This window comes from Corynebacterium sp. HMSC05H05 (assembly GCF_001807265.1).
Lineage (GTDB): Bacteria > Actinomycetota > Actinomycetes > Mycobacteriales > Mycobacteriaceae > Corynebacterium.
In genome coordinates, this window is sequence record NZ_KV788410.1 from 1 (window position 1) to 54883 (window position 54883).

The window sequence follows — 54883 nt, forward strand, 5'->3', positions numbered from 1 at the left end:
AAACCCCCGCACACAAAGAATCGGACACTCTCTGGCTGCCTTGAAGGAATTCACCATTTTCCAGGTGCTCACCGGCGGCGGCCCAGGTAACTCAACAAGAACACTCGTTCTCGATATCTACACCCTCGCGTTCGGCGGCGGCACGGCTGACTTCGCAGCTGCATCTGCTCGAGGCATGGTGCTGTTCGTCATCATCCTCATCCTCACGCTCATTCAATTCTGGCTATCCAACCGGAATAAGAGGTAAGAACAATGAACAACAACCTCCGCTCTCCTTTCGCCACAATCCTCATCTGGATTTGGCTGCTGATCATCTGCCTCGCGGTAGCGTTTCCGGTCCTGTACGCAATCATCGGATCGTTCCGCACGTCGGGCGACATCCAGGCAGGTATCGACTCCCTGTTCTTCGGGGAAACGACACTGGACAACTACCCGCGCGCGTGGAATCAATCCGCTGTGGGGCAACAGCTGATCAATTCAGTCATAGTCACCGTCTGCCAAACCACTGGGCAGTTCGTCACCTCGGTACTCGCAGCGTATGCGCTGGTGTTCGGACGCCTCCCCGGCGCATCAAAGGCATTGGTCTTCTTCCTCCTGCCGATGATGATCCCGGGCGAAGTCTCCGTCATCGGTAATTACCTCACTGTTCGGAGCATGGGCTTCTACGACACCGTCGTAGGCATCTTCATTCCGTACCTGGCGTCCAGTTTCACCCTCTTCCTCTTCTACCAAGCCTTTAAGGAATTCCCCAAGGAAATCCGAGAAGCGACCATCCTCGAAGGGGTCGGACCGTTCAAGTTCCTCTGGTCCTTCCTCCTTCCCCTCAACCGGTCGGTCTGCATGACCGCCATCGTCACCAGCGCCATCGCGGCCTGGAACGGGTACATGTGGCCGCTGCTGATTACGCAGTCCGCCTCTGTCCGCACCATCCAACCAGGCATCAAGTCGCTCGCAGACGAGGCAGCAATCGACACCGGCCTTGTCCTTGCCGGCCTCATGATCGCCGTCATCCCAACTGTCCTACTCGTCGTGTTCGGTCAGAAGTACCTGACACGTGGTCTCACCGAAGGAGCCGTCAAATAATGTCCAAGCTCAAGCACGTCATCGCTGTCGCAACTGCTGCTGCACTGTCCACCACCCTCGTCGCCTGCGGCGACTCCGCCGGCGGCGGCGACACCGAGAAAACCGCCGACGGTGCCGTTGTCGTCGATTTCTGGCACTCCGCATCCGGCGCAGCCGCCACCACACTGGAGGAGATCGTCAACGACTTCAACAACGAGCACAAAGGCGAGATTGAGGTCCAGGCTTCCTACCAGGGCAGCTACGAGGACGCGATTGCAAAGTTCATCGCTTCCGTCCAGACCAACGACCTACCCGCGCTCCTCCAGGCTTCCGACGTTCAAACTGCATATCTGCGCGATGCCGGTGTTGCCGCACCTGCCCAGGAACTCGGCGGCGACTACAACTTCGACAACCTCATGGATGTTGTGGGCAACTACTACACCTTCGACGGCAAGATGTACTCGATGCCGTTCATGGTGTCCCAGCCCGCGATCTACACCAACGACACCGAGCTGACAGCGGCCGGCGTGAGCCACGACGACCTGTCCACCGTCAACGGGCTGCTCGACGCCGCCGAGAAAATCCACGACAAGACTGGCAAGGCCGGTCTGACGTTCCACCACAGCGGTTGGTACATGGAGCAGTTCCAGTCAATGACCGGCCAGTACATGTGCTCCCCCGAAAATGGCGTCGACACCGCCGCCACCGAGTTCAACCTGACGTCGCCCGAAACTGAAGCACTTTGGAAGCGCATCGGCGAGCTGTACTCAAAGGGTGCAATCCACAACCCGGGTAACGACGGTTCCGCCGCCACGGGCGCGTTCTTGGCTGACCAGGCAGCAATTCAGCTGAACTCCTCCGGCAACTACGGCAACATCGTGAGCGCGAACCCGAACTTCGATTGGTCCATCCTTTCTCTGCCGCGTGACACCGACGAAGCGGGCGCGGTTCCGGGCGGCAACTCGCTCTGGGCTATCAAGGAAGGCCACTCCAAGGACACCCAGCAGGCTGCATGGGAGTTCATGCAGTACGTCGGCACCGACGAGGTGCAGAAGAAGATCTTCGACCAGACCGGCTACCTGCCCACCTCGAAGGGCGCAGGCGAGTCGTTGGCTGACCTCACGAAGCAGCAGCAATCTCTGATCGCCCAGATCCAGAACACCCCGAGCAACAAGGTGACCGCCGGCTGCAAAACCGGTGCGCTGAACTCTGCGCGAAATTCCTACCAGTCCGCGATGTCCTCCATCGCCAACGGCAGCGATCCCAAGACGGCACTCGAAGAAGCACAACAGGGCGCTAACGCGGAAATCACCTCGTACAACGAACGCGCGGGCAAGTAGTAGAGGTTGGAGTAAACCGTTGAATTCTTTTCCCCCTGCCTCAGATCAACGAACCTTCGAGAAGTTCAAGGCTGACGGCACCGCTAAGCGGCACCGCGGCTGCACGTTTGTCGCAAACGTTGTAGAGGACAGCCCCAGCTACGAAGTGTGCGAACGCATCCAGGGCGACGCCGTGGAGCACGGGATGACGCAGCATTTCGCGCTACTTCCGCCTTCGAGCTACCACATGACGGTGTTTCCCGGGCTCAAAGACCGGAAATTCATTGGCGAAGAAGCCCGGTGGCCGGACTGGTTGAAACCTGCGTCAGACATGACGGAGGCGGTAGAGCTGATCCGCACGCGGCTCATTGATGCGCGGGACAGGATTCCCGCCCTACCGCCGCTGCGTATGAAGCCGGACTACGTCTACGACCTCGGCGTCTCGCTTACCGTTCATCTCGTCCCTGCAGACGAGGAAATGGCTGGGCAGCTCTACGAGTTTCGGTCGAGTTTGCGTGACGTGCTAGAGATCAAGGACCAGCACTTTGATACCTACCGTTTTCATTGCAGTCTCGGCTACCGCCTGACGGCCTCCGAAACTACGGAGCAGGTCAACTCAGAACTGGCAGAGCGCTACTCTGCGTGGGTCCAGGAAATCGACACCTTCGACTTGGAGCGGCCAGCATTCAATGTCTTCGACGACATGCTTTCGTTCCCCCCGCTGCTGATGTTCTAGCTCGAACACCCGAAGGGCCGCTCTATGCAGAGCGGCCCTTCTTCAGTTCACCCGGCCAGTGGTGGTTCCAACTACGAGCTCCCCGGCGACAAGATGTCGCATACGTTCGCTATCCGCACCGTCAGACTGAATCATTTCCACGATTCGCCGTGCGGCCATCCGCCCAACCGTCTCGACAGGCTTTCGGACCGTGGTCAGCCCGATGAGATCCAGTCCTTCGAGGACCCCGTCTGACCCGGTAACTGAAAGCTGCCCCGGAACGTTAATCCCTAGCTTTTTTGCCGCCCTGAGCACTGCAATAGCATTGCGGTCAAAAAGCCCCGTGATCGCCGTATATCCGTCACGGTACACAGCGTCGACCCACCGGATAAGGTCTTGCTCCTTCATTCCAAAGGTGATGGCCGAAGCAAAATCCAGACCCTTTGATGCCGCGTATGCCTTTTGCGCCTCGGCTCTCATCCACGTGCCCATAGAGCGATCCTGTGGAGCCTCTTGCATCATGATCCTCGTGTGCCCGAGTTCAATGAGGTGATCCACGATCAACCGTGCGTGCGCTTCTTCGTCGAAACCAACCGTGTCCAGCTGCCCTGTCGGTTCGGGCCGCCCCACGACAACCAAGGGCATTTGTTGCGCAAACCGAAGATGCTGTTCCGACTCGACTCCGCCGACAGACACGAGCATGCCCTGGATCGGCATGCTGGCGAGATTCTCCAACGCCGCCTCGTTCGACTCACGGGTCGAGTGGGTGACCGTCTGCTGGATCACATGGAACCCGAGCTCAGTCAATCCTTCGTGGAGATGCCGGTTCAGCTGCGCGAAAATCGGGATATCGATGGAGCTAATCAAGAGCCCAATGGTCGGGGCAGGCTCCGCCCTCATGAGCTGAGCGGACATCGCGGGGACGTACCCCAGCTGTCTGATCGCCTGTTCAACCGCTTGCCGCGTTGTTTCCGCGACACGCGAGTCTTGCCGGATGACGCGGGAAACGGTGGACTTAGAAACGCCGGCAGCCGCAGCCACATCAAGAATCGTCGGCTTCGAGCGTCGCGACTGAAGGCCACGCAACTCCCGTTGGTGACGGGTCGGATCCATTCTGTTCAAGGTTCGATTTCCTTGACTCCACTGCTGTTGTCTTCGTACCGCGCCATCCCACGCCGTCTTGCGACGTAGCACAGCACACCAAAAATCAGAATCTACCAAAAAGAGGGCCACACACATTGTCGTGCGGGCCCTCCCCCATTCTGCGGTCTCTTACAGCACCAGCCCGAACACTGGCACCGCGATGAGGTAGGTCGCCAGCGTGATCAGCACCATGGCGATCACGTTGAGCCAGACGCCGCCCTTGATCATCTCGCCCATGGTGACGTAGCCGGAGGAGTACGCGATCGCGTTCGGCGGGGTCGCCACCGGCAGCATGAACGCACAGGTGGCGGCCAGTGCTACCGGGATGGCGAGCAGCATGACGTTCATCTCCGTGGCGTCGGTAAGCCCGATGCCCACTGCGACGCCGCCCATAATGGGCAGGAACGTCGCGGCCGTGGCGGTGTTAGAGGTCAGCTCCGTCAAGATCAGCACGAGCGCGGCGACTGCGAAGATAAGCAGGATCATCGGCAGCGACGCCAGCCCCTTGGCCTTCTCGCCGATCCACAGGGACAGGCCAGTAGCGGTGAACATGGCGGACAGGGAAAGCCCGCCGCCGAACAGCAGCAGCACGTCCCACGGCATCTCGTTGGCCGTCTCCCAGTCCAACAGACGCTTGCCGTTGGAGGTGCCGGGCACGATGAACATGAGCAAGCCGGCGATGATGCCCACAATCGCGTCGTCGTACGGGAAGTCCCAGCCGAACTGGCTGCGGCCAAGCGGGATGAAGATCCACGCCAATGCGGCCACGAGGAAAATCACACCGACTGCGACCTGGGGGAAGGTCCAGGGGCCGAGCTTTTTCAGCTCGGCGTCGATGAGCTCGCGCCCGCCCGGGATGGTGTCCACCTCAGGCTTGAACACGGTGATGAGCACCCACCACGCGATGAAGGTGAACACCACGGCCACCGGCAGGCCCACCAGCATCCACTCGCCGAAGCCGATGACGATGCCGTGGGCTTCTTCCATGTAGCCCTTCAGCAGCGCGTTCGGCGGGGTGCCGATGAGCGTTGCCAGCGAGCCGATGGACGCCGAGTACGCGATCGCCAGCATGAGCGCGGTAGCGAACTTCTTCTGGTTTTTCATCCCGCCGACGGTGTCCGCGGTGAGCATGAGCACGGAGGTGCCGATGGGCAGCATCACCACGGCGGTGGCTGTGTTGGACACCCACATGGACATAAAGCCGGTGGCGAGCATGAAGCCCAAAATGATGCGCTTCGGGCTGGTGCCCACCACCTTGACCACCATCAGCGCCAGGCGGCGGTGCAGGTTCCAGCGCTGCAGGCCCAGGGCCATGAGGAAGCCGCCCATGAACAAAAAGATCGTCGCGGACGCGTACGGCGAGGAGACGTCCTTAAACGGCGCGACACCCGCCAGCGGGAACACGGCAATGGGCAGCAGCGCGGTGGCGGCCAGCGGGATCGCCTCGGTCATCCACCACGCGCCCATGAGGACGGTGGTGGCGGCGACGATGCGCATGGTGTCGGCGGAGTACTCCACGCCTTCCTTCGCGCCGGAGGACTGAGCGACGGTATCGGCCGCGCCGGAGGGGAAAAAGAAGTAGACGAGCGCGGCGAGGATCACGCCGGTGATCAGGCCGATGAGTTGGCGGCGCCACTCGCCGGGTTCGGGTGCTTTGGCGAGGTCGCCGTCGGAAAGGGCGGCGGAATCGTGGATCACGGGAGTCGACATGGGCGAAAGGTTAGCGGACACCCCCTGATTCCCACACCCGTTTCCGAAATTACACCCGGATTCGGGGGCGCTGATTTAGCACCTCTACGCAGGCGCGGACGCGGTCGAACCACCAGTCGCGGCGGTCCGCCGGCGCCCGCAGCGCGTGCAGCCTGTCCGGATCGGGGGTGGTGCGAGTTACTGCCATGCGCCCGTTTGTGATCTCCCGGGGCTCCGCGACGTCTTCAACAAACAGCCGCTGCGTGGCCAGTCCAGCCGCGCGCGAGCCGGCAAGTTTCGCGGCCACCAGCCCCGCGTCCATCCCGACGGCGGTATCCAACGCGCTGGCCACGGTCACATCGAGGTTGAGATCCCCAGCAATGCGCAGAAGCTTATCGACGCCACCTAACGGCGCCACCTTGCACACCGCCACATCAGCCGCCCCGAGTTCGGCCACACGGTATGGGTCGGCGGCGCGGCGAATGGACTCGTCGGCCGCGATCGGCGTTCTGGTGCGCCGCCGGACTTCCGCGAGTTCCTCCACGGTGGCGCAGGGCTGCTCGATGTACTCCAACTCGCCGAGTTTCTCGGCGGCCTCGACGGCCTCTTCGACGCGCCAGCCGCGGTTGGCGTCCACGCGAAGGGTCGCGTCGGGGCGAAGTTGGCGGACGGCGGCGACGCGCCGGAGGTCGTCGTCAAGCGATTGCCCCTTCTCCGCCACCTTGATTTTGAAGGTGGAAACGCCGGGGTAGCGCGCCAGCACCGGCTCGACGTCGGCGACGGCCGGGATGGTGCCGTTGACCTCCACGCTGCCCTCTGCTGAAGGCAGGCCGGTGAACGCCGCCTCGATGCCGGCGGCCAGCCACGCGGCGGATTCCTGCGGGCCGTATTCGGTGAACGGGGAGAACTCGCCCCAACCGGCGGGGCCGTCGATGAGCAGGGCTTCGCGGGTGGTCACGCCGCGGAATTTCACGGCCATGGGCAGGGCGACGACGTGGGCGCGCTCGAGGATCTCGTCGGCGGAAGGCAGCATGGGTGCTTTATACCTCTTTACCGGCCGAGGTAGTTGCAAAGAGGCTACTGCGGCCGCTTGGTCAGCACGAGAGCGACCGGCCCCTTCGGCCTGTCCGCGCACGTCATGCCGTTGGCCGCGGCGGCGATGCAGGAGCCGCAGTTGCCGCCGGCGCAAGACGAGCCGAGCTCTTCCAGCGTGAGGTGGCCGGTGCGCTCGAGGTGGTGGACCACGGCGTCCACGGTGGAATCCGTCAGCCCCGTCACGCGGCGGATGTCGGCGCGGGAGCGTGCACCGTCTTTGATAGCTGCCACAACGGCCTGCATGGGGCGCATCAGAAGAACACCTTCAGCAGCTGGAAGGTGCCCACGGCCAGCGCCCACGCGAGCGCGAGTTGGCCCACAAGCCCGAGCAGGGTCCACTTCCAGCCGATCTCGCGGCGCTGCGCGGCGAGCGTAGCCACGCACGGGGTGTACGCCATGAGGAAGATCATGTAGGCCCACACCGCGGCGATCCTGTGCCCGCCGGAGGCCTGGTCGAAGTCCGCGCGCACCGCGGCGGCCAGGTCGGAGGTGCCCTGCTCCTTAGGCTCGAGGCCCGACGGGTCCTCCAGCGCGTAGGTCTGCGCCCAGGTGGAAATCACCGCCTCTTTGGCCAGAAAGCCGGTGACCAGCGGGCCGGTGAGCGACCAGGAGCCGAAGCCCGCAGGCTCAAACACTGGGGCAACCGCGCCGGAAGCCACACCGTAGGCAGAGTCCGCCGGCGCCAGGTCCTCGTCGCCCCAGCTGTACCCGCCCACCGCGGGTGTGGATTGGAGCGCCCAGATGACCACCACGGTGGCGACGATGATGCCGCCTGCGGTGTTGAGGAAGCCCTTCAGGCGCGACCACATCACGGACAGGCTCAGCCGCGCGGTGGGTAGCTGGTAGGTGGGCAGGTCGATCACCAGCGGGTCCGAGCCCATCGTCCGCCAAAGAGTGCCGCGCAGCAGAAGCCCGGCTAGCACCACGAGAGCAATGGAGACCACGTACATGGCGAACACCACCGTGCCAGCGTGGTCCGGGAAGAACGTCTGCGCCAGCATCACGTACACCGTCAAGCGCGCGGAGCATGAGGTAAACGGCACCAGCAGTGCCGTCAGCCGCCGCTGCTCCGGGGTGGCCAGCACGCGCGTGGCGGAGATCGCCGGGACGTTGCACCCGAATCCCACGATCAGCGGGATGAACGCCTTGCCTGGCAGCCCAATCGCGCGCATCAACCGGTCCGCCACCACTGCGGCTCGGGCCATGTACCCGGAGTCCTCCAGCACTGCCAAGCACAGAAACATCAGCGCCATCAGCGGCACGAACGTGAGTACCATGCCAACGCCGCCGATCAGCCCGTTGACAATGAGCCCCTGCACAAACGGGTAGCCCAGGCCGATGCGCTCCAGGCCAGCGCTGGCCCAGTCCGACAGCGGCCCGGTGAAGAAGGCGTCCAGCGCGTCCTGCAGGGGTGCCGCGACGGTGGTGGTGATCTGGAAGACCGCGAACATGGCGGCCAAAAAGATCAACGGGCCGGCCACAGGGTGCAGCACGACACGGTCCACGGCCTCGGTCAGGGTGTCGCGGTGCTCGTCGCGCACGGTCGCGGCGGACACCGCGTTGTCAATCCACTCAAAACGCTCGTCGGCCTGCGCGAACTCGTCGCCGGCCGCCACCTCACGCGCCGCCACGCCAGGTACGTGCAGTTGCTTAGCGACGAGCTCCGCCACCCCACCAACGTCCCTCCGCCGCGGGTCCAGCACAACAACCGGCACGCCCAGTTCCCGCTCGAGCGCAACCGGGTCCACCTCCAAGCCCTGCTTGGCCGCCACGTCGCTCTTGGTCAGCCCCCCCACCAGCCGGTACGGGTGCTCCGCCAGTTGTGCCACCAAGTACAGGCCGCGCGCCAGGTTGGAGGTGTCCACCGCCGCCAGGACGAGGTCGGGGCGGTCACGTGTGTCGTCGATAAGCAGCTCGCGCGTGAGTGCCTCATCGGGGCTGACGGGGTCCAGCGAGTACGCGCCCGGAAAGTCGACGATGTTGTAGGTGGCGCCGGCGGGGCGCCACACGCCGCGGGCGACCTCGACGGTGGTGCCCGGGTAGTTGCCCATGGTCGCGCTCGCGCCCGTCAACGCGTTGAACAGCGTGGACTTGCCCGCGTTCGGTGCACCGACCAGCGCGATGGTGGGCGTGCCCACCGGTGCGATGTCGGCGACCGGGGCTCCGTGGCAGTCGGCCATTACGCGGCCTGCTCGGCCGGAGCGATGGTGATGCGGCGAAGGGTGTCTTTGCCCAGTGCGTAGTGGGAGCCACGGACCTTGATCACGCGGCCGCCGCCAGCGGTTTTCTGCATGACGGTCACTTCTGCACCGGCGCGGAGGCCCAGCTCGCGCAGCCGACGCGCCGTCGGGCAGCTCACGTGCGTGATGGTGGCGTTGTGGCCGACGGGGACGTCGATAAGCACATGCTCTTGCATGATGCTGATATTAAAGCAAGGCTGCCCTAACCAAAAGGGGTGTATGGGTACGCTTACCCCCATGCAGTACTCCACCGCCCAGCCCTTCGACCCCACACAGTGGCGCGAGGTCGAGGGCTTCGATTTCACGGACATCACCTACCACCGCCACGTGGGCGACACGCGTGCCGACGGCACCGTGCGCATCGCCTTCGACCGCCCCGAGGTGCGCAACGCGTTTCGCCCCCACACCGTGGACGAGCTCTACCAGGCGTTGGATCACGCCCGGCGCGATCCGTCGGTAGGCGTGGTGCTGCTCACCGGCAACGGGCCGAGCGAGAAAGACGGCGGGTGGGCGTTTTGCTCCGGCGGCGACCAGCGCATCCGGGGCCGCTCCGGCTACCAATACGCCGGCGGCGAGACAGCAGAGACGGTCGACGAGGCCCGTGTGAAGGCCGAGGGCGGACGCCTGCACATCCTGGAGGTGCAGCGGTTGATCCGCACGATGCCGAAGGTGGTCATCGCCGTGGTCAATGGCTGGGCGGCCGGCGGCGGGCACTCGCTGCACGTGGTGTGCGACTTGACCATCGCCTCGCGCGAGGAGGCCCGCTTCAAGCAGACCGACGCGGACGTGGGGTCCTTCGACGCCGGCTACGGCTCGGCGTATTTGGCCAAGATGGTGGGGCAGAAGTTCGCGCGCGAGATCTTCTTTTTGGGCCGCACCTACACCGCGGAGGAGATGCAGCGCATGGGCGCGGTGAACATCGTCGCGCCGCATGCCTCGCTTGAGGACGAGGCGATCCAGGTCGCCCGTGAAATCAACGGCAAGTCCCCCACCGCGCAGCGCATGCTGAAGTTCGCGTTCAACCTTGTGGACGACGGGCTGATGGGCCAGCAAGTCTTCGCCGGCGAGGCCACCCGCCTGGCGTACATGACCGACGAGGCCGTCGAGGGCCGCGACTCGTTTTTACAGAAGCGCCCGCCGAATTGGGAGGAATTCCCGTTCTACTACTAGCGCTGTTTCGGTGCAGGCTTGCCAGAAGACCAGTCGTAGAACCCCTCGCCGGTCTTCTGGCCAAGCTTGCCTTCGTCGACAAGTTTGGCCACCGCCTCGAGTGCAGCCGGGTTCGTCCACGGCAGCTCCTCGTGGTAGTGCTCCTCAATGTTTTTAACGGTGTCTAGGCCGACAGCGTCCATAAGAGCGAACGGCCCCATCTGTGTGCCCAAGAGGTTGGATAGGCCCTTATCGACGGCCTCCGGTGTGGACACGCCCTCACCCACCACCGCTAGTGCTTCACGCTTAATCGCCGCCCAGATGCGGTTGATGGCAAAGCCGGTGGATTCCTTGAGCACCGGCACGGACACGAGGCCAAACTTCGGCATCTCTTCGAGTAAGAACTCGTAGACCTCATCGTCGGTCTGACCGCATCCCATGATTTCAATAAAGTTCTTTTCCGGCGGCATCCCAAAGTGGGTGTTAAGGAACCGCGTCGGGTCTTTAACGTGGTCGACAAACGTCGACGAGGCGTAGGAAGATGAGTTTGTGGTCAGAATCGCATCATCATCGAGTGCTTCGGCGATGTCCTCGTAGGTTGAATTTTTGATGTCGATCTTCTCCGGTACCGCCTCGATAACCAGCCAAGCACCTTTCGCAGCCTCAGAGTTATCGGTGAAATACTTCACTTCACCTGGCCTAAACCCGCCATCGAACCCGTCGTCGGCGTTGAACGATTCAACGGTTTTTTCTAGGTTCTCGTCGATGTAGGCCTTAGCTTTATCCAGCGCCTCCTGTGAGACGGGGTCAGAGAGGTGGACGGTGCCTCCGCGGTCAGCCATCATCAGGGCGATGCGGGCGCCGAGCACGCCCGCGCCAATCACTGCTATGGGACGGTTTTCGATATTTTGTGGAACGCTCATACCTCCACGGTACGCAGGTTTACAGTTCGCTTCTCACGAAAAGCGCCCCCGAATTGGGAGGAATTCCCCTTCTACTACTAGCGCTGCTCGGTCGCGCCGGCGAGCAGCTCCTCCACCGAAATCGCGCCGCCTGCGGTATCGAACTCTTCTTGGGCGTCGGCCAACAGCTGCGGGTCGTTGAGGATGTCCGCAATGGTTTGCGCCAATCCCACCGCGGCGTCGAACGCGCCTGCAAACGCCTGGTTCGAGATCGCCGCCGCGGCGAAATCGGTGGTGTGCAGCGCGGTGCCCTCCGGCGCGATCTTCACCAGCGGATGGATGCCCGGAACCAGGTGGGACACGTTGCCGAAGTCGGTCGATGCGGCCTGCGAATCCGGCAGGGTTCCCGCCGGGAGCACGTCGCGTCCGCGTGACGCTTGCGTGGCACCCCACCGCCTGGCGAGCGTCGCGTTGTTTCGCACAGGCAGCGACATCGGATGTTCGTCCCATTGCACATCCACTGCCGTGCCTGTCATCAGCGCCGCGCCTTTGAGGATGTCCTCGACGCGCTGACTTAGGTCCATCAGCGTCTCGGTGTACAGCGAGCGGACATACAGCTGCAGGGTGGCGGTCTCCGGGATGATCGAGGCGCGGGCTCCGCCGTCGGGAAGCACAGCGTGCAACCTGTCCGAGGGCGGCATCTGCTGGCGCAGCAGACCGCACCCTTGATAAGCGAGCGTGGCCGCGTCGAGCGCGTTTCGCCCCATGTACGGCTGCATCGAGGCGTGCGCGGGTACGCCGGTAAACGTGGCGGTCAGCGTGCGGCGCCCCACCCACACGTGGGAGACAAGGTCGTAGGAAAACGGGTGGATCATCACCGCGCAATCGACGCCGTCCAGCATGCCGCCGCGGATCATGTACTCCTTGCCGGTGTGCCCCTCTTCCGCCGGGGTGCCGAGGAACACGATCCTGCCGCTGCCGCTTCCGACGGCGCCGAGGAACGCGCCGACCCCGGCCGCCGCGATGACGTTGTGCCCGCAGGCGTGGCCGATGCCGGGAAGCGCGTCGTACTCGGCCAGCACGGCGACCGTGGGATGCACCGCCGGGTTGTAGTCGGCGCTGCGCCATTCGGCCCGTAGTGCCGTCGATACGCCATGTGCTCCACGTTCCACCTGGAACCCGCGGCGTTCAAGAGCCTCCGCGATCACCGCTTGCGCGTGGTGCTCTTGAAACGCCTCCTCCGGGTGGGTGTGCAGGTCGCGGACGATGTGGTCGAGGTCAGCACGGACCTTTTCCACCCGCGCCTCTGCGTTTTTCCAGGACTGCAGGTGCTCGGGACTTCTCGCGCCAAGGTCAAAGTCCGGCTCCGCCTCCGCGAGCCGGTCCTGGACGGCTTCATCCATGCGCTCCAGGAACGCGCTGGAGGGGGTGGTCGGTCGGGTGGGTCGGTCGGAAGTAGGCATAGGCGCTGAGCAGGGGTCTCGTCGAACAGGACATTTCGGCCGACGGTAACAAAAAGCCCGTGCACCACGTCGGAGCCAATTTCCTCACTCTTACTAGACACCTGTGCGGGAATTTCAGGGCGCTTCAAGGTCAGCGGGTTACGCTCCGGCCATGTTGAGACGAACGATGACAGCCACAATCGTCGCCGCCTCGCTGACTCTGGCCGCGTGCGACGGAAACATCCCAGACACCCCGACCACCGCTGACGCCGCCGATGCCTCCGCCGCGGAAGCGGCCCCGCCCGCCGACGCTCCTGCCGCTGCCCCTGTCGCGCCGGTTGCGGACGAGAACGACCTCCCCGCGCCCCCGCCCTCCTCGGCGGTGCCGAACACACGCGACGCGTACGCAGCAGCACTCGCGGACCCCGCGCAATACTTCGCCGACCAGGACGGCCTCGACGGCACGTTCACCTACGACCTCATCGACGTCGACGGCGACGCCGAACTCGAGCTGCTCCTGCGCGCTGGCAAGGAAGGCCCGGCACCGGTGCGGGTGCTGCAGCTTGTCGACGGCACCCTCACGGCCACCACCGACTACCTGGTTGACGCCGCCGGCACCTACCCCACCGTGTTCACCGCCGGCGTGCAGCCGGGACTGACGCAATACGAGACGGACGGTACGACGCTGACCGCGACCCAGTTCGAGCTGCACGGCAACCGCCTGGTCAAGACGTTCGGCCCGGAGGAGACCATCGTGGGCAACCCACTGGACGACGTGACCCTGATCCACTGGACCCCGACCACGGACACCGCGCAGCTGGCGGAGCTGGACCAGCCCGACCCGCTGAACGTGCCGCGCGAAGGCACCATGAAGCAGGTCTCGGACATCCCGGAGCTCAACGACCAGTCCTACCGCGTGCAGTTCGGCACCCGCGACCGCGGCGGCCGCATCCCGGTGACCTACCCGGACCTCGGCTGCGCCGGCCTCCTCGAGCCGACGCACGCCTCCGCTGGCGAGGAGATCCAGGACGGTTTCCGCGAGAACATCACGGAAGGCACCTGCGACAACGGCGGCACCTGGCACTTCTCCATCAACGACTCCCGCGAGCGCGCCACCTACAACGCCCCCACCGGGCGCTACCACGCGGAAGGCCCGCTGACCCGCACCGGCTAAGCACGGCTCAGCGACGGACCGGGCGCATCCCGCGCAGTACTCGGAGCAGCACAACCACCACCGCGGCCAGCAGGATTGCGCCAACCGCGAGCGCACCCCACACCCGCAGGCCGGTGGCGGTCACGGGCCAGGCGGGCACCGCGGCGATCCACAGGAAGGACTCCGCCAGTACGTCGCCGCCAATGGTGACAGAGACGATCGTGACCAGGATTGTCGCCGCCAGCGTCCACATCACGCCAAAGCGCACGGTCACAGCGAGCGCAGCGAGGGTGAGGACGGTGCCGGCAATTACGGCGAGCACACCAAAACGCGCACTCCCAGCCACTGCGCCCGCGATCAGGCACACAAGCGCAACGATGCTGGTAAACCAGCTCATTAGCGCGAGGCCGACTCGCGGGTGCTCCACTTGCATCAGCGCCCATGCCGGGCGGATCCGCGGCCACACAAGCGTGGGCAACACGCCCGCGCCAACCGGGAGGATCGCGTACGCGAACAGCGCCTGGCGCACATCTGCCGGATAACGTGTGGCAAACAAAAGTACCAGTGCGGTCAGCACAAGCACCATGCTTAACGACGGCATCCGCCCCGCCCTCGCAACCCCCTTCCACGCGGACACAAACCCGGTGTGCGCGGGCCTCGGCTTGGCCGGCCCAGTAAGCGCGGGCGCAACGACTTCGTGGGTGGTGCGGCGTCTAAGAATGGGTCGCGTGCGGCGCGGAGTGAGCACGGCAGCGGCGAATCCGGCCGCGGCTAGAAGCAAGGTGAGCGCGAGCGCAGGAAACGGCGACTCACCAGCCATGGGTGAGGTGTCCTCCAGCGGCAACAGGTTGAAGTGCATCTCCATCGTGGGCAACGCCAAGCGCGCGGGCCAGGCACCGGGGTTAAACCACCACCAGCTTCGCTCCACGAAGTACCCGAGCTCGATGGTGAACACGAATGCGGCTACGAGCGTCGGCAACAGCCCAACACGGCGTGTGGCCGCGGCTGCCAGGCCCGCGGGGCCCAGCATGCCGAGCCATACAAACGCACCGACGAGCGCGACTTGCGCAGCGCCGTCCAGGCCGAACACCAGCGCCGCCGCAACGGGCACCACGAAGTCCAGAACGGCGAACACGGCCAGGGCCAGCCACACCACTGTGATGCGGGCGGCGCGGGTGCCCGTGGAGGAGACGGGCCGCCAGAGTGTGCCCCCGGCGCGGGAGTCGCGCTCGCGGTTTTCAGCCAGTCCCGCAAACAGCGCCGCAACGGGAGCGGCCATACCGGTGACCAAAAGCCCCTGGGGATACAGCAGGGACTTCGCGGAGCCGACATCGCCGACCAACGAAAAAGCAGTCAGCAGCAGGCCAAGAAGCAGCCCCGCTCCTGCGAGCCACCACAGCGTTGAGCCTTTGGCGCGGATCCATTCGGCGCGAAGCAGACTCATTGCCCGCCCCCTGCGGTCAAGCGGAAGAAGGATTCCTCCAAGTTCGGCCCGAGCTCCGCAAGTTCCCCGGCGAAGCGGACGTCGCCGCCGGCGATGACGGTGGCGTCGTCCGCCATGTGCAGCACCTCGCCCAACTGGTGGGAGCTGACCAGCACAGTGCGCCCTGCGCGGGCGTAGTCCCTCAGGTAGGCGCGCAGGTGGGCGATGCCCTCGGGGTCGAGGCCGTTTTGGGGCTCGTCCAAAATGAGCACCTCCGGCTCACCGATGAGCGCCTGCGCCAGCGCCAACCTGCCCTTCATTCCAGTGGAGAAGGTGCCCGCCTTCTTCTTGCCTGCACCCTGCAGGCCGACGAGTTGGAGCACCCGGTCAGCCTCCGTGTCGGGCAGGCCGAGCAACGCAGTGTGCACGCGCAGGTTGTTGCGCGCGCTCAGGTGGCTGTAGAAGGCGGGGTCATTGATCGAGGCGCCCACGTGCCGTAGCGCCTCGCGGGTGAACGGCTGGCCCACTAGTGTCACCTCGCCCGCGTCCGGCTGGATCAGGCCGAGCAGCACCGACATCAGCGTCGATTTCCCCGCGCCGTTGGGCCCCAACAGCGCGTGGACGCGGCCCGGGGTGGTTGTCAGTGAAATATCGCGCAGCACCTGGTGCCCGCCGAACGAAACTGCGACACCGCGGCAGGCGAGTTGTGTATCGGTCATGCCCCTATCGTCCGCGGCGAGCGAGCCTCACACATCGGTCGGCGGGACCACAACGCCTCCTTCTCTAGGAGGAGATGCCGGCGCGTTGCGCGATCAGCGCCAACGCCACCCGGTCGCGTGCGCCGAGTTTGGCCAGCAGGCTGGAGACGTGCGTTTTCACTGTGGTTTCCGCGATGTACAGCGCGGCGGCGATCTCTGCGTTAGTCGCTCCGCGGCCGATCTCGGCGAGCACCTCACGCTCGCGGGTAGTCAGCCCCTCCAGCGCAGTGGCCGACGCCGGACTACCTGGACCTTCGCGGACCCACTCCATCACCCTGCCGGTCACGCCGGGCGCGAGGACGGATTCGCCGCCGGCCACCGCGCGCACCGCTCCCGCGAGCACGTCCGGCTCTGCGTCCTTGAGCAGGAATCCGTGGACGCCGGCGGCGATGGCTGCGTGGATGAGCGCGTCGTCGTCGAACGTGGTCAGCATGATCACCCGCGGGCCCAGCTCCATGATTGTGCGGGCGGCGGCGATGCCGTCCAGCACCGGCATGCGGATGTCGAGCACGGCGACGTCGATGCGGTGCGCCCGCGCCTTCTCCACCGCCTCCGCCCCATCGGCGGCTGTGGCCGCGACGGTGATGTCGTCTTGCGCGCTCAGTATGGTTTCGAGCGCACTGAGCAGCAACGGTTGGTCGTCCGCAAGCAAAATCCGGATCATGCCGCCAACTCCGCCCGCACAGTGAATGTCTCTTCTGCCTGCCATGCTTCGAGCGTGCCGCCGGCGCTCGCGGCGCGCTCGCGCAGGCCTTCCAAGCCGACTCCGGTGCCGGGCTGCGGGCACACCCGCCCGGTAGAGACCGCCTCCACCACAACGGTCTGTCCCGATGTCACGCGCACGGAGACAACCGGGTCCACCTGGTGGCGGGCCGCGTTGGTCAGCGCTTCGGCCACGATGCGGTGGATGGCAAGGGAGGTCACCGGAGGGACGTCGATAGGCGGGGCATCAAGCGTGACTTGCATGCCGGCGTCGCGGAAGCGCTGCACCAGCGCGGGCAGCTCCGCGATCCCCGCCACCGGCGCGAACCCGCGATCGCTTTCGCGCAGACCGCGCACGAGCAGGCGAATCTCCGCCAGCGACTCACCTGCGGCGGCGTTGATTTGCTGCAGCGCCTCCCGCTCGCGCCCGGACGCGAGACCCGCGTTGGCCTGCGCCTTGATCAGGGTCAACGAGTGCCCCAGCACGTCGTGGATGTCCCGCGCGATGGCCTGGCGCTCGTCCACCCGCGCCGCCGCCAGACGCTGTTCTTTCGCTTCCGCGGCTCTGCGGCGGGCGGCCTCCTCCCCCGCCAGATTCGCACCCAGAAGGTACGCCACTGCGAACGCTGCCCAATGCAGCGCCAGCGTGAGCGCGCCGTCTGCGCCACGGCGGTAGAACAACACGAGTTGCTCGTCCCACGTCCACATAAACGGCGAGAGCAACGCCCACCCGCACGCCGCCGCCAGCACCCCAAGCGCGAAGCGTTTGCCGGCGTACCTGCCGGCGACGAACGGCGCCACCGGCACCGCCAGCACCCACAGCGAATAGCCCAGGTTCACCGGCGCGGCCAGCCACACCAGCGCCCAGGCGGTGTTGAGCGCCACTAATGCGGCCGATGCGGCCCGCGGCTTGCCGGTGAGCACCGCGAACACAGCGACGAACCCCCAGGACAGCAGGGCCTGCGCCCAGGCGGCGGCGCCCGGGTCGCTGATCGCACTCACGGTGTAGACGGCGGCAAGCACCGCCGCCGTCACCGCGAGCACCGCGTCACCCGTTTTCACATGCACGGGCGCCTAGCTTATCGACGGCTCCGCGCCCCCACCTCCTCCCCAAGGAGGAGACCTACTTGGTCAACCCCGGGATCTGCGGAATGGTGGGCAGGCCCTTGACACCCGCGTTCTGCAGCAGGGCGAACAGCGCGCCCAGGGCGGCGAGCACCGCGGCGACGATGCCGATGATCTGCGCCAGCTTGGCGTCGAAGGTCTCCGGCGCCTTTTCCTCTGGTGTCTCCTCCGGGTCCTTCGGTGCCGGGTCCGGCTCAGGCGCGGTGTCGCCAAGGTCGGCGTTTTCCAGCGTCGGCGCCTCCGGCAGCTTCAAATCCTGCGTGGGGAAGATGACGTGGCTGGTGCCGTTGTGGCAGGTCTTGGCCTCCTCGAGCGCGTAGTAGTACGAGCTCTCCAGCGTGTCCAGCACTTGAGCAAAGTAGGTCTTCTTCATGTTCGCGGCGAATGCCTCGCGCTGCCAGCCCTCCACATGTCGCAGCCACTGCGCGGTGTTTTGGCCGGTGTGGCCGAACGCGTACTCGTCGCCGAGCGGCTGCACCTTCGGCACCCCGCCGTCGATGCCCACGAACCAGTCAGCGTTGCCCTTCAGCGAGCGGCCGGCCGGACCCAGCGGGATCTGGGAGCCTTCCTTCATGTCCAGGTAGAAGTCGGCGTCGGTGGTGTGCAGGCCCAGCGGCTCCAGCTTCTCCTTCGCGGCGGCGCGGGCGTCGGCGCGGATGTCGCCCTCGGGCGTTTTGTCGTCTCGCAGCAGGCGAAGGTGCTCGATGACGGTGGGGTCGGCCACGTAATCGTCGCCAAGCTTCTTCAGCTCCGGGAATGTGGCCTCGAACGCCTCGACGACCGAGGTGGCGTACATGCCGTGCGTGAGCGTCTTCGCGGCGCGTTCGGCTTGGTTGGCGGGGCCGCGCTCGACGTCATTGAGCGTGACGCGGCAGTAGTTGGTGCCGTCCTTGGTAAACGGGGTCAAGGTGGCTGCGGTAGCAGGGGCAGGGACAGTGAGTGAAAGGGCGGTCGCCGCAGCGACGGCCGGTGCGATGATCTTCCTCATGTCTGTTTAATCGGTGGAAAGTGAGATCTGCGTTACAGGTGACTAGGAGCGGGGCTAGCCGGGTCGATAGCTCGATGTCGATAGTTCCAGGTCGATAGTTCCAGGTCAGCGCGTCGAGAGTGTTTTCGACCCAAAATCGGCGAAACGCTGTGACCAGCAACTATCGACATCAAGGTATCGACCTCGCCGCAAACGCTCGTTTCCACCGCCCCGTCGCACCGCCCACCGCGACCCGCCACGTCCGCACCGGTATCGTTTCTGCCATGACGTTGGGCCTTCTCATTCTGCAGTTCGTGGGCTTGGTCGCCCTCGTGCTGGCCGCGTGGTTCGTGGGAAAGCGCAGGCTCGGCTTCAGGTGGGCGTCGCTCGGCTGGGGCACACTGGCGTTCCCACTGTCCCAGGTGGCCAGGTTTGCGTTGGTGATCCCGCTGCAGTTCCTGCTCAGCAAGACATTCGATCCAGCGACGGCCACCGCCCTGACCACCACTTTGTTCCTGGTCACCTCGGGCCTGTTCGAGGAGACCGCCCGCTGGATCGTGCTGCGATTCTGGGACAAGAACACCCGCGAGTGGAACGACGGCGTCGGCTTCGGCCTGGGTCACGGCGGCATAGAGGCGCTGCTACTCTTCACCAACCTGTTTGCCGGCAACATCATGCTGCTGACCAGCGGCGACGCAATCAAGGCGCAGGCCACCGGAAACGACGACCCCGCCACCGCGCAAGCCATTGCAGAGCAGATTGAGGCGCTGCAGAACATCGGCATGGGAATGATCGCCGCAAGCTGGTACGAGCGCGCGCTCGCGATCGCCGCGCACGTGGTGTTCACCCTGATCGTGCTGCGCGCGGTACGCGAGCGCCGCTGGCAGCTCTGGGCGCTTGCGGTTGCCTGCCACATCGGGTTCAACGCCGTTGCCGTGCTCGTCGCGCCCCACAGCGTGCCGGTGATGTACTTGCTGCTCACCGCACTCACAGCCGCGGGGCTGTGGGCGACTATCGACGGCCCGCTGTCGCACAAGACCTTCGCCCGCACCACTCCCACCAACCCCCTCGAGAACGAAACGCCCGCCCCGTGACCCACCTGCTGGAACTTCTCCCCGTCGACCCCGCCAACCCGCTGGCCATCATCCCCGCGCTGGAAGAGGCCCTGACCGGTCAGCGCACACTCCTGCCGGTGCCCGCGAACGACCCGGCACGCACGAACCTGCTGCGTAACACGCTGAAGCCCGGCGCGCCCATCGACGACGACATCGCCCTGGTCGTGTCCACCTCCGGCTCCACGGGCAAGCCGAAGGGCGCGATGCTCACCCCGGCGAACCTGATCTCCAGCGCGGACGCGACCCACCAGGCGCTCGGTGGCGAGGGCCAGTGGCTGCTTGCCATGCCCGCCGCCTACATCGCCGGGCTCCAGGTGCTCGTCCGCAGCATGGTCGCCGGCGTCGAGCCCGCGTTCATCGACCTGACCCGCGGCTTCAACGTCGCCGAGTTCGCCGCCCGCGCCCACGAGCTCGCCCAAACAGGCGAGCGCACCTACACCGCCCTGACCCCGATGCAGCTGGCCAAGGCCACCTCAACGCTCAAGGGCATCGACGCGCTGCGCACGTTTTCCGCGGTCCTCGTCGGCGGCGCCGCAACCAACCCGCGCCTGCTCGACTCCGCCAAGAAGCTGCGCATCAACGTGGTTACCACCTACGGCTCCTCCGAAACCTCCGGCGGCTGCGTCTACGACGGCCGCCCCATCGCCGGCGCGCGCGTGAGAATCCAGGACGGCCGCATCCACCTCGGCGGCCCTATGGTCGCCCGCGGCTACCACCAGCTCGACTCCCCCGATCTCACCGGCGGCTGGTTCCGCACCTCCGATGCCGGCGAGCTCGACAGCGGCGTGCTCACGGTCCTCGGCCGCACCGACAACGTCATCTCCTCAGGCGGCCTCAAACTCCACCCCGAGGTGTTGGAAGAGGAGCTTTTGCTTATCGACGGCGTCACCGCCGCCACCGTCATCGGCAAAGACGACGACCGCCTCGGCCAGCGCATCTGCGCCGCCTACACCGGCTCCGCGACAGTGCCGGACATCCTGGACGCGCTCGCCGACGCAGAGGACTCCGGCCGCATCGCGCACTGGCAGATCCCCAAGGAGCTCAAGGTGGTGGCGGCGTTGCCGCAGCTCGGCCCGGGCAAGGTGGACCGTACGGCCGTCAAGGAGCTGTTCTAGCCGTTCGGGTTCTCAATGATCACAGGCGCGACCTGGAAGCCCGGTGAGCCGTAGTCAGCCACCCACCGGAGAAACGGCGTGATCTCTTCGCCCGGGCGCTTCCCTTGGTTGATCTGCTTGATCACTAAGTGCGCAGCCGCGATCTCCCCCTGGTGCGGCGGACGCTTGAGGCGCAGTCCGTCTAGAGACTTGATTTCCTTGTAGCTATACCGCATCTTCGCCGCTACTCTTCCTTACCCCGCCGCCAACTCCGACGCCCGCTGGTACGACACTCCGAGCACCTGCCCCATCTCACGGAGCGTGAACCCCTCGTCCTTCATCTTGCGGGCCAGTGCCGACCTCGCGGCAGCAGCATCATCCGATGCAGCTTTCGCCTTCACGCCGAGTTCGTCGGCACGCTTACGCAACGACTCGACCTCGGCGGGGAGGATAGGCACAACCTCGATCTCAAACTCGCCCGGCTGCATCCCAGACTGAAACGCGATCGCCTCCGCCACCTCATCGGCCGCCCGATCGAGTCGCCGCGTCTGTGAGACCACCCCAAGTTCATCGCACTCCAGCACCCAAGCGCCGCTCGGACCACGCTCTGCGGTCACCGTGAACGCCTTCATCGCCACCACCCTTTCCCTAATTCGTTCTGAAATTGGTCAAAGAACTTCCGCGCTGCAAGATCGTCTATCTCGTTATGTCTGCCCAGCGTCCGAGTCGTGTCTCCAACCCGGTATGCGTCATGGCGAGTTAGGTGGATCTCCTCAAATTCCAATCCGCGTCTGCGTGCTTCAGCTCGCAACTTCCTAATTACTGCATAACGCTTCATAGTTCAACCTCCCCCATCGCATATCTGTCAACCATAGATTGACATCCGGTTTTCACCCTTCACCCCTTTGGACGCAGCGAACCCGCCACCGGTTCCATAGAGCTTTTGCCTATCGACGCCCTCCGGCCCCCTCCCCCGCCGCCAACCCGAACACCCGTCCGATTTCACACCCCGCGCGTCGGCCCATGGCCTAATCTGCTGAACAGACAACAAAAGGCAGCGCAGACTGCCGCGGAGAGCAAGGAGCGATGATGGACCCGCAACCCGGGCACCCGAACCACACCAACACCCCGGTCAACAACACCGGTTTCGCAGTGGTGGACCTGGAGACAACTGGTGTGATGCCCAGCGACCGGATCGTAGAAATCGGCGTGGTGCTGCTTCGGCCGGACCTCACCGTTGAGCGGACGTGGGAGACGTTGATCCAGCCGGAGCGCGACATCCCGAATAGCTACATCCACAAAATCACTGCCACCGACGTCGTCGACGCTCCCTCGTTCCGCGACGTCGCTGCGTACCTGGGCTCGCTGCTGCACGGCCGCACGCTTGTGGCGCACAACGCGCCGTTCGAGCGCCGCTTCCTCACCAACGAGTTTGCCCGCGCCAAAACGGAGAACGGTCTCGCGCAGTTCTGGGTGGACACGATGACGCTGTCCAACCAGCACCTCGGCGTGAAGAAACTTGAGCAGGCCCTCGCCATCGCGCAGATCCACAATCCCCTCGCCCACTCCGCACTGGCAGATGCGCAGGCCACCGCAGAACTGCTGAAGTACTTCCACACGCGCCACGGCGCGGTCCTCGACGGTTTTCCCACCGCTGTTTTCCCTGCTCCTGCGGCTGAGCCACGCGTGCTCCCCAGGGGCGCCGCGTCCGCATGGACCGGCCAGCTTTCCCGCACGCTGCCAGCCACCGGCACGAAGGACGAAGAGGCTTACCGTGCTGAGCTGACCTGCGCACTCGTCGACCGCCAGATCTCACGCACCGAGATGCGCCAGCTGGAGCAGACCGCGATCACTTCCGGGCTAAACGCCGACGACGTCGAGGCGATCAACGAGGAATTCGTGCGCCAGCTCGTCGTCGAGGCCTGGTCCGACGGCGTCATCACCGCAGAGGAACGCAGCGAACTTCTCGCTGTTGCCGATGCGCTGAGCGTGGATCCCGCACTCATGCATTCGCTTCTCGACGAACCACAGGCCGGCACCGCCCCCAGCCAATTCACCCTTCACCCTGGCGACCGCATTGCGCTCACCGGCGCGATGGATATTTCTCGCGATGCCTGGGCAGAGCGCGCCACCGCCGCAGGTCTGGAGGTCGGCGATGTCACCCGCAAGTGCGTGTTGCTGGTCGCCGCCAATCCGGACTCCATGAGCGGAAAGGCTCAGAAGGCGAGGAAGTACGGCATCCCGATTGTCGGCGAGACGAAGTTCGCGCAGCTCTTGAGCGCGATCGACCATGAAGCCATTCCGCAGCAACCCGCAGCGTCAGGGCAGCCTGCAGACAGCGCCGAGCACGAGACACAAGAGCAGTTCTCCTGGCTCTCACCGGAGCAGGTTCGCACGACGGGCGCATCCCCGTCGCGAATCGCGGCGGCCTGGATCGCGCTGCACCCCACGCGTCCGCTTCACGAGATGGCCGAGAACCTCGAGCCTCACCACATCCCCGAGGCCACCGGGCGAGGCATCGACCGCTACCTGGCGGTGTGGAGCTTGGAGCACCCCGAAATGCTGCAGGTCAGCGCCGACGATCTGCTCCAACTTCCTGGTGTTGGGCCGAAACGCCGCGACCAACTGGTGGAGATGGTCGTTGATCTTGCCGTCGACGGGGTTCCTGAGGCTCCGGCTCAACCTGCAGATATTGCCGACGCAAGTGCGACCACGTCGGCGCCCTCTCCATCTGCCGACCACACTTTCACTCCCCCGCAGCCCGTGACCGAATCCGGACCACAGCCGGTTCTTGACCTCCGCCAGGCTTCGGCAACCAGCCGACCCGCCGCCGAACCCCAACAACCCGCACCTTCCGACCCGACCCCCGAAGAGCTCCTCACCGCTGCGAACGCTCCGCACTACACCCCTGCGCCGGTGCCCTCATCTTGGAGCACCCCGGCTCCGACGGAACCTACACCCGCGCCGGTAAAGCGCCCGAAGGCCGCCAAGGTGTTCAAGTGGTCTGCGGGCCTCGGTGTGCTGTGCTTCTTCCTGTTCGGTTTGTGCATCGAGACCTTTGACCCGGATGCCGAGTCCTTCATCGCCGGCGTGTTCGCACTCGGCTTCTTCTTCGGCGGTCTCACCGCTGCGATTTCTGGCGTGATGGCGCTGTTTAACTTGTTCCGAGGAAAGTAGCCAAAGGCCCCTAGGGCTTCGTCGCGGTGATAGCGAATTGGAGCGGCAGGCGCTCGGGGTTGTCGCGGAGGATGAATCCGCGGGAGTCCTCCACCATCAGCTCCGGCCAGGGGCACCACGCGGAGTAGGGGGTTTCTTCGAGGGCGGTGATGGTCAGGCCGGCGTCGATGAGCGCGGTGACAATCTCGCCGAGTGAGTGGTTCCACTGGTGGTTGCGCGGGCTAGTCAGCTTCGGCGCGCCCGGGGTGATGACGTAGCTGTCCTCGTCCTCCCAGGTCAGCGGGTCGGGCATTTCGAAGTACGGCTGCTCGATGCGTAGACCCTGGGAGATGTCCTCGCCGATGGTCATGAACATGGGGTGGTCGTCGCGGATGAAGAACGTGCCGCCCGGAGCAAGTAGCTTTGCGACAACCTCCGCCCACCCCCGCACCTGCGGCAGCCAGCACAGCACGCCGGCGGAGGTGTAGACGAGGTCGAATTCGCCGTCGACAGCTTCGCGAGCGTCGTAGACGTTGCTCTGGATGAACTCGACGTCCGCGTCGGCCTGGGCAGCGAAGTCGCGGGCGTAGTTGATCGACTCGGCGGACAGATCCACGCCAACGACTCGGGACGCCCCGCGGCGGGCGAACCCGATGGTGTCCGTGCCCACGTGGCACTGCAGGTGGCACACGGACTTTCCGGTGAGGTCGCCGAAGCGGTCGATGTCCACCGCGAGGACGCTGCTGATTGCGGTCTTGTCCGCGATCAGCTCGTCCTTGCCGCCGTAGTTGCCGAACATGTGGGCGTGGGCCCGTGAATCCCAGTTGGCTTGGTTGTCCGCGAACCAGGATGCTGTTTCGGACTGCGGTGCGTTGGTCTGCTCGTCGCTCATGGTGGCAGATGTTACGCGCCGCGGGCTTCGTCGATGAGGCGAAGGAGCTTACTCACTGGAATTGAGGCCTCGGCCCCAGCCCGGTCATCCACTCCGGCTTCAATGAACCGCCGGAGCACATCGTTGGTAGAAACTCCCTCGGCTGCGGCCATTCCCCGCGCGGTGCGGAGAACCCGATTAGGCATGGTGACAGTAAACGCAACGCTAGCTTCGGGGTCTGCGACATTGCCCAGGTCTCCTGGTTGAGCATCTTCCATGAGATCGGAGGTGTCGGTGTTGTCGTAATAGGAACGTAGTTTTTCCGACTGCTGCTCGTTCATCGTTGCTCCTTCCTCCGGAATTGCCTGATTTCTTGGGCCTCGCACACTTGGTCGGCATTTTTATCACCCGCTGGCGAGACTAGCTTGCGCGAGAGTAGAAACCTACCCATTTAGCTGTCTAAAATGCGTAATTATCTTCCCCATCCTAAAAACTAAGAACGGAGGTGCCATGAGAAAGTCTCTGACCCCAGTTCGGAGAACTGTGGAGGAATTGGATGAAGAACTCGCCAGTTTGAAAGCCCAAATGGCACCTCTCACCGTCGAGCACCTTCGTCGCTTACGGGATGCTGGTGCGATTGAGTATGCGGAAGAGCGACTCTTAGAGCGGTACGAGGCCTGTATGTGGCTCCGATACGGAGTGGCGTGACTTCATCACGGGGCCTCGAAAACGCAGTGCGCGCCTTCATGCTGCTGACGGTGCAATTGCTCGAGAGGACCCTTGAGGGCTCATCGCCGATCGACGCGGAGATTCTGGCTGACGGACAACGAGCATTCGTCGAGGGTACTCATCCGGTCATTATTGCCCACTCTGGGAGCGACCGCCTAGTCCTCCGCTATGAGTATCTACTCAGATATGACGATGTCAACGACGATGTCGAAATAGAGAAAAGCACCTTCAAAATCGAGTTCAGGGCGAGAAAGAAGCCCGTCCCGGTCGTCCGGTTCGAGTACGAATCGCAAGCCAGGAACAAACCCGCTTCGCATTTCCAGTTCCACGCTGACTCGGTGCCACTAGGACTACTGCTTGCCCGTGCGGGAAGGTATGACACCGCAGCCCAGCAGCAGGACATCCATTTCCCGATGGGCGGACCTCAATTCCGTTTGCAACTCACGGATGTCGTCGAACTGCTTATCCGAGAGTTCGGCGCTGCGCCCGAGACAGGATGGGAAGAGTGGCTCGATTTTCACCGCACCCTCTACCACGACGCGGAGGTGGATCGGGTGATCCACGGAAATCTTTCCCGGGCGGTGACCATTCTGGAAGAGAGCGGGTACAGGGTCGAAGGACCAGAATAAGGACTGCTACCGAAGGTCCGTCGATAGCCAACCGCTTGCAAAGCACAATCGTGTAATTCGTGCCACAATGCGGTGGTGTGAGGCACGAGAAGCTACGCTCCCGCAAACCGTCCACGAATCCGAAGTACGCAACCTCCCCCTCCACCACCCACTACCGCGGCACCTCGCCGGCGCGCATGCAGGCGTCGAGGTTCCGCAACAAACAGCGAATCCCGATGATCCCGGCCAGGTGATAGTGCACGTTTGGGCCGGGCGTAGGGGTTAGGCAGTTTCAGTTGTTGTTTCAGCAGTCGGTGCCTTCGAGCGATCGAAGGCCAGCAGGAGTAGGCCGAGGAGAATCCAGCAGCACAACACTATCCAGGGCTGCGTGGACCCGGCACCATCGAAAAAGCTTAGCGAGCGAACGAGGAAGCCCGTCGCGCCAATCGGCATCAGCTGGCCGAGCGTGGACCAACCCGCCGGCAGCAACCACGGGCCCGTGGCCAGGCCGGACAAGGGGTTGGCAACGAAGATTGTCAGCACCGCGCCCAGGCCCGCACCCGGCATACCCATAAGCGCGCCGAGGCCCGCGGTCACCGACGACGTCGCGGCGAGGCCGAGCGTCACAGCCAACCATTCCATGAACACGCTGCCGGAGAGGGTGCCGTATACGCCGTGCAGCATCCAGACCGCGACACCGGCGCCAATCATTGCAACACCAGCAATCACGGCAGCCTTCGACCACTTCTTCCCGCGAAGCAGCAGCGTCGGCAAGATGCCCGAGATCAAGCCGCCGACCGCGAGCGGCAGTCCGAGCAGCGCGAGGCCTTGGGCCTGCGGGTCATCTTTGGTGGTGGGGGCGAGATCCTTCGTTTCCACAGGCATGCCGCTGGCCTCCATGTTTTGAGCGACACCGCTCAGCATTTGCACGTACGGTGCGCCATTGCCGGAGGCGGTATACACGGTCGCGCCGCCTTCACCGATCGCGATCGCGCCAACCGCCTCGCGGTCGCGCACCATCGTCTCCGCCTCCTCCGGCGAGCTCACGGTGATGAAGTCCGGGTGCTCCTCTTGCTGTTCAGCTTGAGCAATGAGCTTCTCGACGACAGGCCCCGGACCGGCCACCGCAACCGGCACCCCGTCCGGCCCGGACGCGAATGTCGGGGCCAAAAACGCCCAGAGCAGCAGTCCGATGACGACGGGGATGCCAAGGATCATGGCGAGTGCCTTCTTTGTTGCGCCCTGCGTGGGTGCGGGGCGCGCCACGGTTGTGGACATAATCTCCTCCAAATGGAACAGTGTGTTTCAATTACACAAATGGATGATACTGTTCCACTTCTGGCGCGTCAACGGTAAGCTGCGGGTCATGCGAAAAGATGGTGCCGAAAACCGTCAAGCGATTGTGGAGGTCGCCTCCACGCTCATCGCCCAGATGGGGCCTGGCGTGTCGCTGCGCAACATCGCTAAGGAGGCAGGCGTGGGCGTGGCCACCGCGAGCCGCCACTTCCCCGACAGGGACGAGCTCTTCCGCGCGGTGCTCGAACACACCATGAACAGCATGCGCGACGTGGTGGACAAGCACCTCCTGCGTTTCCCCGACGCACCCGAAGACACCTGGCGTTCCGCGATCGGCGAGATGGTGAACTTGAACTTCCCCGCCGTCGGCCAGGAAATCCTGCCCAAACTGCTACCCACGTTGTCGCACGAAGACAGGGCTGTCCACACCGCGCAGCTGCAAGCCATCTACGACCCGCTACTTGCGCAAGCCAAACAGCACGAACTGTGCCCCCCGGACCTCGACTACCTGTCGTTCGACTTCGCCATCATCGCGCTCTCACGCCCGCTGCCCGAGCCCGCGGAGGAAGCGTTCGCGGGCAGGCGCGCCTGGCTCGTCGACGTGTTCATTGATGGATTGCGCACCCAGCAAGCGAGCTAATGTACGGCTCCTACTAGCTCGTCGATAAGCGAACGCACACGGGCGTCAATGTCGTCGCGCACCAGGCGCATGCGCTCCATGCCCTCGATGCCGCGGTGCGAGGGTTCGTCGGTGTGCCAGCGCTCCAGCGTGCCGCGGGCGCCGTCAGGCATCTCCACCTGCGCGTCTTCGCCGAGCACCACGACGCGATCGACGTTGCGCAGCAGTTCCGGATCGATGGGTTTGGGCGTTCCGTGCGACATGTCGGCGCCAGCCTCTGCGATCGCTTCGACCGATTCCTGGTTCAGCTTCGTGCCGGGTTTGGTACCCGCGGAGTGGATGCCGAGCTTGCTACCCGCGTGCTTCTCGGCGAGCGCCGCCGCCATCTGGGACTTGCCGCCGTTGCCGACGCAGACGAACAGGACTGAGGGCTTCATGTAAGGCTCCTTTGGTTAGGCAGGGTTGGGTCACCGGGGAACAGTTTCGGGCCGATGGCGCGCATGAGGTAGACCAAGCCGACGAGCACCGGGATCTCGATGAGCGGGCCGATTGTGCCCGCCAGCGCCTGGGCGGAGGTGGCGCCGAAGGTGCCGATGGCCACCGCGATGGCGAGCTCGAAGTTGTTGCCGGCGGCCGTGAATGCCACCGAGGCGGACTGGGCGTAGTCCATGCCGGACAGCTTTGCCACTACAAGAGCCACAGCGAACATGCCCACGAAGTAGCACAGCAGCGGCAGCGCCACCGTGGCCACGGTCAACGGCCTGGACAGAATCTGGTCGCCCTGCAGCGAAAACAGCAGCACGATCGTGTACAGCAGGCCGACCAGCGCCAGCGGGGAGATCCGGGGCAGGAAGGTGTTTTCGTACCAGTCGCGGCCCTTGGTGCGCTCGCCGATGATGCGGGACAGCAGCCCGGCCAGCAGCGGGATGCCCAAAAAGACGAGCACGGAGGAGACGATCGCCCAGAAGGAGAACTCCACCGAGGTGGTCTCCAGGCCCAGCCAAGACGGAAGGACCTGCAGGTAGAACCAGCCGAGCACGCCGAACATGAGCACCTGGAACACCGAGTTGATGGCCACAAGCACGGCGGTGGCTTCCCGGTCGGCGCAGGCGAGGTCGGACCACACCAGCACCATGGCGATGCAGCGCGCCAGACCGACGATGATTAAGCCGGTGCGCAGCTCAGGCTCGTTGGGCAGGAAGATCCAGGCGAGCGCGAACATGAACGCGGGGCCGACAATCCAGTTCAAGATGATGGACACGGTCATGAGCCGTTTGTCGGTGGCGATCTCGCGGGTCTTGCCGTAGCGCACCTTGGCCAACGGCGGGTACATCATCACCAGCAGGCCGAGCGCGATCGGCAGCGAGATCCCGCCGACCTCCAGGCGCTCGAGTACGCCCGAAAGCCCCGGCACTGCGCGGCCGATGGCGAGGCCCGCCGCCATGGCGAGCATGATCCACACCGGCAGGAAGCGGTCAAGAAATGACATGCGCTCTACTGGCTGAGAGGTTGTGTCTTCCATCTGGAATCCTTATCTATTGACGATTATCAATACGAACACTAAAAGCCACATTTATCGCTGTCAATATGAAAAGGTAGGAAGCATGAAAGATTCTGTCGCCACGACAGCAGTCACTGGCCTCGACTGCTGCTCGCTGGGCTCCGGCTTGCTCTCCGCAGACGACGCGACGCGTTACGCGGCCCTGTTCAAAGTTTTGGCGGACCCCGGCCGGCTGCAACTACTCTCCTGGCTCGCCGAAGAGGGCTGCGAGCCGATGACCGTGAGCGAACTGACGCGACGCTCTGGGCTAAGCCAACCGACGGTTTCCCACCACCTCAAAAAACTTACCGAGGCCGGGCTCCTAGAAAAGAGCCGCCTGGGCAGGTCGGTCCTCCACCGGCTGCGCCCGGAGCTGTTCGCGGAACTTCGCACCGTGCTGCAGATGGACTGAGACTTACCAGCTGAGACAGAACCACTCCCAGCAGAACTGGTCCAAAGACTGCTACATGCCCCTACTGCTGGGAGAAACGCTCTAAGTCGTCCGGCGCACCCGCCATCACAATCAGGTTCGACGGGGAGAGCTCCTGGCCCGGCACAAACGGCTGCCACTCGCCGTTGCTGTTGCGCACGGAGACCACCTGCACGCGGTGCTTGTCCCACAGCTTTTCCGCGTCGCAGGGGCCGGACAGCAGCGCACGCGGCGGGGCCATCTTGATCACGCCGTAGTTCTCCGCCAGCTCTGCGAAATCCTGGAACCTCCCGCCGAGCAGATGCGCCACCCGGCGGCCGGTGTCGTGCTCCGGGCGCACCACGTGGTGCACGCCGAGGCGTTGCAAAATGCGGGCGTGGGACTCCGAATCAGCCTTCGCCCAAATGTCGGGCACCCCTAGATCCACCAGGTTGGAGGCGGTCAGGATGGACGCCTCCAGCGCGGAGCCGATGCCGAGTACAGCGCGTTTGAAGTCGTGAACACCGAGCTGGCGTAAGGCTTCGGGGTCGGTGGTGTCGGCGACGGTGGCGTCGGTAAGCAAAGGCGCATGCTCGCGTACCAGCCGCTCATCCGCGTCGACGCCTAGGACCTCCACGCCGTAGCGGGTGAGCTCCTGGGCGATCGCACCGCCGAAACGGCCCAGGCCAATGACCACCACGGGCGGGATATTCAAACGCTGCGTGGACGTGAAACGGGGGAAGTTAACCAATGAACGGCCTTTCTGTGGGGTAGTCGAACCTGCGGGAAACGGTGCGCAGCGCCAGCGCTGCGACGAGTGTGAACGGGCCGATGCGCCCGAGGTACATCAGCAGGCACAGCGCGAGCTGGGACGGGGTGGACAAATCCGCGGTGATGCCGGTGGAAAGCCCCGTGGTGGCAAACGCCGAAATGACCTCGAAGTTGACCTGGTCGGCGGTGAACTGGGGGTCGCAAATACGCAGCGTAGCTACGCCTGCGGTCACCGCTACCAGTCCCGCCGCGGCCACCGTCATCGCCTGTCGCACCACACTTTTTGGCACGGTGCGGTGGCCCACGGTGGTGGCGTCGCGGCCTTTGAATTCCGCGAGCATGGCCGCTAGCAGCACGGTCGCGGTGGTGATCTTGATGCCGCCGGCCGTGCCCGCGGACCCGCCGCCGATGAACATGTATATGTCCGTGACCATCAGTGTGATCGGGTGCGCCTCGGCGTAGTCGACAGAGTTGAACCCCGCGGTGCGCGGTGTCACCCCGGAGAAGAACGCGTTGAGGCACTTGACGCTGGCTGGCATACCGGCGAGGAAGCCGCGCCACTCCAGCAGCGCGATGATAAGCGTGGCGCTGACCACCAGAAACGCGGTCGCCTTCAGCGTCATGCGGGTGGTGATTGACAACCGCCGCGAGCTCACCGGCGCGCCGTGGACCAGACCGCGCACCCGCTCGCGGCCGCGGCGCACCAGCTCGGAGAGCACCGGGTAGCCCAGCCCGCCAATCATCAACGCACCCGCCAACGGGATGAGGATCCACCCATCCGTGTTGTAGGAGACCAGGCTGTCCGAACGCAGACCAAAGCCGGCGTTGTTGAACCCGGAAATCGCGTGGAACACGCCCTCGTATGCGGCACGCCCCGGCGCCATGCCGTAGACGGTGGCGAAGCGAATGCCCAAGATCACCGCCACCGCCCCCTCAAAGAAGAAGGTGAGCAGCAGCGTTGCCACGAGCGTCCGCCTCACCCCACCATCCAAAATCGGCCGCCCCTCAGCGGCCGTGGAATACCGCGAGCGCAGCTTCACCCTGCCGGTGAGCAGCATGCCGGTCAGCGAAGTGATGCTCATGATGCCTAGGCCGCCCACCTGGATCAGGGCAAGCACAATGAGCTGTCCGGCCAGGCTCCAGTGGCTGCCAGTGTCCTCGGTAACCAGGCCGGTCAAAGTGGTCGCGGACGTGGCGGTAAACAGCGCGCTCACCAGCGCCGTCGGCGCGCCGTCAGCGGAGGCGAACGGCATGGAAAGCAGCGCTGTGCCGGTGAGGATCAGAGCTAGAAAGCCCAGCGCAGTTAGTTGCGCGGGGCCGAGCCACCTCGTGGAGGCTGTGTCATTCACCGGCCAAACGCTACTCCGCGGCGCGCAGCTTGGCTACATCTTCCGCCGAATACGTCGCCGCGATTTGGACGTCGTTGCCACCGGAGAGGTTCACCCGCGACAGGCGCACACGCTGCGAACCCGGCACCAGCGGGAAGTTCGCCGAGCGCTCCGAAACTTGCTTCACCGGGAACCCGGCGCGCAGGGCGCAGTGGTTCAGCCACACATCGTCGGCGCGTGGGGCGAGGTCCAAAAACTCCGTGCCGCGCTCGGCGACGTAGCGCACCATCTCCTTCGGGTAGCGCACGCCGTCCACGCCGGTGGCGAAGTGCAAAATCGACGGCTCGGCGCTGCGCACCGGCTTCCACTTCTTATACGGGGCGATGCCGTTATCATCCAGCACCACTCTGTGGGCGCGGTAGGCGGTGATGGTGGTGGCCGAAGGGGCGTCGATAAGCTTCTGCGCGAAGGTGCGCGGGTAAAGCACATCGTCATCGACGGTGATGACGTTGCAGTCCGGATACTGCTGGAACGTGCCGTAATACTTGGTGTGCGGGCCCAAGCCGCCGGTGGACTCGTGCACCTGCAGGCCGCGATCCGCCAACGCCCGCAGCGCGTCCGGCCACCGGGCGTGAAAATCCACGGGATCCAGCCACAGGTGCACCGGCAGGCGCACCGTGCCCACCAAAAGCGACGCGATCGCCGCGGACGCGGAGCGCAAACGGGTGCCGTGGGTGGTCAAAGAAATGACGGTTTCACCGTCCTCCGGGAAACGCTTATCCGAGTTGTGCGCCGCGTTGAGCAGCAACGGGAGACGAACGAATGCGCCGGTGGCCACGAACCCCTGCCGCACGGCGTAGTCAATCCACATGGCGCATTACCCTAGCCGACCGGCGAGGGAGGGTGCATGATGGAGGGCATGACTGACACTGGGACTCACACCGCCACCCCCCGCGACTGGTGGGAAGCCGCCCGCCCCCACACCTGGCCCAACGCTTTCGCCCCCGTCATCGCCGGCACCGGTGTGGCGGCCCTGACCTTGCAGGCCCACCCCGGCCGCGCAGTGCTCGCGCTTTTAGTGGCGTGGGCGCTGATCATCGGCGTGAACTACGCCAACGACTACTCCGACGGCATCCGCGGCACCGACGACGACCGCACCGGCCCGACGCGCCTGACCGGCTCCGGGCTGGCCGCGCCGGAGCAGGTGAAGCTCGCGGCGTTTATCGCGTTCGGCGCCGCCGCGGTGTTCGGCGTGATCCTGTCCGCGGTGGCGGGCGCGATGTGGCTTGTGCTGGTGGGCGCGCTGTGCATCGCCGCGGCGTGGTTCTACACCGGCGGCGACAGCCCCTACGGTTACTCCGGCTTCGGCGAACTATCGGTGTTTGTGTTCTTCGGGCTGGTCGCCGTGATGGGCACCGAATACACCCAGTCCGGAATGGTGTCCTGGGAAGGCTTCTTGTGTGCGCTGGCCATCGGCGCGATCTCCGCGTCGGTGAACCTGGCCAACAACATCCGCGACATACCCACCGATGCGGCCGCCGGCAAGCGCACACTTGCGGTAAGGCTTGGCGACGACAACGCGCGCACCCTCTTCACCGTCCTGACGTTGTTCCCGTTCTTCATCTCAGTGGTGTTGTCGATGACCACCGTGTCTGCGCTAGCGGCGCTTGTGGCGCTGCCGCTGGCGGTGGCGAGCGTTTTGAAGGTACGCGGCGGGGCTTCGGGCAAAGAGCTCATCCCGGTGCTGGGGCTGAACGGCAAGACCATGCTGGCCTGGGCCGTGGTCACCGCGGTGGCGTTCGCGTGGTTCGGCTGGTCGTTCTGGGGCCAGTTCGCCGGTATCGGCGGTATGGGCGAGGCCGTGCCGTACGCGCCGTTGTCCTCGATGTAGTCGCAGGTGTCCATCGGGCCCGCAGGTGCCTCGTTTTCGCAATGTGGCAAAAATTTGCCACATTGCCAAACGCGACCACCCCCAGCCCCGGCGATACACTCACGGGCATGCTTGACGTCCTCACCGGTTTCGCCATCATCTTCACCGTCATCGCGGCGGGATGGTGGCTGGCCCACAAAGGCGTCATCGGGCCGGGCGAGCAGCGCCTGCAGCTCAACCGCATCGCGTTCCACGTAGCCACCCCGTCGCTGATTTTCTCCTCGGTGGCGGTCTCGGACACGGACGCGTTTTTCTCCCCGGTCATCCTGGTCATCGCCGTCGCCACGGTGGTGACCATGCTCATCTACTGGGCGATCAGCGCGCTCTTCTTCCGCCAGGACGCGACGGAAACGATGGCGGGTGCGGCGTCGTCGAGCTACTACAACTCCGTCAACATCGGCCTGCCCATCGCCACCTATGTGCTTGGCGACGCCACCTTCGTCGTGCCCGCCCTCGTCCTCCAGATGGCGGTGCTCTCCCCCATCGTCATCGCGGGGCTGGACCGGGGCGCGAAAGGCGTCGGCAAGTCCGTGGTGGCCGGCCTGACCGCGCCCGTGGTGGTCGCGGCGTTCGCGGGGTTTGCCGTCTCCGCGTCGTCCTGGACAGTGCCGGAGCCGGTGCTCGCGCCGCTGGAGATCTTGGGCGGGGCGTCCATCCCGCTGATCCTTATGAGCTTCGGCGCCTCACTCACCGGCGAGAAGGTACTGACAAGCCACCGTGGCCCCACCCTCACCGCCACCGCGTTGAAGCTGGTGGGTATGCCGGCGGTGGCGTGGATCGTCGCAAAGCTTCTGCACCTGGGGCCGGAAGAGATGTACGCCGCGCTGATCCTCTGCGCGCTGCCCACGGCGCAGAACGTGTACAACTACGCGGCGACGTACCGCTCGGGTGAAGTGATCTGCCGCGACACCGTGTTCCTGACTACCTTCCTGGCCCTGCCGGCCATGCTGCTGATCGCCGGAGTGTTCTAGCTGTACTGACCTCAAACGTTGGTCAATCGTGAAAACCCAGTGCAACCAGCCGTCGAGCTCGCCGCGGTAGCAAAGCGGTGGAGAGGTGTGAGGATGATGTTGGCGTGTCTTAGGTCTCTCATGCCTCGGCCAGCGTCTTCTGTGGCATCTTGAGTTGACCCAGGGCTAGGAGCAGTGCTGCCGTGGCCAGTGGCACCAGGCCGGCGGTGATGAACAGAGTTCTGGAGTCGATGAAGCGGCTGAAGAGTCCGGTGAGGGCGATGGACAGAGGCATGAAGGCGATGGAAATGAAGAAGTCGAGGCTGGCGACCCTGCCGAGCATCTCCAAGGGGACGTGCTCTTGAAGCACTGTTCCCCAGATGACCATCCCGATCCCGATCAGCGCCCCGTAGAACGCGAGTCCTGCACCGATGGCCCACGGATTGCTGGTGAGCGCCGGGATGGACAAGGGCAGACATCCGAGCGCCCAGACGCCGACCATTGCGGGCAGGAAGCGTTCCGGTGTGCGCCACGACCCCGCCAGCAGGGAGCCCACCAACCCGCCCGCGCCGAGGGCAGCCAGGACGGCCCCGTAGAGGGCAGGTCCATTGTCATGCGAGGAGCGCATAAGAGCGGGTAGGAGGACTTCGAGTGGTCCGGTCACGACCAGTCCCATGACGGCCGCGAACAGGACACTGGAGCGAACCCAGCGTGTGCGGGAAACGTAGCGGAAGCCATCGAGCAGATCGGTGATCGGTGAGTCTGCCGCAGCGTCGGCATTGGCCTCCGTTTCGGCGCGGGTGGGGGTGGGAAGCCGCAGGGCCGCGAGCAGGCCAAGTCCGATTGCTGCTGCGATGAGGTACCCGCCAGCGGCGGGCATGCTTGCGCCGATGAGCGCTCCGACGACAGCGGGCGCAAGTGCCTGCCCGACCAAGGGACGGGTGGCGCCTTCGAGGCCGTTGACGGCCATGAGGTCGTCGCTATCCACCAGGACTGGCACCAGTGCCGTGTAGGCGGGGAAGAAGAAGGCGGTTGAAGCGCCACTGATGAACGCGGAGACCGCGAGCATCCAGAAGGTGACAAAGTCGAGGATTGCTGCTGTGGACATCGCGGTCGCGATGGCGAGATTCAGGGCGAGCACACCCACGATGACGGATTTGTTGGGGATCCGGTCGGCAATTACGCCAGCTGGGAGGGATCCCGCAAGCAGGCCGATGCCGCTCCAGGCCACGACACCCGACAAGGTGGCTGGCGTGGCGCCCAGGTCGAGGGTCTGCATGGTCAGGTAGAGGGCCCAGGCGCCCTGGGCGAAGATGGTCAGCACCATCGCTGCGAACAACTGGCGGTACGTGGGGATGGTCAAGGGGTGAAGCGGGTTCATGGCATGTCCTTCAAGTCAAGGTTCAGGTGGGGCCAGTCGGAAAAGTCGTGGAGCATCTGCCGGTCATGGGTGGCGACGATCACCGCGCAGGAGGCCTGTTGGAGCTCGGTGGTGATGTCGTCGACGAGGTTCGATGACAGATGATTGGTGGGTTCGTCCAGGAGCAGCAGGTCTGGGTCCTGTGCCAGACACATGGCCAGGTGGAGTCGGCGTTGCTGTCCTTGCGACAGGCGCCCCACGGGCGTGTTGGTTGCAGAGGCCTCGAGCAGCCCGAGCGAGCCGAGAGTAGGCGCCTGAGATCGGCGGCCCAGCTTTGTTAGGTACGCCTCGTAGACCTCGTGTGCGGGGCTGGAGTGATCCCAGTCGGAGACCTCTTGAGACAGCAGAGTGATGCGTGCTCTCGGGTTCACTCGCACATGTCCCGTGGTGGGGGCCAGACGCTGTGCAAGAACTGCCAACAAGGTGGACTTTCCCGCGCCGTTTGGTCCGGTGACCACCAACCGGTCACCGCCGTTCACGTCAACCGACACCGGAGTGTCCAACCGGTCCTTCACAGTAACTTCGGTGGCGTTCATGATGCTCTGCCCGGCACGAGTTGTCGAGGCGGGCCACGCTAGACGCAGTGGCGGTGCCGGCACGTCGATCTCATGACGTTTCAGGTCTTCTATACGTCGGTTGAAGGCTTGGACCACTCCAGCAGCGCGTGTGGCGCGTTGGTGCTTGCCTGTGCCCTTGTCAGGTCTCCATCCCCCCTGAGACAGGCGGGAGCGTGCCTCGGCTGCAGCGCGTGTCAGTTCATTGTGCCGGGCGACCTGGGCGGCGTGGTCCTGTTCCCACACGAGGCGTTCTCGTCGGCGGCCTTCAATCCAGCCTTGGTAGCCGCCCGAGTAGGTTCGCGGCACGCCATCTCGGGTCGGGTCGAGATCCAGGAAGGTAGTCGCCACATCACGCAGCAGAGCGCGGTCGTGACTGACCAGAGCCAGGCCACCGGGGTGATCACGCAGTCGTTCGGTTAGGAAGGACAGTCCTGCAGCGTCGAGGTGGTTCGTGGGCTCGTCCAGCAGGAGCAGGTCAGGGGTCGATCCAAGTGCGACGGCAAGCCGGACCCGGTACCGTTGCCCGACCGACAAGGTCGACAGTATGCGAGCGCGGTCGCTGCAAGCGTCAAGGCCTGCAAGTGCGATGTCCACGCGCCTTTCTGCATCCCAGGCATCCAATAGCGTGGCGGTCTCGAGCGCTGCGGAATAGGCATCGGCCGCGTCGTTTCCTGCGGCGAGTGCTGCGCTCGCCACGTCGAGTGCCTCAAGTGCAGCCCTGGAGGGAGCTGTCGCTTCGGCGATGAGATCGCCGACGGTGCGGTTGCCTTCGGTGGGCATGTCCTGCTTGACCAGGACGAGGGAACCCATCTGGGTCACTACTCCCGAGTCAGGGGTCAGGAGCCCCGCCAAGATATGGAGCAAGGTGGTCTTACCACGGCCGTTGTCGCCGACGATCGCCAGGCGTGAGCCGGCGGAGACGGTGACATCCAGCCCGTTCAGGAGGTGCCTGTCTCCCAAGGTGATGTGGATTGATTCGGCACGGATGTGTGCGACTGGCCCGCGGGGCGTTCCGTTCCACACACATGACCGCAAGGTTGGTGTGATTGGCATTTCGTACTTTCAGCTCGTCATGGAGCCGGGCAGCACTAAATGACCGCCCGGCAGATGGCCAGGACGGCAGACGAGAGATCAGAAGGGGTCCCGCCGCCGTCAGCGGGCGGAACGCAGCTTCATGGAAGCGATGCCTGAGTACATGAGGCAGAGTTTACCCAGCGTGGCGGATCTCAGCCAATTAATTGACGTCTCCGGTCAATACGTCTAGTCCGCTTGACGCACCCGAGTGCAGTGGTTCACACTTTGGCAATGAGGAAGGCACGGAAAACTGTGGCAGCCGCGCTACTGACGGTGGCAGCGGTGTTGGGCGGATGCTCGTCGACAGGCGGAGCCCCCCGCAACGAAGACGGCGGCGGCACGGCGGGCGGCGTGGACACCCCGCGGTACGTGGTGGCGATGGTCACCCACGGCGCGCCCGGCGACACCTACTGGGACCTCGTGCGCAAGGGCGCCGAGGACGCCGCGAAGAAGGACAACATCGAGCTGCGCTACTCATCCGACCCGCAGGCGCCCAACCAGGCGAACCTCGTGCGCTCCGCGGTGGACGCGGGCGTGGACGGCATCGCCGTGACCATGCCGAATGCGGAGGCGATCGGCCCAGCGGCGCGCGACGCCGTGGACCACGGCATCCCCGTGGTCGGCCTGAACGCCGGCATGACCGCGTACCAGGACTACGGGTTGACCGGCTTCTTCGGCCAGGACGAGACCGTGGCCGGCCGCGCCGCCGGCGAGCGCCTCAAGGAGGAAGGCAAGAAGAAGGTGCTGTGCGTGATCCACGAGCAGGGCAACTCCTCGCAGGAGGCGCGCTGCGCCGGTGTGCGCGACGGCCTCGGCGGCGACTCAAACGCGGTGGAGCTGCTGTACGTCAACGGCCAGGACCTCACCGCCGTGCAGTCCACCATCACCTCGAAGCTTTCCCAGGACCGCTCCTTCGACACCGTGTTTGCGCTGCAGGCGCCGGTGGCGATGCGCGCCGTGGAATCCGTGAACCAGTCCGGCGCGAAGGCACAGGTGTCCACCTTCGACACCAACGCGGAGCTCGTTGGCGCCATCGCGGACGGGCGCGTGGCGTGGGCCGTGGACCAGCAGCCGTACCTGCAGGGCTACCTGGCGGTGGACTCGCTGTGGATTGCAAAACGCAACGGCGGCACCCTCGGCGGCGGGCGCCCCGTCTACACGGGCCCGAGCTTCGTGGACGCCACCAACGTCGACAAGGTCGAAGAGGCCGCGAAGGCGGGCATGCGATGAGGGACGACCGCCTGAAAACCCGCACCGGGTTCGCGCGCCTGATCCGCCGCCCGGAGTTTGCCAGCCTCCTCGGCTTCATCGCTATCTTTGTCTTCTTCCTCTCCGTGGCGCCGGCGTTCCGCTCCTTTGAGGCGCTGGCCACCACGCTGTACGCCAGCTCCACCCTGGGCATCGTGGCGCTTGCGGTGGGCATGCTCATGATCGGCGGGGAGTTCGACCTCTCCTCCGGTGTCGCCGTGACCACCGCCGCGCTGGCCGCGACGATGCTGAACTACAACCTGCACCTGAACTCGTGGGTGGGCGCGTTCCTCGCGCTGGGGATCTCGCTGGCCATCGGCGCGCTCAACGGCTTTTTGGTCACGCGCACCGGCATCGATTCCTTCCTGATCACCCTGGCGGCCTTCCTCATGCTCCAAGGCTTAAACCTGGCGGTGACGAAGCTGGTCACCGGCCAGGTGGCCACCCCCACCATCGCGGACATGGAGGGCTTCCCGTCCGCCCACGCCGTGTTCGCCGGCAACTTCCACATCGGCAACGTGCGCATCTCGGTGACCGTCCTGTGGTGGATCTTCTTCGTCGCCGTGGCATCGTTTGTGCTGTTCCGCACCAAGCTCGGCGGCTGGATCACCGCGGTCGGCGGCAACGCTGACGCCGCCCGCGCCGTCGGCGTGCCGGTGCGCCGCGTGAAGATTCTGCTGTTCATGGGCATCAGCTTCGCCGCGTGGTTCGTGGGCATGCACACCCTGTTCGCCTTCGACTCCATCCAGGCCGGCCAGGGCGTGGGCAACGAGTTCCTCTACATCATCGCCGCGGTCATCGGCGGCTGCGCGATGACGGGCGGGCGCGGCACCGCCGTCGGCACCGCCATCGGCGCGCTGATCTTCGGCATGACCAACCAGGGCATCGTCTACGCCGGCTGGAACCCGGACTGGTTCAAGTTCTTCCTCGGCGCGACACTGCTCGTGGCGGTGCTCGCAAACACCTCCTTCGCCAAATACACCAAGGGGCGCTAAGTGGCTGTCATCGAACTGGAAAACATCACCAAGTCCTACGGCAGCTTCGAGGCGCTGCGCGGCGTCAACCTCGCCGTGCGCGAAGGCGAAGTCACCTGCGTGCTCGGCGACAATGGCGCCGGAAAATCCACCCTGATAAAAATCCTGTCGGGCCTGCATCAACCCACCTCGGGCACCATGCTTATCGACGGCTCCGCCACCACCCTCACCTCCCCCCGCGACGCCATCAGCGCTGGCATCGCCACCGTTCACCAGACGCTGGCGATCGTCGACGAGCTCAGCGTGTGGCGCAACTTCTTCCTCGGCCAAGAACTCACCGGCGCGTTCGGCGTGCTGCGCCAGGCCGAGATGAAGCGGATCTGCTCCGAGCAGCTTCTAGAGATGGGCATTGACATCCCCGACGTGGACGTCGAGGCCGGCAACCTCTCCGGCGGCCAACGCCAGGTCATCGCCATCGCCCGTGCCGTCTACTTCGGCGCCCGCGTGCTGATCCTTGACGAGCCCACCGCAGCGCTTGGCGTGAAACAGTCCGGGGCGGTGCTGCGCATGGTCGCCGCCGCCCGCGAGCGCGGCATCGCCGTCGTGTTAGTCACTCACAACCCCCACCACGCCTTCTTGGTGGGCGACCACTTCACCATCCTGAAGCTCGGCCACCAGGAGCTCGACGCACCTCGTTCCGAGGTCACCCTCGAGGAGCTGACCCACCAGATGGCCGGGGGTGGAGAGCTGGAGGCGCTGAGCCATGAGCTGAGGCGGGACTAAACCTTTGGTGCGTCGATTAGCGAGCTAGCGTTCGGCGAGCTCGGACTGAATCCAGTCCTTGCGCGCCTGGCGCTGGTGCTTCAGCTCCGCGACAGCCTCATTCGCCTCAATGCGGTGGCGCTTAAACAGCAGCATCGACAGCGGGAACGCCACAATCAGCGCCAGCAGCGCCGACATAATCACCGGCACCGGCGCGCCAATGAGCACCGCGGCGAGCTGGATCACCACCGTCAGCGCGATGAACAAAAGCAGGCGGTCCAAGCCGTAGATGGCCACGGCCTTGTTCGCCCTCGATTTCGCCCCGGGGTCTACCTGCGGAGAACGTTGATCAGTCACGGTTGTTCACCCTATCCGGTGGCCAAGTATGTTTAAAACCATGGGAAGGTTGCTACTCCTCGCATTGGTCGTCCTGGCCGCCGTGCTGCTCTGGCGCGCGTTCGGCCCCGGCTCCGCCGAGCGCTACGGGTCGCTGCGCGGCGGTTCGCAGCGGCAGGTGGAGCAGAAACCCGTTATCAAGGGGCCGGACGACGACGAAGAGTTCCTCTGGAACATCGAAAAGAACCGGTTCAAGGAGCGCCGCGCGCGTGAAGAGGCCGAGCGCAAGCGCAGGGAGGAAGAAGAACGCCGCCGGCGCCGCGACGACAGCGGCTAGGTGGCCCCTGTCCAGATTTGTTCACTAGCCCAGTGAACAAATTCGGGTTTTGGGCCCATTTCGCGGGGCGGCGAGCTCCATTTCCCCAGGTCGCTACCCGGTCACCCGGAATTTGTTCACCCGGGACGAGCCTGAGAGTGAACGAATTTCGAACGGGCGCCGGGTTCCTGACAAATCACGGCAGCCGTTTGCGCCGACCTGGGCAGATAGGGGCGCTCTGACAGATTCCGCCGCGGAGTGTCAGCGGCGGGGGCGGAACGCGGCCGGGAGGCCCAGGCGCGGCGGCCGGCGGCCCGCCCCTACGCCTCGGTGAACCCCACCCGCAGGCCGAGCTCGGCCGCCACGGCGATGACCTTCTCCCAGCGCACGCCGGCGCCGCCGTGCTCGATGGTGTGCAGGGTGGAGCGGGACACCCCGGCGGCGTCGGCGACGTCCTGTTGGAGGCGGCCGGCGGAGCGGCGCCGGGACGCGATTTGCTCCCCCAGGGCGATCAGCACCGGGTCGTCGCTGGCGGGTTTGCCCTGTTTGTTGCGGGGTTTGTGGTGGGCGTCGCTCATCGGCCCGCCTCCTTCAGTCCGGCTTCCTCGGCCAACACTGCGGGCAGTTTCTCGGACCAGGCGAGGGAGTCGCGGACGCCGTCGACAAGCGAGCGCTCCACGGACCACCCCAGCACCTCGCGGGCCTTGCCGGTGCGCGACGCGCAGCCGACCACGTCGCCGGGGCGGGCGGGGCCGGTGCGGACCTCGAGTGGCGTGCCGGTGGCTTCGCCGAACGCCTCGGCCAGCTCGAAGACGGTGGTGCCCTGGCCGGTGCCGAGGTTGATCACCTCGTAGCCGGAGCTGGCCACAACGGAGTCGAAGCGCTGCAGCACCGCCACGTGCGCGCGGGCGAGGTCCCAGACGTGGATGTAGTCGCGCAAGCCGGAGCCGTCGCGGGTGGGCCACTCCACGCCGGTGACGGTGAAGGGCTCGCCGGCGGCGTGCGCCTCGATCATCTTGCCCAGCGCGTGGGTGGGGTGCGGGTTTTGCAGGCCGGTGCGAAGTGCAGGGTCCGCGCCGATAGGGTTGAAGTAACGCAGCGCCACCACCCCGAGGGATCCCGTGGCGGCGGTGTCGCGCAACACCCGCTCAAGCAGCCACTTCGACGCCGCGTAGGGGCTCTGGGGATCGACCGGGCTGGCCTCGTCCACCATGTAATCTGGGCCCGGCTCGTACATGGACGCGGTGGAGGACAGCACGAAGCGGCGCACGCCGTGCCGCTCCAGCACCTGCAGCAGCGTGATGGCTTTGCCCACGTTGTTGTCGTAATAGGCCAGCGGCTGCTCAACGGACTCCGGCACGACGATTTTGGCGGCGCAGTGGATCACCGCGTCGATGTCGTGCTCCGTGAACACCCGATCCAGCAAATCAACGTCAGCGATGTCACCCTCGTAGCAGGCGAAGCGCTCGCCGAAGACGCGCAGGCCCGTGGAGAAATCGTCCAAGATCACTGGGGTGATCCCGGCGTCCGCGCAGCACGACGCAATGGAAGAGCCGATGTAACCGGCGCCGCCGGTGATCAGGACTTTCATTAGTTCAGCCCCGCGTAGGAGTGCAGGCCGGCGATCACGGTGTTCACGTACGTCATGTTAAAGATCGTCATGCACAGCGCGAAGACGTTAATCCAAGCGGCAGCGGAAGATTTCCAGCCAGCCGTCGCGCGTGCGTGGAGGTACGCGGCGTAGAGGATCCAGGTGATCATGGAGACGGTCTCTTTCGCGTCCCAGCCCCAGAAGCGGCCCCACGCCACCTCGGCCCAAATCGCGCCGAAGACGATGCCGATGCCGAACAGCGGCAGGGTCACCACCGCGGTCTTGTACGCGATCTGGTCCAGCGTCTTCGCGTCCGGCAGGGGGCGGGCGATCGCGCCGAAGAACCCGTGCTCCTCCCCGCGCGGCTGCCACATGCGCAGCAGGTACAGCAGTGCGAAGACGCCAGAGATGATGCCGATGGAGGCACCGATGGACACCGTGGAGACGTGCACCGGCTGCCAGTAGGACTGCAGCGCGGGCACCACCGGCGCGGCCTGGATGTGGAACACGGTGGAGTTCAAAAACATCGCGATGACCATGGGAAACAGCAGCCATGGCCAGACGGTGTGCCAGTTTTTGCGCTGCACCACTACTGCGGCGACGACCATGATCACCGCGGTCATGAACAGGATGTACTCGTACAGGTTGCCCAGCGGGAAGCGGTTCGCGGCGAGCCCGCGGGTGACAAACGCCACCAGGTGCAGCGCCACGCCGACCCAGACAAGGGCTTGGGTCATGCCTGCCCATTTGCGGGCGTTGGCGATCATGTCCTCGTCGGACTTTTGCTTCTCGACGACCTCCGGTCCCCCCGCGCCAACCAGCACCTTCTGCTCTGCCAGGGCCTCGCGTCGCGCCTCGATGACGCTGTTGACGCGGCCGTAGTAGATGAACGCCAGAATCAGCGCCACGATGTAGACAATGAACGCGGTGCGGAACGTCAGGTCAGACAGCTCCGCCATGGTTGTATTGACGAGCATGCCCTTAACCTACTCCACTAACCAGTGTAATCAAAGGTCATAGGGGTTGAACTCCCCCTGCTCAACCTCTTCGTCGTCGGGGTCGAGCCCGAGTATGGCGGCGGCAATGTCGTCGAATTCGCGGCCCCACCCGGCGCGGTCGGTGCGGGCGAGCCCGGCGATTTCGACCTGGGTGACGGGGCCCTCCCCTACGTCCGAGGTACGAGGACGTAGACGGACCCAGATACGCCGGCGCTTGATCGCCAGCGAGCCGGCCAGGCCCGCGAGCATCACCGCGGACGCCACCAGCGCCCACACCTGCGTCGGGTCGCGGGAGATTTGGTAGTTGGCGTATTCGGCGGCGCCGTCGAAACGCACCTTCACCTCGCCGTCGCCGGTGTCCACGGTGGCTTCGGAGCCGGGGGTGAGCTGGACGCGGGAGACTTTTTCCAGGCGTCCGTCGGCGACCAGGGACTGGTCCAGCACGAAGATGTTTTGCGGCCGGCCGGTGTCCAAGCCGGCGTCGCCGACGTAGACGTCCACGGACACTGCCGGGTCGTCCATGGAGGGGAACGCGGACTGCAGCTGGTCGCCGTTCGGCCCGGCCCAGCCGGCGGTGGGCGCGAAGTTGCCCTCGATGGCGATCTGGTGCTGGCGGCGCTCCGTTAGGTCCGGGTACATGCCGGCGGGCGGGTCGAAGCGCATCACGCCGGAGGACAGGAACGTGAACACGTCGGTGGGCCGGAACTGCACCATCTGGGTGCGGGTCTCCCCGTTCGGCCACGTCAGCGTCACCTGCGGGGCGAAGCCGTGCCCTTGCAGGTAGACACGGTCGCCGCCCACGCGCAGCGGGTGGTTCACCGCCAGGCTCGTGGGCGTCCACTCCTCCTGCGGGACCGACAGGTCGTCGGTGTAGGTGATGTCGGAGGAGAACTCGTTGGCCTGCCCGTTATTCAGGTAGGTGGCCGAGAAGTTCTGGGATTCGAAGCAAAACGGGGTCAGGCCGGTGCCGTCGAAAAGCGGGCCTGCCCGGAAGACGTCGAAGTTGGCGGGCGAAGTGTTGCAGAACACCCGCGATTGCTCCACCGGCACCGCGGATTCGGCCTCGGAGTTGGTGACCACGATGACCTGGCCTTCGTAGAAGACCATGCGGCCGGCCACGAAGGTGAGGATCATGGCGACGATGCCGATGTGGAAAATCAGGTTCATCAGCTCGCGGGTGTAGCCGCGCTCCGCGGAAATCGAGAACGCCCCGGCGCGGTCCTCGTCCGGTTTGTAGGACGCCACGTGCCAGCGTTTCAGCTGCTTGCGCAACTGCTTCTCGACGTCCTCCGGCGCCCCCGCAACCTCCCCCTCCACGTGGTGCGGCATGCGCCCCAAGTACTTGGGCGCGCGCGTCGGCTTGGCCTTGTACGCGCGCCAGTGGTCGATGGAGCGCGGGATGATGCAGCCGACCAGGGAGATGGTCAGCAGCAGGATGATGGCGAGGAACCACGTGGACTGGAAGACGTCGAAAAGCTGCAGCTTGTCGTAGATGGGGCCGGTGGTGGGGTTGGCCTTGAGGTAGTCGTCCACCAGCGAGGACGACACGGTGCGCTGCGGCAGAAGCGCGCCCGGGATGGACGCCACGGCCAGCACGAACAGCAGCATCAGCGCGGTGCGCATGCTGGTGAGCCAGTGCCACGCCTTTTTCAGCCAGGTCTGTGCCGTCTTCATTTAGATGATCGTCCCTCCGAATCCGTCGACGAGTTGGCGCGACCAACCGATAAACACGTCCCAGGCGCCGGTGAGCAGCATGATGCCGACAACGATCATGGCGACCCCGCCGGCGATCTGGATGCCGCGGGAGTGGCGGCGCAGCACGTCGATGCTGCGCACGGCCTTTGACGAGCCGAACGCGACAAGCAGAAACGGCAAACCCAGCCCGATGCAGTACGCGATGACGAGCAGCACGCCGCGCGCCGCGGTGAAGCCCTGGGTGCCCACGGACACCGAGATGATGGCGCCCAGCGTCGGCCCCAGGCACGGTGTCCAGCCGAGCGCAAAGATCCCGCCGAGCAGGGGCGCGCCGATGATAGTGGTCCATTTCTTCGGCTGGAAGCGGGTGTCTTTTTGCAGCGCGGGCACAGCCCCCATGAACACCAGGCCCATGAGGATGGTGACCACCCCGCCGATGCGGGTGAGCGTCTGCGCGTTGAGCGCGATGGCGCTGACCGCGCCGAACACCGTGACGGTGGCAAGCAGAAACACGACGGTGAACCCGGCGATGAACAGCAGGGCGGCACCGGCAACCGCCCAGTGTTTGCGGGACACGCGGGGCCCGTCCTCCTCAAACGTCATCTCGCCCCCGACCACGCCGGTCAGGTACGAGATGTAGCCCGGCACCAGCGGGACCACGCACGGGGAGGCGAAGGAGACTAACCCGGCAACCGCGGCGGCGAGCAGGCCGAGCAGCAGCGGGCCGTCGGCGACAAGATCGGCGAAGCCCACCTAGGCCTCCCCGTCGAGGCGGTCGATGACCTCGAGCAGATCGTCCGCGGTGATCTCACGGAGGAACACCGCCGCCGGGCGGTGCTGCTTGTCCAGCACGATCGTCGTCGGGATCACCGAGGACGGCACGCCGCCCAAGTTGGCGGCGGTCTTAAACGGCGGGTCGTAGATGGACGGGTAGGTCACCCCGTTATCCGCCAGGAAATCCCGCGCGATCTGCGGGTTCGGGTCGCGTACGTTGATGCCCAGCACCGTGCCGGAGTTCTGCTCCTGCAAATGCTCGTGCACCTGCTGCAAGTCGTCCACTTCCGCGCGGCACGGCGCGCACCACTGGCCCCACGCGTTGAGCACAACGATCTCGCCCTCGAAATCACTCAGGGCGATGGTCTGGCCTTCGTCGAGAAGCGACTCGCCCTCGAAGCCGGCCAGGGGCTTGCGGTCCGCCTCCTCGTAGAAGATTTCAGTCTGCCCGCCCGGCGAGTGGAACGCGAAGTTGCCGCCGTTGTCCGCGCCGGAGCAGGCTGTCAGCAAAAGCGCGGCCGCACAAAGCGGCGCGGCGAAAAGCTTGCGCATAGTACCTCTCAAATGTGCTGGGCAGGAGTGCTGTAGGCCCAGTCAACAACACTGCCGCCGTCAAACACAAGTGAGGTCACACTCGCCAGGTCGCAGTTGCGGCTCGCGTGCGCCAGGCGCTTGCCCTGCACGTGGCGCTGCACCATCACAATCGGCAGCTGGTGGCTGACCATCACAGCCTCGTGACCCTCGGCCTTGTTGCGGGCGTCCTCGACCGCGGACCACATGCGCTCGAAGATCTCCTGGTAGGGCTCGCCCCAGCTCGGCTCGAACGGGTTGGTCATGTGCCGCCAGCGGATCGGGTTGATCAGCTGCGAGCGCCACCCCTTCGTGCGCAGGCCCTCAAAGGTGTTGCCCGCCTCCAGGATGTCCTCGCGGGTGTCCACCTCGCAGCCGGTGACCTCCGCGATCGGGCGCGCCGTTTCCTGCGCGCGCTCCAGCGGGCTCGCCGCCAGGTAGACCACGTCGCGGCCGCGGAAGAATTTCGAGGTGGCCACAGCCATGGAGTTGCCGCGGGAAGACAGGTGGTAGCCCGGCATGCGCCCGTAGAGGATCTTCTTCGGGTTGTACACCTCGCCGTGGCGCACCAGGTGCACCGTCGTCTTCGTCATTTAGGCCTCCGCGGGTTTAGCCGCCGCGGCGGCCTTCGCGGCGCCGCGCAGTGCGTCCTCGATGCGGCCGAAGTCCTCGTCCGTCAGGGCGGTGGAGACGAACCAGGTCTCAAACGCGCTCGGCGGCGCGTACACGCCAGCGTCCAGCAGTGCGTGGAAGAACGGGGCGTAGCGGAACGTGTCGGCGGCCTGCATGTCGGCGAAGTTGTGTCCCTCGCCCTCGCCGAACCGGATGGAGAGCATGGTCGCTGCGCGTTGGATGTGGTGGGTGACGCCTTCGGCCGTGAGGGCGTCGTGAAGCAAACGCTCCAGCAAATCCGCGTTGTTGTTCAGCGTGGGGTAGATGTCCTCGCTGGCCAACTCGAGCGAGGCCAGGCCGGATGCCATCGCCACCGGGTTACCGGACAGGGTGCCCGCCTGGTAGACGGGGCCGTTCGGTGCGAGGTGCTCCATGATGTCGCGGCGGCCGCCGAACGCCGCCGCCGGCATGCCACCGGAGACGACCTTGCCAAAGGTGGTCAAGTCGCCCGCGACGTTGTCCACGCCAAACCAGCCGGCGTAGGAGGTGCGGAAACCGGTCATCACCTCATCGAGGATCAGCAGCGCGCCGTTGAGGTGCGCGAGCTCCTTGAGCTTGGCGTTGAAGTCGTTCTGCGGGGCGACGGTGCCCATGTTGCCCGCGGCCGCTTCGGCGATGACCGCGGCGATCTCGCCCTCGTTCTCGCGGAACGCGCGCTCCACGGCCTCAATGTCGTTGTACGGCACCACGATGGTGTCCTGCGCCTGCGCGCCCGTGACACCCGGGGAATCCGGCAGGGAGAACGTGGCGATGCCGGAGCCCGCGGACGCCAGCAGCGCGTCGACGTGGCCGTGGTAGCAGCCCTCGAACTTGATGATCTTCGGCCGACCCGTGAACCCGCGCGCCAGACGCACCGCGGACATGGTGGCCTCCGTGCCGGAGTTGACCATGCGCACCTCTTCCACCGACGTGCGCTTGACAATGTGCTCCGCGATCTGGATCTCCGCCTCCGTGGGTGCACCGAAGCTCAGGCCGTTGCGCAGGGCTTTCTCCACGGCTTCGACGATCTTCGGGTGGGCGTTGCCGTGCACCATCGGGCCCCAGGAGCACACCAGGTCCACGTACGAGTTGCCGTCCACGTCCACAAGCTTCGAGCCGTGCGCGCTCTGGATGAAGCGGGTCTGCCCGCCCACCGAGCCGAAACCGCGCACCGGCGAGTTCACGCCGCCCGGGGTGGTTTTCTGCGCTCGCTCGAACAGTTCGTGCGAGCGCTGGGTGTTAGCTGAAGTCGGCTTTTCCGCAGTCATGGTTGTCTATCCTAGGCCATATGAAAATCGCGTTTTTAGGCCTCGGCCGCATGGGCACGGAGCTCGCGCTCAAGCTCGTCGACGACCACGAACTGACCGTATGGAACCGCACCGCAGAGAAGACCGAACCGCTGGTCTCACGCGGAGCTAACGCTGCTTCGACCCCCGCCGAGGCGGTCGAGGGCGCCGAGCTGGTGATCACCTGCCTGTTCGGCCCCGACATCGTGCGCGAGGTAGTGATCGAGCCCGCGCTGATCCCCGACGGCGTGACCTGGGCCGATGCCACCACCATCTCGCCCGCGGACGCTGCCGCCTTCGCCGACGCCGTGCCCGGCTACGTGCACACCCCGGTCGTCGGCTCGCTCCCGCCCGCGCGCGCTGGCAAGCTCGGCGTGTATGTCGGAGGCGCCGATGCCTCTCGACGTTCTAAAGTCGCCGACGTCGTCGCCCCCTGGGCCGCCGCCGACCCCGAGCGCCTGAAGGAGGTGGACACCGCCGCCGGCGCCGCCGTGGGCAAACTGCTGGCCAACCTCGCCCTGGCCGTGACCATCGAAGGGTTCAAGGAAGCCCTGGTCCTGGGCGAATCCCAGGGGCTGTCGGAAGAGCAGGTGGTGGACATGCTCGGCTCCACCGGCCTGGAGTTCATCGTGAACATGAAGTCGCCGTTCCTTTTGGGTGAGCGCTCTACCTCGCCCGGTGATTTCACCGCCGACGCCATCGCCAAGGACGCCCGCCTGATGCTCGCGTCCTCGGACCAGGACCTGCCCGCCGTCTCCGCCGCCCTGGCGTCGTTGGAGGCGCAGCAGGACGCCGGCCACGGCGACGAGGACTTCTCCACCGTCGTGGTCAACCGCTAGCCCAAATTGATTCACCGGCGAGTGAATAGATCCCCCGCGTTCTGACGGATCGCGGCTGAATCTGTCAGGTGGCCCCCATCGCCCCAGGTCGGCGCAAACGGCTGCCGTGATCTGTCAGGACCCCTTCGGTCCAACGACGCGAAAGTCGAGTCCGGGAGGTCGAGTCCGGGCCTAAAACAGGGCGAACTCGACCTCCGCCGCTCGACTTTCGGCGCCGCCCGGCCCCGCTAGCGCCCGGCCTCGATCTCGTTGCCCACGACCTCGGCGGTCGGCTTCTTCTTGCCCTGGTTGCGGAAGATGCCGTAGAACACCACCACCAGCAGCGCGATGGCGATCCAGTTGGCCACCTTGGCGTATTGCTCCAGCACCATCACGACCGGCTCGCCGATCCACCAGCCCAGGCCCAGGTAGAGGAAGGACCAGATGGTTTTGGAGATGAAGTCCAGGACCATGAACTTCCACAGCGGCATCCCGGTCATGCCCATGAGCACGAACACCACGAACGCGATCGGCAGCGGGATGGGCACGTAGGCCAAGAAGATGCCCAGCCAGCCCAGCTTGACGGCCCACTGCTCCACGCGCGCGATGTTTTTCGCGGCGCGCGGCGAGTTCGCGGCCTGCACGTCCAGGATCCCGCGGCCCCAGAGTTTGCCGGCCCACCAGTAGATCCAGTCGAACTTGATGTTCACGATCGAGCCGATGAGCAGGAACAACAGCCAGTGCGGCGCCTCCCCCACCGCGGCGAGCGCACCGGTGGACGCGGCGCCGACGCGCGAGCCGGTCAGCGCCAGCATGATCGGCGGGGCCAGCCCCAAAAACCACGCCCGCAGCGGGATCATGGCCAAGCCGAAGATGCCGACGAAGCCGAACCAGCCCAGACACCAGTAGTCGGCTTTGGTGGGTTTGCCGTTCCAGGGCAGGCCGTCTTCCTCCCACCATTCCTTCTCGGCAGGCTCGGTACCGGCTGTCTCGCGTGGATCCGCGTGTTCTTCCATAGGTGATCAACCTAGTGCACATCCGCCCGCTGCCCCTACCCAAGCGGAGAATGTGCCGGGACCTCCCGCTGACTTAGGGCTTTTGCTTATCGACGGCAGCTGCCGCCGCGCCCCTCGCATCGGCGATCACTGCCGGCACGCCGACCCCACCGGCCCACGCGCCGGTGAGGGAGATGTGGGAGGCCTTTGGTTCGTCGTTAAGCAATCTGCGCACCTTGGACACGGTGGCGAGGTGGTTCTCGTCGAAGCGGGGCAGGCCGCCGAGCCAGCGTTGGACGTAGATTTCCTCGAGGCCGGCGGCGCGGCCGTCGAAGCCGGTGATGGTTTTGAGGTCGTCGAGGGCCCAGTCCACGAGATCGTCCTCGGTGGCGGTGATGGCGACGTTGTCGCCGAAGCGGCCGAAGCTGGCGCGCACGAGTGCGCCGCCGCGCTCGGCGAGGTGCGGCCACTTGCGCGAGGAGAACGTGAATGCCTTCGCGTGGACGCCCTCGGCGCCGGTAGATACGAGGACGCCGGAGTTCTGCGGCAAGCCCTCGTCGGTGGCAAAGCGCATGCCCACCACGGCGGAGTTGGCCAGCTTCACAGTTTTCAGCGCCTCGGAGGCCTCAGGCGCGATCCCTTTGAGCAGCAGCGCCGCGGTCGGGGCGGGCACGGCGAGGATGACGTGGTCGTAGACCTTGTCCTCGCCGCCTTTGAGTCGGTACTTCGAGCCCTCGAGCTCGATAGCGGAAATGAAGGCGTCGATGTAGATGTCCGCGCCGGATTTCTCGGCGAGCGTTTCGTAGAGCTCCTGGTAACCGTCGCGGAACGTCTTGAACACCGCACCCTGACCGGTGGGCATCTCGCGGCGGGAGCGCTCCAGGTTGGCCACGGCGGTGGACAGGTGCACCGGCCCGTCGGCGGCGAGGCGGTCGAACTCCTCCGCCAGCTGGGGGATGGTCGCGCGCACGCCGAGTTCGTCGGCGGTGCAGGAGTACACCCCGCCGAGCAGGGAGGAGACGATGTTGTCCACCACTTCGTCGCCGTAGCGCTCGCGCACAAGCTTGCCGACGTTGACGTCGCCGCCGACCTCCCAGTCGAAGCCTTCGCGCTCGGCTTCGGTGTCGATGCGCTGCGCGGTGGCCTCGCTGACCAGGTGCTTGACGGTCTCGGACGTGGACGGGATGCCCATCACGCCGCCGGTGGGCAGTCCTCGGGTCTCGCCGTCGACCCACACCAGGGAGCGCAGGCCGGAGGGCTCCACCAGGGAGTCGGCCAGGCCGAGCTCGGTGAAGAAGTCCACGGCGTCCTGGCGGCGCGCCAGGAACGCCTCGGCGCCCATATCGGTGGGGCCTGCCTCGAAGGCGACGGTGTGGAGCTTGCCGCCGAGGCGGTCGGTGGCCTCGTAGACGTCGACCTTGAGGTCGTCCTTATCCCCCTCGGCGTGGACGAAGTCCGCGCCGAGCTCGTACGCGGCGGTCAGGCCCGCCAGACCGGCGCCGATGATGGCGATGTTCATGAGTTCTCCTCGTGGATGATGCGCACGGCCTCGGTGATCGCGTCCGCGTCGGTGGTGGGCAATACGCCGTGGCCGAGGTTGAAGATGTGCCCGGTGGCGTCGCCAGCCTTGATTGCGCGCGCGGCCTCGGCCTTGATGCGCGCGACCTCGCCGCGCACCACGTCGGTGCCAGCGAACAGCATGGCTGGGTCGAGGTTGCCCTGCAGCACGCGCGGGGAGGCGAATCGCGTCGCGGCTGTATCCAGCGGCACGCGCCAGTCCACGCCCATGACCTCGCTGCCGGCTTCGGACATCGCGCCGAGCAACTCGCCGGTGGTGACGCCGAAGTGGATGCGCGGGATCTCTCCTGCGACGGATTCAAGGATTTCCACGGAGTACGGCAGCACGAATTCGCGGTAGTCGGCTTCGGTGAGGAAGCCCGCCCAGGAGTCGAACAGCTGCATCGCGTCGATGCCGGCCTCGACCTGCGTGCGCAGAAACGCGATGATGGTGGGCACCAGGCGGCGCATGAGCGCGTGCCAGGTCTCCGGCTCGGCGTGCATCATCGCCTTGGTCTTCTCGTGGTTCTTGCTCGGCCCGCCCTCGACGAGGTAGCTGGCCAGGGTAAACGGCGCGCCGACGAATCCGATCAGGGCTTGGGTGTCGCTCAGTTCGTCGAGGATGATGCGGATGCCATCGGCCACGGCAGCGACTTCGTCGTCAAGCAAAGGCAGCTTCTCGACGTCACTCCGCGACGTCACCGCCTCCCCCATCACAGGACCGCGGCCGGGCACGATCTCCACGTCCACGCCCGCCGCCTTGAGCGGGACCACGATGTCGGAGAACAGGATCGCGGCGTCGACGTCGTGGCGGCGCACCGGCTGCAGCGTGATCTCCGCGAGCAGTTCCGGCATGAAGCACGAGTCCAGCATGGGGATGCCTTCGCGCACTTCGCGGTATTCGGGCAGGGAGCGGCCGGCCTGGCGCATGAACCACACCGGGGTGCGCGAGGGGGTGCGGCCGTGCGCCGCCTCGAGCAGGGGTGCGTTGGTGAGATCGCGTCTGGTCATGGCACCCAAGCCTACCGGCGCAGGCCCTGAACCCGGAACCGGCTGGCGCGGCGGGAGGAGTACTCCACAAGCAGGGAACTTCCCAGCATGAGCAGGGTTGCGCCCACTGGCGGCAGCACGCCTGCGGCGGCGAGGATGATGGCGGCCGCGTTGTAGGTGCCGGCGAACCACAGGTTCCTGTCGGCGATGCGGTTGACGCGGCGGGCGTGCTCGATGGCCTGAGGCACGGCCATAACGTCGTTGCGCACGAGCACGACGTCGCTGACGTTGTTCCAGTTCGGCGCCTTGGTGCCGTAGAGGTCCTCGCCGGCGTAGAGGATGCCGGAGTCCGCCACGCGCAGCACCGGCAGCACGCTGGAATCGCACACCATGGCCACGATGCCGCCTTGGGTGTGCAGGGCGCGCACCGCGGCGGGTTTCTCCTGGGAACGGATCCCGGCGAGCACCTGCGAAATGCCCAAAAAGTCCGCGAAGCGGCGCGCCACCGGGTACGTGTCGCGCGAGAGCATCACGGTTTCCACACCCATGGATTCCAGGGTGTCCACGGCCTCAATGGCATCTTCCTTGGCGGGGTCGAACAGGGTGATCACGCCGCGGTCCTTGCCGTCCCAGCGCACCACTACCGGGGTGCCGCCGGTGGTGGCGGCCACGGACAGTTTGCCGCGCAACTGCGACAGGTTCGTCGGGCGCCACAGCGAGGCGTCGAACGTCTGTGTGCGGGCGTTGTCGCCGCTGCCCCAGGTGGCAGTGAGGCGGCCGCCGAATTCGCCGTCCGGGGTGATCGTGTCGTCGCTGACCTCGATCCAGTCCGGCAGGCGCGGGTCCCCGGAGCGGGCGTCTCGCACCTCACGCGCGGCCTTCACAATGGCGCGGGAGGCCGGGTGGTCCGAATCTGCGGAGAGCACGCCGGCGATGCGCACCACCAGCTCGCTGCTCTCCCCGCCCGCGGC

The 54883-nt window shown here is 65.5% G+C and carries 57 protein-coding genes and 1 pseudogene (1 of these 58 cut by a window edge); 20 read left to right on the forward strand and 38 right to left on the reverse strand.

Annotation, left to right across the window (positions count from 1 at the left end; genetic code table 11):
• From HMPREF3151_RS09155 to HMPREF3151_RS09170, 4 genes and pseudogenes are all read left to right on the forward strand, one after another.
• A pseudogene (locus tag HMPREF3151_RS09155) lies at positions 1-247 on the forward strand (sugar ABC transporter permease); the annotation flags it as partial.
• Between the two features lie 5 nt (positions 248-252).
• Positions 253-1083 carry a carbohydrate ABC transporter permease gene (locus tag HMPREF3151_RS09160; RefSeq protein WP_070475236.1) on the forward strand — a complete coding sequence of 277 codons (831 nt, stop codon included), beginning with the start codon at positions 253-255 and terminating at the stop codon, positions 1081-1083.
• Positions 1083-2402, forward strand: a complete 1320-nt coding sequence (locus HMPREF3151_RS09165) for an extracellular solute-binding protein (protein ID WP_070475237.1) — start codon at positions 1083-1085, stop codon at positions 2400-2402. Before HMPREF3151_RS09160 ends, HMPREF3151_RS09165 begins: the two co-directional genes overlap by 1 nt.
• Positions 2403-2421: 19 nt before the next feature.
• Positions 2422-3117: a DUF1868 domain-containing protein gene (locus tag HMPREF3151_RS09170; RefSeq protein WP_070475238.1), complete on the forward strand. Its 696-nt coding sequence runs from the start codon at positions 2422-2424 to the stop codon at positions 3115-3117.
• A 42-nt stretch (positions 3118-3159) separates the two neighbouring features.
• Here the strand turns inward: HMPREF3151_RS09170 and HMPREF3151_RS09175 are convergent, their stop codons facing one another.
• From HMPREF3151_RS09175 to HMPREF3151_RS09200, 6 genes are all read right to left on the reverse strand, one after another.
• Complete coding sequence (locus HMPREF3151_RS09175; protein ID WP_070475239.1) at positions 3160-4209, reverse strand: LacI family DNA-binding transcriptional regulator; 1050 nt, start codon at positions 4207-4209, stop codon at positions 3160-3162.
• Positions 4210-4368: 159 nt separating this feature from the next.
• Positions 4369-5949 (reverse strand): SLC13 family permease, encoded by a 1581-nt coding sequence (locus HMPREF3151_RS09180; protein ID WP_070475240.1) that lies wholly within the window; start codon positions 5947-5949, stop codon positions 4369-4371.
• Between the two features lie 49 nt (positions 5950-5998).
• Positions 5999-6961 carry an o-succinylbenzoate synthase gene (locus tag HMPREF3151_RS09185; protein ID WP_070475241.1) on the reverse strand — a complete coding sequence of 321 codons (963 nt, stop codon included), beginning with the start codon at positions 6959-6961 and terminating at the stop codon, positions 5999-6001.
• 44 nt (positions 6962-7005) lie between these two features.
• Positions 7006-7275: an acetate and sugar kinases/Hsc70/actin family protein gene (locus HMPREF3151_RS09190; RefSeq protein ID WP_070475242.1), complete on the reverse strand. Its 270-nt coding sequence runs from the start codon at positions 7273-7275 to the stop codon at positions 7006-7008.
• On the reverse strand, positions 7275-9203 hold the full coding sequence (feoB, locus tag HMPREF3151_RS09195) for a ferrous iron transport protein B (RefSeq protein ID WP_070475243.1): 1929 nt from the start codon (positions 9201-9203) through the stop codon (positions 7275-7277). Before feoB ends, HMPREF3151_RS09190 begins: the two co-directional genes overlap by 1 nt.
• On the reverse strand, positions 9203-9439 hold the full coding sequence (locus tag HMPREF3151_RS09200) for a FeoA family protein (RefSeq protein ID WP_070475244.1): 237 nt from the start codon (positions 9437-9439) through the stop codon (positions 9203-9205). Before HMPREF3151_RS09200 ends, feoB begins: the two co-directional genes overlap by 1 nt.
• A 61-nt stretch (positions 9440-9500) precedes the next feature.
• Between HMPREF3151_RS09200 and HMPREF3151_RS09205 the strand changes: the two genes are divergently transcribed.
• A complete protein-coding gene (locus HMPREF3151_RS09205) occupies positions 9501-10433 on the forward strand; it encodes a 1,4-dihydroxy-2-naphthoyl-CoA synthase (RefSeq protein WP_070475245.1) in 933 nt (310 codons plus the stop codon).
• On the opposite strand, the gene HMPREF3151_RS09210 is transcribed toward HMPREF3151_RS09205, so the two are convergent.
• The gene (locus tag HMPREF3151_RS09210; protein ID WP_070475246.1) at positions 10430-11335 is read right to left on the reverse strand and encodes a 3-hydroxyacyl-CoA dehydrogenase family protein; all 906 of its coding nucleotides are present in this window, start codon (positions 11333-11335) and stop codon (positions 10430-10432) included. The genes HMPREF3151_RS09205 and HMPREF3151_RS09210 overlap by 4 nt on opposite strands.
• A 77-nt stretch (positions 11336-11412) precedes the next feature.
• Entirely contained in the window at positions 11413-12717 is a 1305-nt protein-coding gene (locus HMPREF3151_RS09215) for a M20 family metallopeptidase (protein WP_083290280.1), read from the reverse strand.
• A 226-nt stretch (positions 12718-12943) separates the two neighbouring features.
• Between HMPREF3151_RS09215 and HMPREF3151_RS09220 the strand changes: the two genes are divergently transcribed.
• The gene (locus HMPREF3151_RS09220) at positions 12944-13930 is read left to right on the forward strand and encodes a hypothetical protein (RefSeq protein WP_070475248.1); all 987 of its coding nucleotides are present in this window, start codon (positions 12944-12946) and stop codon (positions 13928-13930) included.
• A 7-nt stretch (positions 13931-13937) separates the two neighbouring features.
• Here the strand turns inward: HMPREF3151_RS09220 and HMPREF3151_RS09225 are convergent, their stop codons facing one another.
• The 5 genes from HMPREF3151_RS09225 to HMPREF3151_RS09245 all read right to left on the reverse strand — a co-directional run bounded on the left by HMPREF3151_RS09225 (position 13938) and on the right by HMPREF3151_RS09245 (position 18905).
• Complete coding sequence (locus tag HMPREF3151_RS09225; protein WP_070475249.1) at positions 13938-15353, reverse strand: ABC transporter permease; 1416 nt, start codon at positions 15351-15353, stop codon at positions 13938-13940.
• The gene (locus tag HMPREF3151_RS09230) at positions 15350-16051 is read right to left on the reverse strand and encodes an ATP-binding cassette domain-containing protein (protein WP_042405806.1); all 702 of its coding nucleotides are present in this window, start codon (positions 16049-16051) and stop codon (positions 15350-15352) included. The genes HMPREF3151_RS09225 and HMPREF3151_RS09230 overlap by 4 nt, the downstream gene beginning before the upstream one ends.
• Before the next feature lie 64 nt (positions 16052-16115).
• Complete coding sequence (locus tag HMPREF3151_RS09235; protein WP_070475250.1) at positions 16116-16754, reverse strand: response regulator; 639 nt, start codon at positions 16752-16754, stop codon at positions 16116-16118.
• A complete protein-coding gene (locus HMPREF3151_RS09240) occupies positions 16751-17860 on the reverse strand; it encodes a sensor histidine kinase (protein ID WP_141741391.1) in 1110 nt (369 codons plus the stop codon). Before HMPREF3151_RS09240 ends, HMPREF3151_RS09235 begins: the two co-directional genes overlap by 4 nt.
• Positions 17861-17915: 55 nt before the next feature.
• Positions 17916-18905: a hypothetical protein gene (locus HMPREF3151_RS09245; RefSeq protein ID WP_070475252.1), complete on the reverse strand. Its 990-nt coding sequence runs from the start codon at positions 18903-18905 to the stop codon at positions 17916-17918.
• Between the two features lie 263 nt (positions 18906-19168).
• Between HMPREF3151_RS09245 and HMPREF3151_RS09250 the strand changes: the two genes are divergently transcribed.
• Both HMPREF3151_RS09250 and menE read left to right on the forward strand, forming a co-directional pair.
• A complete protein-coding gene (locus tag HMPREF3151_RS09250; RefSeq protein ID WP_038609498.1) occupies positions 19169-19978 on the forward strand; it encodes a YhfC family glutamic-type intramembrane protease in 810 nt (269 codons plus the stop codon).
• The gene (gene menE / locus HMPREF3151_RS09255) at positions 19975-21114 is read left to right on the forward strand and encodes an o-succinylbenzoate--CoA ligase (protein ID WP_038609496.1); all 1140 of its coding nucleotides are present in this window, start codon (positions 19975-19977) and stop codon (positions 21112-21114) included. The genes HMPREF3151_RS09250 and menE overlap by 4 nt, the downstream gene beginning before the upstream one ends.
• On the opposite strand, the gene HMPREF3151_RS09260 is transcribed toward menE, so the two are convergent.
• Both HMPREF3151_RS09260 and HMPREF3151_RS09265 read right to left on the reverse strand, forming a co-directional pair.
• Positions 21111-21329 carry a hypothetical protein gene (locus tag HMPREF3151_RS09260; protein ID WP_038609494.1) on the reverse strand — a complete coding sequence of 73 codons (219 nt, stop codon included), beginning with the start codon at positions 21327-21329 and terminating at the stop codon, positions 21111-21113. The two genes, menE and HMPREF3151_RS09260, sit on opposite strands and share 4 nt — an antisense overlap.
• A gap of 18 nt (positions 21330-21347) precedes the next feature.
• The gene (locus HMPREF3151_RS09265) at positions 21348-21725 is read right to left on the reverse strand and encodes a hypothetical protein (RefSeq protein ID WP_038613649.1); all 378 of its coding nucleotides are present in this window, start codon (positions 21723-21725) and stop codon (positions 21348-21350) included.
• A 454-nt stretch (positions 21726-22179) separates the two neighbouring features.
• Between HMPREF3151_RS09265 and HMPREF3151_RS09270 the strand changes: the two genes are divergently transcribed.
• Positions 22180-24270 (forward strand): exonuclease domain-containing protein, encoded by a 2091-nt coding sequence (locus tag HMPREF3151_RS09270; RefSeq protein WP_070475253.1) that lies wholly within the window; start codon positions 22180-22182, stop codon positions 24268-24270.
• Between the two features lie 10 nt (positions 24271-24280).
• Here HMPREF3151_RS09270 and HMPREF3151_RS09275 read toward each other — a convergent pair whose 3' ends face one another.
• Together HMPREF3151_RS09275 and HMPREF3151_RS09280 are read right to left on the reverse strand one after the other, a co-directional pair.
• Positions 24281-25141 carry a class I SAM-dependent methyltransferase gene (locus HMPREF3151_RS09275; RefSeq protein ID WP_038609491.1) on the reverse strand — a complete coding sequence of 287 codons (861 nt, stop codon included), beginning with the start codon at positions 25139-25141 and terminating at the stop codon, positions 24281-24283.
• Positions 25142-25152: 11 nt separating this feature from the next.
• Positions 25153-25461: a hypothetical protein gene (locus HMPREF3151_RS09280; protein WP_038609488.1), complete on the reverse strand. Its 309-nt coding sequence runs from the start codon at positions 25459-25461 to the stop codon at positions 25153-25155.
• A 363-nt stretch (positions 25462-25824) separates the two neighbouring features.
• On the opposite strand from HMPREF3151_RS09280, the gene HMPREF3151_RS09285 reads away from it, so the two are divergent.
• Together HMPREF3151_RS09285 and HMPREF3151_RS12040 are read left to right on the forward strand one after the other, a co-directional pair.
• Positions 25825-26478 carry a hypothetical protein gene (locus HMPREF3151_RS09285; RefSeq protein WP_141741392.1) on the forward strand — a complete coding sequence of 218 codons (654 nt, stop codon included), beginning with the start codon at positions 25825-25827 and terminating at the stop codon, positions 26476-26478.
• Positions 26479-26555: 77 nt separating this feature from the next.
• Positions 26556-26711, forward strand: a complete 156-nt coding sequence (locus tag HMPREF3151_RS12040) for a hypothetical protein (RefSeq protein WP_158407438.1) — start codon at positions 26556-26558, stop codon at positions 26709-26711.
• Positions 26712-26739: 28 nt separating this feature from the next.
• On the opposite strand, the gene HMPREF3151_RS09290 is transcribed toward HMPREF3151_RS12040, so the two are convergent.
• The gene (locus HMPREF3151_RS09290) at positions 26740-27735 is read right to left on the reverse strand and encodes a hypothetical protein (RefSeq protein ID WP_070475255.1); all 996 of its coding nucleotides are present in this window, start codon (positions 27733-27735) and stop codon (positions 26740-26742) included.
• 88 nt (positions 27736-27823) lie between these two features.
• Here HMPREF3151_RS09290 and HMPREF3151_RS09295 point away from each other — a divergent pair, with 88 nt between their 5' ends.
• Positions 27824-28393 (forward strand): TetR/AcrR family transcriptional regulator, encoded by a 570-nt coding sequence (locus HMPREF3151_RS09295; protein ID WP_168160626.1) that lies wholly within the window; start codon positions 27824-27826, stop codon positions 28391-28393.
• Here the strand turns inward: HMPREF3151_RS09295 and HMPREF3151_RS09300 are convergent.
• Positions 28390-28809 (reverse strand): arsenate-mycothiol transferase ArsC, encoded by a 420-nt coding sequence (locus HMPREF3151_RS09300; protein ID WP_070475257.1) that lies wholly within the window; start codon positions 28807-28809, stop codon positions 28390-28392. The two genes, HMPREF3151_RS09295 and HMPREF3151_RS09300, sit on opposite strands and share 4 nt — an antisense overlap.
• Positions 28806-29861 carry an ACR3 family arsenite efflux transporter gene (gene arsB / locus HMPREF3151_RS09305; protein WP_305764327.1) on the reverse strand — a complete coding sequence of 352 codons (1056 nt, stop codon included), beginning with the start codon at positions 29859-29861 and terminating at the stop codon, positions 28806-28808. Before arsB ends, HMPREF3151_RS09300 begins: the two co-directional genes overlap by 4 nt.
• A 115-nt stretch (positions 29862-29976) precedes the next feature.
• Between arsB and HMPREF3151_RS09310 the strand changes: the two genes are divergently transcribed.
• Entirely contained in the window at positions 29977-30324 is a 348-nt protein-coding gene (locus HMPREF3151_RS09310) for an ArsR/SmtB family transcription factor (RefSeq protein WP_070475259.1), read from the forward strand.
• Between the two features lie 61 nt (positions 30325-30385).
• Here the strand turns inward: HMPREF3151_RS09310 and HMPREF3151_RS09315 are convergent, their stop codons facing one another.
• Genes HMPREF3151_RS09315 through HMPREF3151_RS09325 form a run of 3 tightly spaced genes read right to left on the reverse strand, consistent with a single transcriptional unit; the run spans position 30386 to position 33291 of the window.
• Entirely contained in the window at positions 30386-31036 is a 651-nt protein-coding gene (locus HMPREF3151_RS09315; RefSeq protein ID WP_246815250.1) for a potassium channel family protein, read from the reverse strand.
• 28 nt (positions 31037-31064) lie between these two features.
• Positions 31065-32441 carry a TrkH family potassium uptake protein gene (locus tag HMPREF3151_RS09320; RefSeq protein WP_070475261.1) on the reverse strand — a complete coding sequence of 459 codons (1377 nt, stop codon included), beginning with the start codon at positions 32439-32441 and terminating at the stop codon, positions 31065-31067.
• Positions 32442-32451: 10 nt separating this feature from the next.
• Positions 32452-33291, reverse strand: coding sequence for a glycosyltransferase (locus HMPREF3151_RS09325; RefSeq protein ID WP_070475262.1), 840 nt, complete (start codon positions 33289-33291; stop codon positions 32452-32454).
• Positions 33292-33330: 39 nt separating this feature from the next.
• On the opposite strand from HMPREF3151_RS09325, the gene HMPREF3151_RS09330 reads away from it, so the two are divergent.
• The gene (locus HMPREF3151_RS09330; RefSeq protein ID WP_083290292.1) at positions 33331-34311 is read left to right on the forward strand and encodes a 1,4-dihydroxy-2-naphthoate polyprenyltransferase; all 981 of its coding nucleotides are present in this window, start codon (positions 33331-33333) and stop codon (positions 34309-34311) included.
• Between the two features lie 107 nt (positions 34312-34418).
• Positions 34419-35321: an AEC family transporter gene (locus tag HMPREF3151_RS09335; protein ID WP_070475264.1), complete on the forward strand. Its 903-nt coding sequence runs from the start codon at positions 34419-34421 to the stop codon at positions 35319-35321.
• A 118-nt stretch (positions 35322-35439) separates the two neighbouring features.
• On the opposite strand, the gene HMPREF3151_RS09340 is transcribed toward HMPREF3151_RS09335, so the two are convergent.
• Both HMPREF3151_RS09340 and HMPREF3151_RS09345 read right to left on the reverse strand, forming a co-directional pair.
• Positions 35440-36681, reverse strand: a complete 1242-nt coding sequence (locus HMPREF3151_RS09340) for an MFS transporter (protein ID WP_070475265.1) — start codon at positions 36679-36681, stop codon at positions 35440-35442.
• A complete protein-coding gene (locus HMPREF3151_RS09345) occupies positions 36678-38330 on the reverse strand; it encodes an ABC-F family ATP-binding cassette domain-containing protein (RefSeq protein WP_070475266.1) in 1653 nt (550 codons plus the stop codon). The genes HMPREF3151_RS09340 and HMPREF3151_RS09345 overlap by 4 nt, the downstream gene beginning before the upstream one ends.
• A 252-nt stretch (positions 38331-38582) precedes the next feature.
• On the opposite strand from HMPREF3151_RS09345, the gene HMPREF3151_RS09350 reads away from it, so the two are divergent.
• From HMPREF3151_RS09350 to HMPREF3151_RS09360, 3 genes are read left to right on the forward strand one after another with little or no spacing between them, the layout of a single operon-like run.
• Positions 38583-39581: a substrate-binding domain-containing protein gene (locus tag HMPREF3151_RS09350; RefSeq protein ID WP_070475267.1), complete on the forward strand. Its 999-nt coding sequence runs from the start codon at positions 38583-38585 to the stop codon at positions 39579-39581.
• Complete coding sequence (locus tag HMPREF3151_RS09355; RefSeq protein ID WP_070475268.1) at positions 39578-40594, forward strand: ABC transporter permease; 1017 nt, start codon at positions 39578-39580, stop codon at positions 40592-40594. Before HMPREF3151_RS09350 ends, HMPREF3151_RS09355 begins: the two co-directional genes overlap by 4 nt.
• Complete coding sequence (locus tag HMPREF3151_RS09360) at positions 40595-41356, forward strand: ATP-binding cassette domain-containing protein (RefSeq protein WP_070475269.1); 762 nt, start codon at positions 40595-40597, stop codon at positions 41354-41356.
• Between the two features lie 24 nt (positions 41357-41380).
• Here HMPREF3151_RS09360 and HMPREF3151_RS09365 read toward each other — a convergent pair whose 3' ends face one another.
• Positions 41381-41692, reverse strand: a complete 312-nt coding sequence (locus tag HMPREF3151_RS09365) for a DUF4229 domain-containing protein (protein WP_083290284.1) — start codon at positions 41690-41692, stop codon at positions 41381-41383.
• A gap of 40 nt (positions 41693-41732) precedes the next feature.
• On the opposite strand from HMPREF3151_RS09365, the gene HMPREF3151_RS09370 reads away from it, so the two are divergent.
• Positions 41733-42008, forward strand: coding sequence for a hypothetical protein (locus tag HMPREF3151_RS09370; protein WP_038613638.1), 276 nt, complete (start codon positions 41733-41735; stop codon positions 42006-42008).
• A 299-nt stretch (positions 42009-42307) separates the two neighbouring features.
• Here HMPREF3151_RS09370 and HMPREF3151_RS09375 read toward each other — a convergent pair whose 3' ends face one another.
• From HMPREF3151_RS09375 to hemL, 8 genes are read right to left on the reverse strand one after another with little or no spacing between them, the layout of a single operon-like run.
• The gene (locus HMPREF3151_RS09375; protein ID WP_038609455.1) at positions 42308-42565 is read right to left on the reverse strand and encodes a helix-turn-helix domain-containing protein; all 258 of its coding nucleotides are present in this window, start codon (positions 42563-42565) and stop codon (positions 42308-42310) included.
• On the reverse strand, positions 42562-43578 hold the full coding sequence (gene galE, locus HMPREF3151_RS09380) for a UDP-glucose 4-epimerase GalE (protein WP_070475271.1): 1017 nt from the start codon (positions 43576-43578) through the stop codon (positions 42562-42564). The genes HMPREF3151_RS09375 and galE overlap by 4 nt, the downstream gene beginning before the upstream one ends.
• Positions 43578-44555, reverse strand: coding sequence for a c-type cytochrome biogenesis protein CcsB (gene ccsB, locus HMPREF3151_RS09385; RefSeq protein ID WP_070475272.1), 978 nt, complete (start codon positions 44553-44555; stop codon positions 43578-43580). Before ccsB ends, galE begins: the two co-directional genes overlap by 1 nt.
• A gap of 30 nt (positions 44556-44585) precedes the next feature.
• On the reverse strand, positions 44586-46250 hold the full coding sequence (locus HMPREF3151_RS09390; protein WP_070475273.1) for a cytochrome c biogenesis protein ResB: 1665 nt from the start codon (positions 46248-46250) through the stop codon (positions 44586-44588).
• Positions 46251-47024, reverse strand: a complete 774-nt coding sequence (locus HMPREF3151_RS09395; RefSeq protein WP_070475274.1) for a cytochrome c biogenesis CcdA family protein — start codon at positions 47022-47024, stop codon at positions 46251-46253.
• Complete coding sequence (locus tag HMPREF3151_RS09400) at positions 47025-47597, reverse strand: TlpA family protein disulfide reductase (protein WP_070475275.1); 573 nt, start codon at positions 47595-47597, stop codon at positions 47025-47027.
• 8 nt (positions 47598-47605) lie between these two features.
• Entirely contained in the window at positions 47606-48208 is a 603-nt protein-coding gene (locus HMPREF3151_RS09405) for a histidine phosphatase family protein (protein ID WP_070475276.1), read from the reverse strand.
• Positions 48209-49534 carry a glutamate-1-semialdehyde 2,1-aminomutase gene (gene hemL, locus HMPREF3151_RS09410; RefSeq protein WP_070475277.1) on the reverse strand — a complete coding sequence of 442 codons (1326 nt, stop codon included), beginning with the start codon at positions 49532-49534 and terminating at the stop codon, positions 48209-48211.
• Positions 49535-49554: 20 nt separating this feature from the next.
• Here hemL and HMPREF3151_RS09415 point away from each other — a divergent pair, with 20 nt between their 5' ends.
• Positions 49555-50391, forward strand: coding sequence for an NAD(P)-dependent oxidoreductase (locus HMPREF3151_RS09415; protein ID WP_070475278.1), 837 nt, complete (start codon positions 49555-49557; stop codon positions 50389-50391).
• Positions 50392-50618: 227 nt separating this feature from the next.
• Here HMPREF3151_RS09415 and HMPREF3151_RS09420 read toward each other — a convergent pair whose 3' ends face one another.
• The 4 genes from HMPREF3151_RS09420 to HMPREF3151_RS09435 all read right to left on the reverse strand — a co-directional run.
• Positions 50619-51386, reverse strand: coding sequence for a DedA family protein (locus HMPREF3151_RS09420; RefSeq protein WP_070475279.1), 768 nt, complete (start codon positions 51384-51386; stop codon positions 50619-50621).
• Positions 51387-51459: 73 nt separating this feature from the next.
• Positions 51460-52884, reverse strand: coding sequence for a protoporphyrinogen oxidase (locus HMPREF3151_RS09425; protein ID WP_070475280.1), 1425 nt, complete (start codon positions 52882-52884; stop codon positions 51460-51462).
• A complete protein-coding gene (hemE, locus tag HMPREF3151_RS09430; protein ID WP_070475281.1) occupies positions 52881-53933 on the reverse strand; it encodes a uroporphyrinogen decarboxylase in 1053 nt (350 codons plus the stop codon). The genes HMPREF3151_RS09425 and hemE overlap by 4 nt, the downstream gene beginning before the upstream one ends.
• 11 nt (positions 53934-53944) lie before the next feature.
• Positions 53945-54883, reverse strand: the end of a protein-coding gene (locus HMPREF3151_RS09435; RefSeq protein ID WP_083290285.1) for a heavy metal translocating P-type ATPase. Its footprint extends 1668 nt past the window's final position; the window shows 939 of its 2607 coding nt (coding positions 1669-2607); the start codon falls outside the window, past its right edge — the gene reads right to left on this strand; it ends in the stop codon at positions 53945-53947.

Bases quoted from the DNA above. Each gene is read 5' to 3' on its own strand.
- HMPREF3151_RS09370 (WP_038613638.1), top strand. From the start codon at position 41,733: ATGGGAAGGTTGCTACTCCTCGCATTGGTCGTCCTGGCCGCCGTGCTG.
- HMPREF3151_RS09310 (WP_070475259.1), top strand. From the start codon at position 29,977: ATGAAAGATTCTGTCGCCACGACAGCAGTCACTGGCCTCGACTGCTGC.
- HMPREF3151_RS09230 (WP_042405806.1), bottom strand. From the start codon at position 16,051: ATGACCGATACACAACTCGCCTGCCGCGGTGTCGCAGTTTCGTTCGGC.
- HMPREF3151_RS09420 (WP_070475279.1), bottom strand. From the start codon at position 51,386: ATGGAAGAACACGCGGATCCACGCGAGACAGCCGGTACCGAGCCTGCC.
- HMPREF3151_RS09235 (WP_070475250.1), bottom strand. From the start codon at position 16,754: ATGATCCGGATTTTGCTTGCGGACGACCAACCGTTGCTGCTCAGTGCG.
- HMPREF3151_RS09185 (WP_070475241.1), bottom strand. From the start codon at position 6,961: ATGCTGCCTTCCGCCGACGAGATCCTCGAGCGCGCCCACGTCGTCGCC.
- HMPREF3151_RS09220 (WP_070475248.1), top strand. From the start codon at position 12,944: ATGACAGCCACAATCGTCGCCGCCTCGCTGACTCTGGCCGCGTGCGAC.
- HMPREF3151_RS09325 (WP_070475262.1), bottom strand. From the start codon at position 33,291: ATGTGGATTGACTACGCCGTGCGGCAGGGGTTCGTGGCCACCGGCGCA.
- HMPREF3151_RS09425 (WP_070475280.1), bottom strand. From the start codon at position 52,884: ATGAACATCGCCATCATCGGCGCCGGTCTGGCGGGCCTGACCGCCGCG.
- HMPREF3151_RS09215 (WP_083290280.1), bottom strand. From the start codon at position 12,717: ATGGATGAAGCCGTCCAGGACCGGCTCGCGGAGGCGGAGCCGGACTTT.
- HMPREF3151_RS09295 (WP_168160626.1), top strand. From the start codon at position 27,824: ATGCGAAAAGATGGTGCCGAAAACCGTCAAGCGATTGTGGAGGTCGCC.
- HMPREF3151_RS09165 (WP_070475237.1), top strand. From the start codon at position 1,083: ATGTCCAAGCTCAAGCACGTCATCGCTGTCGCAACTGCTGCTGCACTG.
- feoB (WP_070475243.1), bottom strand. From the start codon at position 9,203: ATGGCCGACTGCCACGGAGCCCCGGTCGCCGACATCGCACCGGTGGGC.
- HMPREF3151_RS09265 (WP_038613649.1), bottom strand. From the start codon at position 21,725: ATGAAGGCGTTCACGGTGACCGCAGAGCGTGGTCCGAGCGGCGCTTGG.
- HMPREF3151_RS09250 (WP_038609498.1), top strand. From the start codon at position 19,169: ATGACGTTGGGCCTTCTCATTCTGCAGTTCGTGGGCTTGGTCGCCCTC.
- hemL (WP_070475277.1), bottom strand. From the start codon at position 49,534: ATGACTGCGGAAAAGCCGACTTCAGCTAACACCCAGCGCTCGCACGAA.
- HMPREF3151_RS09355 (WP_070475268.1), top strand. From the start codon at position 39,578: ATGAGGGACGACCGCCTGAAAACCCGCACCGGGTTCGCGCGCCTGATC.
- HMPREF3151_RS09280 (WP_038609488.1), bottom strand. From the start codon at position 25,461: ATGAACGAGCAGCAGTCGGAAAAACTACGTTCCTATTACGACAACACC.
- HMPREF3151_RS09270 (WP_070475253.1), top strand. From the start codon at position 22,180: ATGATGGACCCGCAACCCGGGCACCCGAACCACACCAACACCCCGGTC.
- HMPREF3151_RS09210 (WP_070475246.1), bottom strand. From the start codon at position 11,335: ATGAGCGTTCCACAAAATATCGAAAACCGTCCCATAGCAGTGATTGGC.
- HMPREF3151_RS09200 (WP_070475244.1), bottom strand. From the start codon at position 9,439: ATGCAAGAGCATGTGCTTATCGACGTCCCCGTCGGCCACAACGCCACC.
- HMPREF3151_RS09180 (WP_070475240.1), bottom strand. From the start codon at position 5,949: ATGTCGACTCCCGTGATCCACGATTCCGCCGCCCTTTCCGACGGCGAC.
- HMPREF3151_RS09335 (WP_070475264.1), top strand. From the start codon at position 34,419: ATGCTTGACGTCCTCACCGGTTTCGCCATCATCTTCACCGTCATCGCG.
- galE (WP_070475271.1), bottom strand. From the start codon at position 43,578: ATGAAAGTCCTGATCACCGGCGGCGCCGGTTACATCGGCTCTTCCATT.
- HMPREF3151_RS09160 (WP_070475236.1), top strand. From the start codon at position 253: ATGAACAACAACCTCCGCTCTCCTTTCGCCACAATCCTCATCTGGATT.
- HMPREF3151_RS09275 (WP_038609491.1), bottom strand. From the start codon at position 25,141: ATGAGCGACGAGCAGACCAACGCACCGCAGTCCGAAACAGCATCCTGG.
- HMPREF3151_RS09205 (WP_070475245.1), top strand. From the start codon at position 9,501: ATGCAGTACTCCACCGCCCAGCCCTTCGACCCCACACAGTGGCGCGAG.
- arsB (WP_305764327.1), bottom strand. From the start codon at position 29,861: ATGTCATTTCTTGACCGCTTCCTGCCGGTGTGGATCATGCTCGCCATG.
- HMPREF3151_RS09350 (WP_070475267.1), top strand. From the start codon at position 38,583: ATGAGGAAGGCACGGAAAACTGTGGCAGCCGCGCTACTGACGGTGGCA.
- ccsB (WP_070475272.1), bottom strand. From the start codon at position 44,555: ATGCTCGTCAATACAACCATGGCGGAGCTGTCTGACCTGACGTTCCGC.
- HMPREF3151_RS09245 (WP_070475252.1), bottom strand. From the start codon at position 18,905: ATGAGGAAGATCATCGCACCGGCCGTCGCTGCGGCGACCGCCCTTTCA.
- HMPREF3151_RS09290 (WP_070475255.1), bottom strand. From the start codon at position 27,735: ATGTCCACAACCGTGGCGCGCCCCGCACCCACGCAGGGCGCAACAAAG.
- HMPREF3151_RS09415 (WP_070475278.1), top strand. From the start codon at position 49,555: ATGAAAATCGCGTTTTTAGGCCTCGGCCGCATGGGCACGGAGCTCGCG.
- HMPREF3151_RS09175 (WP_070475239.1), bottom strand. From the start codon at position 4,209: ATGGATCCGACCCGTCACCAACGGGAGTTGCGTGGCCTTCAGTCGCGA.
- HMPREF3151_RS09330 (WP_083290292.1), top strand. From the start codon at position 33,331: ATGGAGGGCATGACTGACACTGGGACTCACACCGCCACCCCCCGCGAC.
- HMPREF3151_RS09375 (WP_038609455.1), bottom strand. From the start codon at position 42,565: ATGAGCGACGCCCACCACAAACCCCGCAACAAACAGGGCAAACCCGCC.
- HMPREF3151_RS09225 (WP_070475249.1), bottom strand. From the start codon at position 15,353: ATGAGTCTGCTTCGCGCCGAATGGATCCGCGCCAAAGGCTCAACGCTG.
- HMPREF3151_RS09390 (WP_070475273.1), bottom strand. From the start codon at position 46,250: ATGAAGACGGCACAGACCTGGCTGAAAAAGGCGTGGCACTGGCTCACC.
- HMPREF3151_RS09260 (WP_038609494.1), bottom strand. From the start codon at position 21,329: ATGCGGTATAGCTACAAGGAAATCAAGTCTCTAGACGGACTGCGCCTC.
- HMPREF3151_RS09340 (WP_070475265.1), bottom strand. From the start codon at position 36,681: ATGAACCCGCTTCACCCCTTGACCATCCCCACGTACCGCCAGTTGTTC.
- hemE (WP_070475281.1), bottom strand. From the start codon at position 53,933: ATGACCAGACGCGATCTCACCAACGCACCCCTGCTCGAGGCGGCGCAC.
- HMPREF3151_RS09400 (WP_070475275.1), bottom strand. From the start codon at position 47,597: ATGCGCAAGCTTTTCGCCGCGCCGCTTTGTGCGGCCGCGCTTTTGCTG.
- HMPREF3151_RS09300 (WP_070475257.1), bottom strand. From the start codon at position 28,809: ATGAAGCCCTCAGTCCTGTTCGTCTGCGTCGGCAACGGCGGCAAGTCC.
- HMPREF3151_RS09405 (WP_070475276.1), bottom strand. From the start codon at position 48,208: ATGACGAAGACGACGGTGCACCTGGTGCGCCACGGCGAGGTGTACAAC.
- HMPREF3151_RS09190 (WP_070475242.1), bottom strand. From the start codon at position 7,275: ATGCGCCCCATGCAGGCCGTTGTGGCAGCTATCAAAGACGGTGCACGC.
- HMPREF3151_RS09345 (WP_070475266.1), bottom strand. From the start codon at position 38,330: ATGCCAATCACACCAACCTTGCGGTCATGTGTGTGGAACGGAACGCCC.